The sequence below is a fragment of the uncultured Wocania sp. genome (assembly GCF_964021735.1).
Lineage (GTDB): Bacteria > Bacteroidota > Bacteroidia > Flavobacteriales > Flavobacteriaceae > Wocania_A.
On record NZ_CAXIBN010000005.1, the window covers coordinates 1 to 46607 of the forward strand.

42 protein-coding genes and 1 tRNA gene are annotated in these 46607 nt (G+C 31.5%); 31 read left to right on the plus strand and 12 right to left on the minus strand.

The window, feature by feature from the left end; all coding sequences use genetic code 11:
- Positions 1-1193: peptidylprolyl isomerase (locus AADI82_RS01000; protein ID WP_341214605.1), on the plus strand; the 1193-nt coding region annotated here is incomplete at its 5' end.
- 49 nt (positions 1194-1242) lie between these two features.
- On the opposite strand, the gene AADI82_RS01005 is transcribed toward AADI82_RS01000, so the two are convergent.
- A complete protein-coding gene (locus AADI82_RS01005; RefSeq protein ID WP_341214606.1) occupies positions 1243-2274 on the minus strand; it encodes an AraC family transcriptional regulator in 1032 nt (343 codons plus the stop codon).
- A 6-nt stretch (positions 2275-2280) separates the two neighbouring features.
- A complete protein-coding gene (locus AADI82_RS01010) occupies positions 2281-2892 on the minus strand; it encodes a DUF2652 domain-containing protein (RefSeq protein WP_034041466.1) in 612 nt (203 codons plus the stop codon).
- A gap of 173 nt (positions 2893-3065) precedes the next feature.
- Here AADI82_RS01010 and AADI82_RS01015 point away from each other — a divergent pair, with 173 nt between their 5' ends.
- The 4 genes from AADI82_RS01015 (at position 3066) to AADI82_RS01030 (ending at position 4796) form a co-directional block, all read left to right on the plus strand.
- Positions 3066-3500, plus strand: coding sequence for a hemerythrin domain-containing protein (locus AADI82_RS01015; protein WP_341214607.1), 435 nt, complete (start codon positions 3066-3068; stop codon positions 3498-3500).
- A 164-nt stretch (positions 3501-3664) separates the two neighbouring features.
- On the plus strand, positions 3665-4114 hold the full coding sequence (locus AADI82_RS01020; RefSeq protein WP_034041460.1) for a PA2169 family four-helix-bundle protein: 450 nt from the start codon (positions 3665-3667) through the stop codon (positions 4112-4114).
- Between the two features lie 340 nt (positions 4115-4454).
- Positions 4455-4616 (plus strand): DUF1328 family protein, encoded by a 162-nt coding sequence (locus AADI82_RS01025; protein ID WP_034041457.1) that lies wholly within the window; start codon positions 4455-4457, stop codon positions 4614-4616.
- Between the two features lie 42 nt (positions 4617-4658).
- The gene (locus tag AADI82_RS01030) at positions 4659-4796 is read left to right on the plus strand and encodes a hypothetical protein (protein WP_341214608.1); all 138 of its coding nucleotides are present in this window, start codon (positions 4659-4661) and stop codon (positions 4794-4796) included.
- A 78-nt stretch (positions 4797-4874) separates the two neighbouring features.
- On the opposite strand, the gene AADI82_RS01035 is transcribed toward AADI82_RS01030, so the two are convergent.
- Entirely contained in the window at positions 4875-5837 is a 963-nt protein-coding gene (locus AADI82_RS01035; RefSeq protein WP_341214609.1) for a GYDIA family GHMP kinase, read from the minus strand.
- The gene (locus tag AADI82_RS01040) at positions 5838-7160 is read right to left on the minus strand and encodes a hydroxymethylglutaryl-CoA reductase, degradative (protein ID WP_341214610.1); all 1323 of its coding nucleotides are present in this window, start codon (positions 7158-7160) and stop codon (positions 5838-5840) included. It abuts the gene before it with no gap.
- 150 nt (positions 7161-7310) lie between these two features.
- Here AADI82_RS01040 and AADI82_RS01045 point away from each other — a divergent pair, with 150 nt between their 5' ends.
- The 4 genes from AADI82_RS01045 to AADI82_RS01060 all read left to right on the plus strand — a co-directional run bounded on the left by AADI82_RS01045 (position 7311) and on the right by AADI82_RS01060 (position 13525).
- Positions 7311-9542, plus strand: coding sequence for a S9 family peptidase (locus AADI82_RS01045; RefSeq protein ID WP_341214611.1), 2232 nt, complete (start codon positions 7311-7313; stop codon positions 9540-9542).
- Positions 9543-9572: 30 nt separating this feature from the next.
- Positions 9573-11075 carry an oligopeptide:H+ symporter gene (locus AADI82_RS01050; RefSeq protein WP_341214612.1) on the plus strand — a complete coding sequence of 501 codons (1503 nt, stop codon included), beginning with the start codon at positions 9573-9575 and terminating at the stop codon, positions 11073-11075.
- Between the two features lie 28 nt (positions 11076-11103).
- Positions 11104-12888 carry a peptide MFS transporter gene (locus AADI82_RS01055; protein WP_341214613.1) on the plus strand — a complete coding sequence of 595 codons (1785 nt, stop codon included), beginning with the start codon at positions 11104-11106 and terminating at the stop codon, positions 12886-12888.
- Positions 12889-12976: 88 nt separating this feature from the next.
- Positions 12977-13525, plus strand: a complete 549-nt coding sequence (locus AADI82_RS01060; protein ID WP_341214614.1) for a thioredoxin fold domain-containing protein — start codon at positions 12977-12979, stop codon at positions 13523-13525.
- Positions 13526-13580: 55 nt separating this feature from the next.
- On the opposite strand, the gene AADI82_RS01065 is transcribed toward AADI82_RS01060, so the two are convergent.
- The 5 genes from AADI82_RS01065 to surE form a co-directional block, all read right to left on the minus strand.
- The gene (locus tag AADI82_RS01065) at positions 13581-15620 is read right to left on the minus strand and encodes a ComEC/Rec2 family competence protein (protein ID WP_341214615.1); all 2040 of its coding nucleotides are present in this window, start codon (positions 15618-15620) and stop codon (positions 13581-13583) included.
- Between the two features lie 115 nt (positions 15621-15735).
- Positions 15736-16236, minus strand: coding sequence for a C40 family peptidase (locus tag AADI82_RS01070; protein ID WP_341214616.1), 501 nt, complete (start codon positions 16234-16236; stop codon positions 15736-15738).
- A 7-nt stretch (positions 16237-16243) separates the two neighbouring features.
- Positions 16244-17359: a lipid-A-disaccharide synthase gene (gene lpxB, locus AADI82_RS01075; protein ID WP_341214617.1), complete on the minus strand. Its 1116-nt coding sequence runs from the start codon at positions 17357-17359 to the stop codon at positions 16244-16246.
- A 128-nt stretch (positions 17360-17487) separates the two neighbouring features.
- Complete coding sequence (locus AADI82_RS01080; protein ID WP_341214618.1) at positions 17488-17772, minus strand: hypothetical protein; 285 nt, start codon at positions 17770-17772, stop codon at positions 17488-17490.
- Positions 17765-18541 carry a 5'/3'-nucleotidase SurE gene (gene surE, locus AADI82_RS01085; RefSeq protein WP_341214619.1) on the minus strand — a complete coding sequence of 259 codons (777 nt, stop codon included), beginning with the start codon at positions 18539-18541 and terminating at the stop codon, positions 17765-17767. Before surE ends, AADI82_RS01080 begins: the two co-directional genes overlap by 8 nt.
- 197 nt (positions 18542-18738) lie before the next feature.
- On the opposite strand from surE, the gene AADI82_RS01090 reads away from it, so the two are divergent.
- Entirely contained in the window at positions 18739-20874 is a 2136-nt protein-coding gene (locus tag AADI82_RS01090; protein ID WP_341214642.1) for a carboxy terminal-processing peptidase, read from the plus strand.
- A gap of 98 nt (positions 20875-20972) precedes the next feature.
- On the opposite strand, the gene yihA is transcribed toward AADI82_RS01090, so the two are convergent.
- Both yihA and AADI82_RS01100 read right to left on the minus strand, forming a co-directional pair.
- Positions 20973-21584, minus strand: coding sequence for a ribosome biogenesis GTP-binding protein YihA/YsxC (yihA, locus tag AADI82_RS01095; RefSeq protein ID WP_341214620.1), 612 nt, complete (start codon positions 21582-21584; stop codon positions 20973-20975).
- A 72-nt stretch (positions 21585-21656) separates the two neighbouring features.
- Positions 21657-22421 (minus strand): alpha/beta hydrolase, encoded by a 765-nt coding sequence (locus tag AADI82_RS01100; RefSeq protein ID WP_341214621.1) that lies wholly within the window; start codon positions 22419-22421, stop codon positions 21657-21659.
- A 296-nt stretch (positions 22422-22717) separates the two neighbouring features.
- On the opposite strand from AADI82_RS01100, the gene mraZ reads away from it, so the two are divergent.
- From mraZ to AADI82_RS01175, 15 genes are all read left to right on the plus strand, one after another.
- A complete protein-coding gene (gene mraZ / locus AADI82_RS01105; RefSeq protein ID WP_341214622.1) occupies positions 22718-23188 on the plus strand; it encodes a division/cell wall cluster transcriptional repressor MraZ in 471 nt (156 codons plus the stop codon).
- Positions 23163-24071, plus strand: a complete 909-nt coding sequence (rsmH, locus tag AADI82_RS01110; RefSeq protein WP_341214623.1) for a 16S rRNA (cytosine(1402)-N(4))-methyltransferase RsmH — start codon at positions 23163-23165, stop codon at positions 24069-24071. The genes mraZ and rsmH overlap by 26 nt, the downstream gene beginning before the upstream one ends.
- A 7-nt stretch (positions 24072-24078) precedes the next feature.
- Entirely contained in the window at positions 24079-24396 is a 318-nt protein-coding gene (locus AADI82_RS01115) for an FtsL-like putative cell division protein (RefSeq protein ID WP_341214624.1), read from the plus strand.
- Between the two features lie 64 nt (positions 24397-24460).
- Positions 24461-26422, plus strand: a complete 1962-nt coding sequence (locus AADI82_RS01120; protein WP_341214643.1) for a penicillin-binding protein — start codon at positions 24461-24463, stop codon at positions 26420-26422.
- Complete coding sequence (locus AADI82_RS01125; RefSeq protein WP_341214625.1) at positions 26419-27882, plus strand: UDP-N-acetylmuramoyl-L-alanyl-D-glutamate--2,6-diaminopimelate ligase; 1464 nt, start codon at positions 26419-26421, stop codon at positions 27880-27882. The genes AADI82_RS01120 and AADI82_RS01125 overlap by 4 nt, the downstream gene beginning before the upstream one ends.
- Positions 27883-27965: 83 nt before the next feature.
- A complete protein-coding gene (gene mraY, locus AADI82_RS01130; protein WP_341214626.1) occupies positions 27966-29207 on the plus strand; it encodes a phospho-N-acetylmuramoyl-pentapeptide-transferase in 1242 nt (413 codons plus the stop codon).
- Positions 29208-30539 carry a UDP-N-acetylmuramoyl-L-alanine--D-glutamate ligase gene (murD, locus tag AADI82_RS01135; RefSeq protein WP_341214627.1) on the plus strand — a complete coding sequence of 444 codons (1332 nt, stop codon included), beginning with the start codon at positions 29208-29210 and terminating at the stop codon, positions 30537-30539.
- 6 nt (positions 30540-30545) lie between these two features.
- Positions 30546-31739: an FtsW/RodA/SpoVE family cell cycle protein gene (locus tag AADI82_RS01140; RefSeq protein WP_341214628.1), complete on the plus strand. Its 1194-nt coding sequence runs from the start codon at positions 30546-30548 to the stop codon at positions 31737-31739.
- Positions 31740-31806: 67 nt separating this feature from the next.
- Positions 31807-32913, plus strand: coding sequence for an undecaprenyldiphospho-muramoylpentapeptide beta-N-acetylglucosaminyltransferase (murG, locus tag AADI82_RS01145; protein WP_341214629.1), 1107 nt, complete (start codon positions 31807-31809; stop codon positions 32911-32913).
- Positions 32910-34262, plus strand: coding sequence for a UDP-N-acetylmuramate--L-alanine ligase (murC, locus tag AADI82_RS01150; RefSeq protein WP_341214630.1), 1353 nt, complete (start codon positions 32910-32912; stop codon positions 34260-34262). The genes murG and murC overlap by 4 nt, the downstream gene beginning before the upstream one ends.
- A gap of 16 nt (positions 34263-34278) precedes the next feature.
- Positions 34279-34968 carry a hypothetical protein gene (locus AADI82_RS01155; protein WP_341214631.1) on the plus strand — a complete coding sequence of 230 codons (690 nt, stop codon included), beginning with the start codon at positions 34279-34281 and terminating at the stop codon, positions 34966-34968.
- Positions 34969-35065: 97 nt separating this feature from the next.
- Complete coding sequence (ftsA, locus tag AADI82_RS01160; protein WP_341214632.1) at positions 35066-36376, plus strand: cell division protein FtsA; 1311 nt, start codon at positions 35066-35068, stop codon at positions 36374-36376.
- Positions 36377-36432: 56 nt separating this feature from the next.
- On the plus strand, positions 36433-38421 hold the full coding sequence (ftsZ, locus tag AADI82_RS01165) for a cell division protein FtsZ (RefSeq protein WP_341214633.1): 1989 nt from the start codon (positions 36433-36435) through the stop codon (positions 38419-38421).
- A 138-nt stretch (positions 38422-38559) separates the two neighbouring features.
- A complete protein-coding gene (locus AADI82_RS01170) occupies positions 38560-39009 on the plus strand; it encodes a GatB/YqeY domain-containing protein (RefSeq protein ID WP_341214634.1) in 450 nt (149 codons plus the stop codon).
- A 60-nt stretch (positions 39010-39069) separates the two neighbouring features.
- A tRNA-Arg gene (locus AADI82_RS01175) sits at positions 39070-39143 on the plus strand.
- Positions 39144-39204: 61 nt separating this feature from the next.
- On the opposite strand, the gene AADI82_RS01180 is transcribed toward AADI82_RS01175, so the two are convergent.
- On the minus strand, positions 39205-40854 hold the full coding sequence (locus tag AADI82_RS01180) for a sodium/sugar symporter (protein ID WP_341214635.1): 1650 nt from the start codon (positions 40852-40854) through the stop codon (positions 39205-39207).
- A gap of 135 nt (positions 40855-40989) precedes the next feature.
- Between AADI82_RS01180 and AADI82_RS01185 the strand changes: the two genes are divergently transcribed.
- From AADI82_RS01185 to AADI82_RS01210, 6 genes are all read left to right on the plus strand, one after another.
- Positions 40990-41988, plus strand: coding sequence for a GntR family transcriptional regulator (locus tag AADI82_RS01185; protein WP_341214636.1), 999 nt, complete (start codon positions 40990-40992; stop codon positions 41986-41988).
- Positions 41989-42007: 19 nt separating this feature from the next.
- Entirely contained in the window at positions 42008-42892 is an 885-nt protein-coding gene (locus AADI82_RS01190; protein WP_341214637.1) for an aldose 1-epimerase, read from the plus strand.
- A gap of 20 nt (positions 42893-42912) precedes the next feature.
- Positions 42913-44061: a galactokinase gene (galK, locus tag AADI82_RS01195; RefSeq protein ID WP_341214638.1), complete on the plus strand. Its 1149-nt coding sequence runs from the start codon at positions 42913-42915 to the stop codon at positions 44059-44061.
- Positions 44062-44077: 16 nt separating this feature from the next.
- On the plus strand, positions 44078-45100 hold the full coding sequence (locus AADI82_RS01200; RefSeq protein WP_341214639.1) for a UDP-glucose--hexose-1-phosphate uridylyltransferase: 1023 nt from the start codon (positions 44078-44080) through the stop codon (positions 45098-45100).
- A 96-nt stretch (positions 45101-45196) separates the two neighbouring features.
- Entirely contained in the window at positions 45197-46048 is an 852-nt protein-coding gene (locus AADI82_RS01205; protein WP_341214640.1) for a zinc-dependent peptidase, read from the plus strand.
- A 91-nt stretch (positions 46049-46139) separates the two neighbouring features.
- Positions 46140-46556: a CBS domain-containing protein gene (locus AADI82_RS01210; RefSeq protein ID WP_341214641.1), complete on the plus strand. Its 417-nt coding sequence runs from the start codon at positions 46140-46142 to the stop codon at positions 46554-46556.
- Positions 46557-46607 lie beyond the last annotated feature (51 nt).

Genomic DNA, 46607 nt, shown 5'->3' on the forward strand with positions numbered 1-46607 from the left:
TTGCAGATAGTATTTTTAATCTAAATGAAGGGGAGGTTTATGGCCCATATAAAGATAATGGATACTTTAAGGTAACTAAAGTTGTAGCGGTTAAACAAATACCAGACTCTGCAAAAGTACGTCATATATTAATTCCTTTTAGAGGCGCTCAAGCTGCTGCACCAGATGTTGTGCAGACTGAAGCACAAGCTAAGGCAACTGCTGATAGTCTTTTAACAATTCTTAAATCTAATAAATCTAAATTTGGTGAGTTTGTAAAAGAATTTTCATCAGATAAAGGAAGTGTTGAAAAAGAAGGACGTTACGATTGGCATCCATATAATACGATGGTACCTGAGTTTAATGATTTTGAATTTGAAGGTAAAGTAGGAGATTTAGGTGTGGTTAAAACTGTTTTTGGATTTCATATTATTGAAGTTGAAGGACAGAAAAACAAAAAGAGAGCTGTTCAAGTAGGAACTATTGCTCGTAAAATTGAACCATCTGAAGCTACAATATCTAAAGTATTTAGAGATGCTTCAAACTTCGAAATAAAAGCTGGAGAAAATGATTTTCAAGACATTGCAACCGAGAATAAGTTTACGGTTAGACCAGTAAATGGTATTAAAGCATTAGATGAAAACATCCCAGGCGTTGGTAATCAAAGACCAATTGTACGTTGGGCTTTTGAAGAAGATATAGAAGTAGGAGATATTAAACGTTTTAATGTGCCTAACGGTTATGTTATTGCGCAATTAGTAGCTAAGCATAAAGAAGGACTTCAGAGTGTTGAAGATGCGTCTGCAACAGCAATACCAGTAATACGTAAAGAAAAAAAGGCTAAAATTATTAGAGATAGAGTTACAGCTACAACTTTAGAAGATTTAGCAGCTGCCGAAAATACCACAGTAAGAACTGCTTCGGCGGTTACCATGAAATCGCCAACACTTTCTGGTGCTGGTAGAGAGCCAATTATTGTTGGGTCTGCATTTGGTTTAAATGAAGGTGAAACATCTAAATTAATAGATGGAGCAAATGGTGTTTACATGGTTCAAGTAACTAAAGTAACTCCGGCGGTAGAGCTAGATAATTACCAAACATTTGCAAATCAAGTAGAAACTCAAAAAGTTAGTGTAGTAACTGCAAAGTTATATAATGCTTTAAAAGAAGCTGCCGATATTGAAGATAACAGAGCTAAAACTCAAGTTCAATAAATAATAAAATATATCTATAAAAAAGCCTCGTTTAACGAGGCTTTTTTTATTAAATAGCAATAGGTGTTACTATTAATTGCTTTTTAAATTCGTTAGGAGTAACACCATATTTCTCTTTAAAAATTTTCGAAAAGTAACTTCTACTTGTAAAACCTATGGTATAAACAATTTGAGATATATTCAAATCGGTATTAGTTATTAAGTCTCTTGCAGACTCTAATCTTACATGTCTAATATATTCTGTTACAGTTCTTGTATATAAAAATTTAAAACCATCTTGAAGTTTCGCTTGAGATAGCCCAGATTCTTTAGATAATTGATCTAAAGAATAATTCTTTGCAGGGTTTTTTAAAATGGCTTCTCCAAGCTTTCTAACTGTAATAAGCTCACTTTTTATAAGCGAAGTTGGCAATGGTACACCTTGCTGAGATTTATAATGTTGTTGAATATGCAATGCTAAAATTTCATAAACTTTAGCTTCGATTTTTAGAATTCTTAGCATCCCTAGCTCTTTTACATTGCTTGTTTTTTTTACAAGGTCTGCCATCTTTAAATTAAGAGTTCCATAATGTACATATCTATTTTCATAATCAGTATCTATAAAAACTTCGTGTAGTTTTTTACTTAGTGTAGATACTTTAGTGGTTCGCTTCTTTAAAAAACGTTTTCGTCTTATTTGAATTGAGTTAATTTCTAGTTTTGTATTCTTAGGGAAATAGATGTAATTAATACCTTTAGCTTTATTAGTAAATATTAAAGAATGAAATTGTTCTATTAACTCTTCTCTATTATCTAAGCCAAACTTATGTTTAAAACTGCCATTGAGCGCATAAACAAATCTAATTGGATTAAATTCATTGGCATGTATTTTAAGACTTATGTCATCATTAAATATTATGTTATAATCTAAAAGGTTTACACCCCAATCAAAAGGTATAAAACGAATACTGCCATTTGCTATGTCGTTATCAACAATTAAAGTACACTCACTCCATTGTTCAACAATAGTTCCTCCTATGTGTTTCTGAATTTCTTCAAGAATTTCTTTAGTATTATCTGCTATAATTTCAATTTCTATCATAAAAAATTACTCATTAAAATTTAAAAGTGGCAGTAAGTCTATATACGTATAGTTAATTTCTCCTAGATGCTCATATACGTTTTCTCCATTCTTTAATTCTCCCCAGTATAATTTATTGTCTAAATCTTTCATGTCGTACTGAGATATTAAGTTTTCAGATATTAATAAATATTCATCTTTCGGAACTTTATTTTTAAGTAATTTATGGGCAATAATAACATCTTCTCCCATAAGTTTTATATGTTTTCCAATTTGCACTGTGTCAATCTCATGTCCATAGTGTAGAATAATTTTCAACCCTAGAGTTTTCGGTATTTTATGGCTATCATCATTATCATTATATGTCTCTTTTAAAATATTTAATTGTTTATAAAATTCTTTATAAAAGTGAATACATTGATTTATCAATATTTTTAAAGAAGGTAATTTACCAGATCTATAAAACAAAACAGCATCACCTTCAATTTCTGAAACTTTTAAACCAATTTCATTAGAATAAATAATTTTATTTAATAAAGAAGGTATGACTTTAGAACTTAAATCAGAATCTGTTTCACTCATAAATTGAGTAAAGCCACTTATGTCTGGAATGCATATTAGCATTGGGTTTTGCTTCATTATTTTACATATTTAAAAAAACAATTTAAAGGTAGTGTTATTAACTATATAAAAATAAATTTTTTTTAAATAGGTTAATTAAAAAACCATTACAGTTAATCTTTGTTTTGATTGAACAAATTTTAAATAATTAAGTGTTATAATTTTGAGTGAATAAAAAATAAAATAGAATTATGAACATATTTGAAGCGATAAGAAAAGACCACGATACACAAAGAGATTTACTTAAAAAATTAGTTAATACCTCTGGAGAGACTAAGGAAAGAAAGCAAACTTTCAAAACACTTAAAAACGAGCTGGAAATACATGCAAATGCAGAAGAGCGTCATTTTTACAAACCTTTAATTAGTAACGATATGATGCAAGAGAAAGCTAGACACGGTATTGCAGAGCATCATGAAATTGATGAATTAATTGAAAAGCTAGAAGAAACAGATTATGATTCTTCAGCTTGGTTAAAGTATGCTAAAGATTTAAAAGAAAAAGTTGAGCATCATTTAGAAGATGAAGAGCACATATTTTTTCAACTAGCAGGAAAAGTGTTCTCTGAAACTAAAAAGAAAAGCCTAGCAGAGGATTATACCAATTATATGAACAAAAATTTATAGTTTTTTGATATGAGTTAATAACAAACTTATTTGAACTAATTGAAAGCTTTGTTATTAGTTAATTTTACATCAGTAAAAAAAAGTAAGCGTGTTACTTATTAACACAGATGTAAACCAGTAGGCATCTTTAAACAAGTTACTGTTAACATAAAACCTATATAATTATGAGTACTTACACAGAAGATGTTGGAGAAAAATTAAACGATTTACTAGAAAAAACATACGATGCTGAAAAAGGATTTAAAAAAGCAGCAGATAATGTAGATAACCTTGCTTTAAAATCTTATTTTAAAAGAAAAGCACAAGAGCGTTATGATTTTGGGCATGAATTAAAAAGCGAAATAAGAGCATTTGGTCAAGATGTTGATAAAGGTGGAAGCATTGCAGGATCTGCACACAGAACTTGGATGGATGTTAAAGCTTTGTTTTCTTCAGAGAATGAAGAATCAATGTTAGAAGAAGCCATTAGAGGAGAAAAATCGGCTATTGATGAGTATTGCGAGGTTATTAATGAAACGAGTTTACCATCAAGCACAAAATCAATTTTAGAATCGCAAAAGAATAAAATTGAAAATGGTTTATCTAGAATTAAAACTTTAGAAGACTTAAGTTAATAATTCTTCTACAGATATAAAAAAAGGATGTTTAAACATCCTTTTTTTATATCTGTAGTATTTATGAAAATTAATTTTAATACAGTTAAAAATTTACTTTATTGAGTTAACAGAAATGTTTTAAGCAGACTAATATTGTATATTGGTTGGTTAGTGAATTAAACCTTGGCATACTTAAAAAGATGCTGAGGTTTTTTTATAGAAAATTATCAAGAAACATTTATTTGAGTTAATAAATGCTTTGTATGAGTTAAGCTAACTCTACAGGAAAATACATATTTGTAGTATAGAATTTGATAGTCGAATTCTCATTAAAGTTTAACCATTAAAACCAAATAATATGTTACGTTGGACAATAGCATTTATAATAATTGCAGTAATAGCAGGAATCTTAGGATTTGGCGGAATAGCTGGAGCATCAGCTGGAATCGCAAAAATTTTATTTTACATTTTTTTAGTGCTTTTTGTATTATCACTACTAAAAGGTGTTGTTAAAAAATAGATAAAATATTCAACCAATTATTAATTTTAAAATACAATTAAAATGAAAAAAGTAGCAAAAATATTTTTAATCTTATTTACAATTTCAGCAGTATTTACAAGTTGCAGAGAAACTACAGGCGATAAAGTAGAAGATGCTGTAGAAGATGTGGCAGACGATGTTGAAGATGCTGTAGATTAATTAGTTTTTTAAAAAATAGAATTTAAATAGAACTCACTTAGGTGGGTTCTATTTTTTTTTATATAGTAATTCTAAAACTTATAATATCATATTCCTAAAAGGAATAATAGTATTAAATTCCTTTTTTTTAAAATAAGCTTCTGGATTATCTTTTGAAGCCACCAAAATAAAATCACCTCCCCAAGCACCAAGACTTTTTATACCACCACTAAAATCGCTAAATAATAAATCCTTTACTGGCTTTTCTTTTATGATTTCCGAAATGATATTTTCATGTTTTTCAATAAGTGATATAAATATGTCAATTGTTTCACAAGACATTATACTTTTAGTAATGTTATTTATTTGTGAGATAGATTCTGATAAATCTGAAGTATTGTTCTTAAATTGTGCAATGCCATCACGACTATTTTGCTTTTTATTTAAATATACAAAGTATAAATGGTGTTTGAATGAAGGATTAAAATTAACTTCTTTAATAAGTCTTTTTTCGTCATGCTTAATTATGTCACCTTGAGCACAGTCGAAAGGTTGTTTAAGCACTTCACTATTAATTAATTTATAGGTAATAGGTTTATTATATTGCGCACAAGCAATATCATAACCGCTTCCACCAAAGGTGTTTTCTAAAAGTTGGTAAGCATCAACATTTGCCCATTGTGCAATGTTGTTTATTAATGTCGACGATGTACCCAATCCCCAATCTCTAGGAAAACCTAATGAAGTTGTTACATTAAAACCGTTTAGATTATTTAAAAAATTTGGATTAAGTTGTTTTGCAACATTAAGTATTTGAATTAATCTATCTGAAACGTCATTACGAGGCGCTTGCAACGTGGTAATCTTATCAGCCAAAAACTCACCCTCAAACCAAACATTTCCTTTTTCATCTAAACTCTTCCAAATGAGTTTAGATTCATTTATGGATTTAATTTCTAATGACTGTCCATATTTTGTTGGAATTGCTAAGGATAGCGCACCGTTAAGTACTAAATATTCTCCAGTTAATAATAATTTTCCGTTGCTATAAAAACGTTCCATTTAATTTTTTAATCTTAACTTTTCAATAGCTTCAACAACCGCACTATGCGTAACCGTATTCGTTTTAAAATGATCCGTTAGTAAAATCTTTTCGTTGTCGCTAGCTTCAAACTGATTTAAAATATTCATCAAATGCATTTTCATGTGTCCTTGCTGAATGCCGGTTGTTGTTAAGGAGCGTAATGCAGCAAAGTTTTGAGCTAAACCGGCAACAGCAACAATTTGCATAAGCTCTTTAGCAGATGGTTTGCGTAATAATTCTAAAGCTAATTTTACTAAAGGATGTAAACCTGTAAGTCCACCAACAGTACCAAGTGCTAAAGGGATTTCCATCCAAAAATAAAATATACCATTTTCAATTTTAGCATGCGTTAAACTACTGTATTTTCCGTTTCTAGAAGCATAGGCATGTATACCCGCTTCAACAGCTCTAAAATCGTTGCCTGTTGCTAAAACTACAGCATCAATACCATTCATAATCCCTTTATTATGAGTAACTGCTCGGTAAGGTTCTATCTCGGCAATATTAACAGCTTGAATAAATTTATTTGCAAAATCTTCAGCAGATAAAGAGTCATCTTCATTTAAATCTTCAATCTTACAGCTTACTTCGGCTCTTACCAAACAATCTGGAACATAGTTTGATAAAATACTCATTACGACTTGAATTTGCTTTTCCTCTTCAGAAAACCCATCAAATAATAAAGCTTCATTTTTAAAGGTTTCTGCAAACTGCTCTAAACAAGAATTTATGAAATTTGCACCCATGGCATCTAAGGTTTCAAAAGATGCATGTAATTGGTAATAGCCTTTTAAGTCTTCGGTTTTATCTTGTAATTTAATATCTAAAATACCACCACCACGAGCTTCCATATTTTTAGTAATGGGTTTAGCTTCTTTAATGAGTTTGGACTTTACATGCTCAAAAAAGCTTTGTAATTTATTGAAATCACCATAATACATAAAATGTACTTGACCAATTTTAGTAGTCGAAATCACCTTAGTTTTAAAACCACCCCTATCTAACCAGAATTTTGCTGCTTTACTTGCGGCAGCAACAACAGAGCTTTCCTCAATAGCCATTGGTATGGTGTAAATAGTATTGTTGATTAAAAAGTTTGGTGCAACTCCAAGAGGCAAATAATAATTGGTTATTGTGTTTTCGATAAACTCGTCATGGAGTTGCTGTAATTTTTCGTTGCTGCTCCAATATTGTTTTAAAACTCGTTTAGCATCTTCTGTATTTGAAAAATATGTATCTACAATCCAATCAATTTTTTTAGATTTTGATAGCTTAGAAAACCCAGAAATTGTTTTACTCATTATTAACTGTTTTACAAAGCAAATATACCATTCTTGGTATGAAAATTGAATACTTGGTTATCACATTCATTCATTTAACTGTTAATAGTGTCGGTTTTTTGCATAATTTTTAGTAAACTTGACATCGTTTTATCAAAAAAATAATTTTAAATGCAATTTCTAAGATTACCTCTATTTTTCTGTCTTTTCATCACTATAACTTTATCGGCTCAAACTAAGCAAATTACACTTGAAGAAATTTGGGATGGCACCTTTAGAACAGAAGGAATGGATGCTTTGCATTCTATGAAAAACGGACAACAATACTCGGTGTTGAATTTTGATAGAAACACGAGGTCGACTACCATTGATATTTATGATTACAAGACTTTAAAAAAAACAAAAACATTAGTGAGTTCTTCAGATATAAAAGAACTAAATTATTTTACTGATTACACTTTTAGTCAAGATGAAAGTAAAGTTATATTGGCAACAAACGAAGAGTCTATATATAGGAGATCGACGTTAGGAAACTATTATGTTTATAATACAACCGATAAATCAATAACTTTAATCACCGAAAATAAAATTCAAGAACCTACATTTTCTCCAGACGGAACTAAAGTAGCGTACGGATTTGAAAACAATTTATATATTAAAGATTTAATCACTGGTGATACAACACAAATTACTTTTGACGGTGAAAAAAATAAAATTATTAATGGTATAACAGATTGGGTTTACGAAGAAGAATTTGCTTTTGTTCGTGCATTTGAGTGGAATGCAGCAAGTAATAAAATTGCATTTATTAGGTTTGATGAAACTGATGTTCCGGAGTTTTCAATGGACATTTATGGTACATCACTTTACCAAACACAGCAAGTATTTAAGTATCCAAAAGCAGGAGAGAAAAATGCTATAGTTTCACTTCACATATATCATTTAGACACTAATAAAACTAACAACGTAGAAGTTGATAAAACGTATAACGACTTTTATATACCTAGAATTAAATGGACGAATAGTCCAGATGTTTTAAGTGCTCAATATATGAATCGTCACCAAAACGAATTGGATTTATGGATGATAAATACCAAAACGAATATATTAAATTTAGCACTTGCCGAAAAGGATAGTGCTTATATTGACATTACGGATAACTTAACATTTTTAAAGGATAATAGTTTTATTTGGACAAGTGAAAAGGATGGTTACAATCATATTTATCATTATTCAAAAGAAGGTGAATTAATCAATCAAATAACTAAAGGGAATTGGGAAGTCACAAACTATTATGGATATGATGAAAAAACAAACAGAATTTTTTACCAATCTGTAGAAAATGGCTCAATAAATCGTGATGTATATTCGATTAAATTAAATGGGCGTAATAAAACTAGACTTACAAAAAGCGAAGGCACTAACGGAGCTTCATTTAGTGCAGATTTTTCATATTTTATTAATACCTTTTCTAGTGCAACTACACCGCCAGAATATACTTTAAATAGTGCTGCGTCTGGTAATCTTATAAAAAGCATTAAAGATAACGATGTGTTATCAAAAAATCTTACCGATTATAAAACCTCAAAAAAAGAGTTTAGCACCATTCATGTGAATGGAAATGATTTGAATATGTGGATGATTAAACCTGCAGATTTTGATGCTTCTAAACAATATCCGTTATTGATGTATCAGTATTCAGGTCCAGGTTCTCAACAGGTTGCTAACCGTTGGAATAGTTCAAATGATTACTGGTATCAGCATTTAGCACAACAGGGTTATATTGTGGCTTGTGTTGATGGGCGAGGAACAGGTTTTAAAGGAGCGAAGTTTAAAAAAGTAACGCAAAATCAATTAGGTAAATACGAGGTTGAAGATCAAATTCAAGCTGCAAAGCAATTAGGAGCATTATCATATATTGATGCGAGTAGAATAGGTATTTGGGGTTGGAGCTATGGCGGTTTTATGAGTAGCAATGCCTTGTTTAAAGGAAACGATGTATTTAAAATGGCAATTGCTGTAGCACCGGTTAGTAGCTGGCGTTTTTATGATTCTATTTATACTGAGCGTTATATGAGCACACCGCAGGAAAATGCAAGTGGTTATGATGATAATTCACCTATAAATCACGTAGATAAGCTTAAAGGTGATTATTTGTTAATTCATGGTTCTGCTGATGATAACGTACATTTACAAAATACCATGCGATTAGTTGAAGCTTTAATTCAAGCTGATAAACAATTCGATTGGGGTGTATATCCGGACGATAACCACGGTATTTACGGCGGAAATACAAGGTTACATCTCTATAAAAAAATGACTAATTTTATAAATGCTAAACTTGGAGATAAACGAGAAAAAGCAAAAGAAAGTGAAGTGAAAAAAGTAGAAATTAGAGGATAAGATAATTACTAACTAACTAACAATAAGTTTATGGCAGATACTGTTAATACCAAAGATCAAGAAGAATTATTTGGGCACCCAAAAGGATTATTTTATTTATTCTTTGCAGAATTATGGGAACGATTTAGTTTCTATGGCATGCGAGCGTTGTTGACGCTTTATATGGTGCAAGAGATTTTTAAAGCTATTGTAGAACGTGATGCAGCAACGGCTGTTGTTTATGCTTCTTATGGCTCATTAGTATATGCGTCGACTGTTATAGGCGGTCAAATTTCTGACAAGATTTTAGGTATGCGCAGTTCTATCTTTTTAGGTGGGGTTTTAATGGCACTAGGTCATTTTGTTTTAGCTATTCAAAACGATATAGCTTTCTTTCTTGCGTTAGCTTTTATTGTTGTAGGTAACGGTTTCTTTAAACCAAATATATCCACTTTTGTAGGAGCTCTATATAAAGATGGTGATGTGCGAAAAGATTCTGGTTTTACTATTTTTTATATGGGTATTAATATAGGTGGATTTGTTGCGCCTCTACTATGTGGTTGGTTAGCTTATGAATATGGGTGGCATTATGGTTTTGGCTTAGCGGGAATTGGGATGTTAACAGGTTTGATTTTCTTTTGGAGCGGAATTAAAAAGAATGTTTTTGGAGATAAAGGAATGCCGCCAAGTCAAGAAGTTTATGAAAAGAAAGTTTTGGGTATTCCCCAAAAAACTTTAATCCCTATTGTTGCATTTTTGTGCGCTCCAATTATTGCATACTTACTTTCTTCTTGGGAGCAAAATTATGTAAGCGGTATTTTTAAGTTTATAGGTTTTGCTGTTTTAGCTTATTTGGCTTATATAATATTTAAATTAGATAATGAAGCTCGTAAAAAATTAATTATGGCAGTATTAATTACTTTCTTTATGACATTATTCTGGGGTTTTCATGAATTATCAGGAAGTGTAATTACATTGTTTGCATCAAGAAACGTGTCTTTAGAGGGAATCATGACTGCAAGTCAAACAAATGCTTTAAACTCCATGTTTATAATCATTTTAGCGATTCCTATTTCTTTATTATGGGGATACTTATCTAAAAAGAATTTGAACCCTAGAACACCTTATAAATTTGGACTTGGTTTAGTATTAGCTGGAGCAAGTTTTTATATATTATCAATTAGCGGAGCAAGCGCAGATGAAAATGGTATGGTTCCTTTTGCGTATTTATTAATAATGTATTTTATAATTTCTGTTGGAGAATTATTTATGTCACCTGTAGGTTTGTCCAAAATCACAGATTTATCACCAAAAAATATTGTAGCTTTTATGATGGGTGTTTGGTTTTTGTCATCGGCTTTTGCATTTCAAATTGTAGGCTTTATCTCAAAACAATTAGCTATTGAAAGCACAGATGTAAATGTTGGGGGTTTAGATACTTTAGAGGTTTATACAAACGGATTTGAGTTAATTGCTATGTACTCTTTAGGCGCCGGTCTAGTTATTCTTTTATTCTCTCCATTAATGAGAAAGCTAATGGGTAATGTACACTAAACATTTATTTTATTTAAACTAATCATATATGAATACTGATATTGAAAATCTTTTTAAAGACAAAGTAATAGGGCATCCTGCTGGGCTTTTTGTTATATTTTTTACCGAAATGTGGGAGCGTTTTTCATTCTACGGAATGAAAATATTATTGGTCTTATTTTTAACAGCTCCTTATTTAAGCGATAATCCAGGTTGGGAATGGTCTAGAGAAAATGCTTTAGCGTTAATTGGAACTTATTCTTCATTATTGTATTTAACGCCAATTGTAGGTGGTTGGCTAGCTGATAAAATTACAGGCTATAAATGGGCAGTAATTATTGGTTGTTTTGTCATGATGCTTGGTCATGCTTTTATGGTTTTTGAGACAACTTGGTCTTTATATTTAGGGTTAGCTTTATTAGTAATTGGTACTGGTTTTTTTAAGCCGAATATGACATCAATGATTTCTGAAATGTATAAAGGCAAAGAGTCTAAAAAAGATGGTGCTTATACTATTTATTATATGGGAGTTAATGCTGGAGCTTTCTTCGGGATGATGCTTTGTGGTTATTTAGCCGAAAATATTGGATGGAGTTATGGCTTTGGATTAGCCGGTATATTTATGTTGGGTGGTCTTATTCAGTTTTGGTTAGCAAAAGATTTATTTGGACAAATTGGAGAAAAACCTTCTAAAATTCATGAAGTTGAATTACCCCAAAATATAAATGAAGATAGTCCTAAAGAACATGATACAACATCAAGCTCAGAAAAGCTGAATCCTTTTACAAGTATTGATAAAATATTGATTTTATTATCTTCTATTGGGGGATTGTTATATCTGTTTAACGATCCTATTTCAAAGATTGGTGATATTAACATGTTGAATTTTAAAATTGGTAATTTAGACGGTTCCAATGTCACCATCTTACTCGCATTAGTTTTATTTTTGTATTTAATAATTACAAGAATTTCTAGATATAACACAATAGTTAGAGATAAGATTATTGCAGTTTCTATTTTCGGAATCTTCACGGTATTTTTCTTTGCAGCTTTTGAACAATCATTGGGGTCAATGACATTATTTGCTAGAGATTATACAGCAAGAGCTTTAAGCGGAAATTCAGCAATGGTATTTAAAATTATTGATTTAATATTAACTGTTGTGCCATTAGCAATTATAACTTGGGTGTTATATTTGTTATTTAAAAAGACTTATTCTAAAATTCCGTATTCAAATATTGTTTTAGGTCTTACTTTCGTATTCTTATGGTTTGTTGTTGGTTATAAAGTTAATAATGAATTTAGTAAAGATACAACCGAAGTCGGTGCTTCATGGTTTGGAATATTAAATTCTTTCTTTATTATCACGTTAGCTCCTTTGTTTTCTAAATGGTGGGAAAGCAAATACAACCCAAGTGTAGGTATGAAATATGGTTTTGGACTTATACTTTTAGGACTTGGTTTTGGTGTTTTAGTATTTGGTACAATGGGAATTCCTCAAGGAGCAAAAACAGCTTCTGTGAGTATGATATTTTTAATATTAGCATATTTACTACATACTATGGGAGAGCTTTGTATTTCCCCGGTAGGGCTTTCATACCTAAGCAAATTGGTTCCTGGACGTATGATTGGTTTTATGTTTGGTATTTGGTATTTAGCTATTGCTATTGGACAAAAAGCTGCAGGAACAATGGGTGGTATGATTGATAAAATTACAGAGCAATACTCATTAAGTACTTTCTTTTTAATATTTACATTGATTCCTATGGGTGTTGGATTAATTTCAATTTTATTAAGTAAAGTTTTGAAAAAATTAATGCACGGTGTTCGTTAATCGAAAAAAGTGTTAAAATAAATTCAAAAAGCTCCTGTTTAGGAGCTTTTTTTGTAAGTTCGGAACAAATTTTGCAACTCAAATTACTATGAAAAAGATAGCATTTATATTACTATTAGCCATTTTAACATCTGTTAATGGTATCGCACAAGAAATAAATTGGGTAACTTTTCAAGAGGCATTAGAGCTTCAGAAGAAAACCCCTAAAAAAATTATGATGGACGTTTATACCAATTGGTGTGGGCCATGTAAAATGTTAGACAGAAATACTTTTCAAAAGAAGGAGGTTGCTGATTATGTAAATGAGCATTATTACGCAGTTAAATTTAATGGAGAAGGAAATGAAAGTGTGAATTATAAAGAAAAAACATTTTCTAATCCTAACTATAATCCTGCAAATGCAAATAGGCGTAATTCAGCTCATGATTTAGCAAGGTATTTGCAAATTAGCGCTTACCCTACTATTGTATTTTTTGATGATAAAGGAGAAGTTATTGCGCCTATTAGAGGCTATCAAAAACCGTCTCAACTAGAGTTGTATTTAAAAATGTTTAAAAACGATGATCATAAAAATATTAAAACTCAAGATGAGTTTAATGCCTATTATAAAGCTTTTGTGTCTAATTTTAAAGATTAATAAATGTTAGGTTGAGCCTTTTTCGACTATGCTCAAAACAAACTTAAATTGAAACCTAATAGTTAATAATAAAAGCTCCCTTTTTACTAGTTTGGTGAAAAGGGAGTTTTCGTTTTTTACAAATAGCCTCCCATCTTTCAATATAAGATTTGTAATTACTGCCATCGGCAATCACATATTTTGGTTTTATAGAGTCTATTAATCGATTCAAATTAATTTTTGGAGATTGTCTCAATAATACATAATCAGGCTCAAAAGATTTAATGTTATAAACCCCTAAACTATCAACAACTAAAAGTTTCTTGTTATTTAAAATATAGACAGATTTTAACGTGTTTTCCTTAATAATTTTTATATGATTTCCAATGGTGAAATCTTTAATTATTTTATTTGTAGATTGTGTTATACTATCAAAATCATGTGCTACCAATAGGTTATTGGTGGTGTTATTTCCCACTAAAGTATATCTGCTTTTATGGAATACTATAAATTGATTTGAAGGGGTTTTATAAGATGAATAAATAAAAGAAAATTGTAATATCAATACAGAAATTAGCAGGAGTTTTAAATTGACAAAACTTCTTTTCTTTAAAAACTTTATAAGTGTAATAATAAGTAAATAGGAAACAAATACATATAATAAACTAAAAGCAATATCCTTTAAAAGAAAGGTTTCCTGTTTAGAAACCCAAGCTACAAAACAATTCATGCCACTAATAATGTAACCGTAAATGTCTGCAAAAAAGTTTGGAAGCAAGTTTGTTACAGCCAATAAAATAACGAGAATCCCGAATCCTAAAATGAGACCTAAAAATGGAATAATTACTAAATTCGAGATAAAAAATAATCCAGGAAACTGATGAAAATAAAATAAGCTAATAGGTATAATTCCAAATTGCGCAGAAACTGTTATAGTTAACGTATGCCAATATTTATCTAGTAGCCGGTTTTTTGGTCGCCATAAATTATAAAGCATGGGGTCTATAGCTACAATCGCAAAAACAGCCAAATAACTTAATTGAAAACCAACATCGAATAAAAACAAAGGTTTAAAAAGTAAAATGACAAACATGGAGATTGCCAAAGTGTTGTAGATATTGGTTGGTCGTTTTAAATTCATGGCAATAGCAACTATGCTAAACATGGTTACGGCTCTAGTAACTGATGCCGATAAACCAGCAATTAAAGCAAAACACCATAGACAAGTAACTAACAAAATGGTTTTTATAAGTTTACCATGTTTTAAGCGTTCAATGGGTTTAAAAACAAGCGTTAAAATGATTAAAATAATACCAACATGCAGCCCCGAAACCGCTAAAATATGTATGGCACCAGCATTGGTGTAACTGGTGTAAACTTCTTCGCTTATGTCTTGCCGTTGCCCAAGTAGTAAGGCATTAATTATAGCGAGTTCGTTAGGTTTAAAATTGTAAGGTTTTAGCTTTAAATTGATGTGTTCTCGAATATTATCAGCAAGTCCAAAAAGGGTGTGAGTATCATCATTTACTTTTAAGAGCGATTCATTTTTAGTAAATATTTGATGATAGATGTATTTTTTTTCAAGGTATTTTTTATAATCAAATTGATGCGGATTTAAAGGATGAATAAGATTCTGAAATCCCATGTTTCCAATAACAATCTCATCTACTTTTAAAGCCGATAGCGAGGAATCTTTTTGAATGTTTAATAACGATTTTCCTGAAACCGTTTCGTCATTAATCTTTAAAACATCAATAATATATTTGTCGTAATAATTTCCAGGTTTTAAAACTTCTCTAATTCTAAATGTTATAGTTTCTGCTGTATCTTTTTCAAGTGAAACAAGTTTAGAATAATGATTTGAAAAGTTTTTTTGATTATGAAATGAAGTTGTTAAAACACCAATAAAAATCATTAAAATATAGGCTAAAACCCCAAACCAAATGGTTTTAATAAATTGTTTTCTTGCTATTAAAAGGAAGATGAATAAAATGACTAATAGTGCAACAGTTATATATAAGTTTAAATGAATTGGGATAGGGTGTAAGTACGAAAGTATAATTCCTATAATTAAGAAACATGTTAATTTAATGATTGTGAAATTAAATAGCTTCATTATTGAAAGTTACTAAAAAACTATAAAACCAAATGATTTTTTAGCGTTACTACTGTTTGTTAATTAGTTAAAAACAGTCTAGGTTCTAAAAACGTAGCGGTCTAAAATCTTTTTTCTAAAGAACACGTCTTGCTTGAACAAAAGCAAAATACCAATAACGTTCAGATAACTCTGAGGTTATAACACCATTACTAGTTGTTGCATGTATAAACTCTACTCGACCTACTCGCGAGGATGTTACAATGCCAACATGATTTACTTTCCGACTATTTTTTTTGGTTGCAAAAAAGAGCAAATCACCTTTTTTAACTTCTTTTAAGTCTATCCAATCGCCACTAATAGCTAAGTCTTTTGTAGTTCTAGGAAGTTGAATAGCTTCACTTTTAAAAGACGTGTAAATTAACCCTGAACAATCCATACCTTTTTTTGTAGTGCCACCATATTTATAGCGAACACCTTCAAATTTTTTGGCGTAATCAATAATATTATCAGCTTTAAAAAGTGGTTTTGCTTCTGATTTTTTAACAATTACTGTATGTTTTTTATTTACTGATTTTGAAGATTTACAGCTGCTAAAACTGATAATTAATATAAGTATAAAAAGAAGCTTCTTCATAATTAAACTAAGCTTGTAAAGATTTGTAAATCAGTTTAGCTGTTTTTTCACTAGCGCCTTTGCCACCCAATTTTTTTTCTAAATCGTAATAATCTAAAAATAATTGCTTTCGTTTTTCAGAACTGAGTATTAATTCTAACTCGTCCTTTAATCTTTTTTTATTGAAATCATTTTGAATAAGCTCCGTAACAACTTCTCTATCCATGATTAAATTAACTAAAGAAATGTATTTTAAAGTAATAATCCGTTTAGCTATTTGATACGAAATATTACTGCCTTTATAGCAAACTACTTGTGGTACTTTAAATAGTGCGGTTTCAAGGGTAGCGGTTCCAGAAGTCACTAAGGCCGCAAAGGAAACACTTAATAAATCGTATGTTTTGTTATCGATAAAACTAATAGTCGAGTTTTTAATAAAGGATTTATAAAACTCAAAATCTTGACTTGGCGCACCTGCAATAACAAATTGGTAGTCCGGAAAATCATCAACTAAGCTCAACATAATAGAAAGCATTTTGGTAATTTCTTGTTTTCTGCTACCAGGTAAAAGTGCAATAATAGGTTTGTCGTTTAGTTTGTACGTCGCTCTAAATTCAAACTCATTAATCTGCGTTCTATCAGCAATAGCATCAATTAAAGGATGCCCAACAAAAGTAACATCGTAATCAAATTTATCTTTATAAAAATCTTTTTCAAAAGGAAGGATAACATACATCGCATCAACATCTCTTTTAATGGCATGCACTCTATTAGCTCTGGATGCCCAAACTTGTGGCGAAACGTAGTAATTGGTTTTAAAACCTTTTTGTTTTGCCCATTTTGCAATGCGTAAATTAAAACCGGAATTATCTATAAAAATTATAACGTCTGGATTAAAAGCCTCAATATCTTTTTTACAAAACGAAATGTCTTTAAATATTTTGTTGAGGTTCATAATAACTTCAACAAAACCCATAAAGGCGCGCTCTTTGTAATGCTTTACTAAAGTACCACCAACGTTTTGCATAAGGTCGCCACCCCAAAACCTAAAATTAGCATTGGCATCTTCTTTTTGCAATGCTTTCATTAAGTTAGAGGCGTGTAAATCACCCGATGCTTCACCAGCAATTATGTAATACTTCATTTTCTTGTTGTCAGGTCGAGCGCAGTCGAGACCTATCAATTAATGCACGAAACCTCTCGAAAACTGCGTTCGTATCTTTAATCAAAATATATTTTGATTTCGATAATGCTCGAGGGGATAAAATAATATTAAAACAGTTTAAAAACAAAAGTAAAAACAGCAATAAAAACAGTTATTAATAAAACACCACGTGCTCTATAATCTTGTTTTTTTCTTATAAAGATAAAAAAAGCAGCCAAGTTTAAAATAGCACCTAAACTTATTAATTTACCCAAAAAACCTTCAGAAGCTGCATTCTTTATTACGGTAGTAAAATCGTCTCCACCTCCTAAAAATGTCGCCGCTAAAATAAGGCCGATAGCGTTTGCAATCAATCCTACAAACATGCCTATAAATATATCTTTTCTAATCATTTAAATTCCAATTTTTTAATGTTTTTATATGTTTGTGCGCCGTTAAATCGAATTGTGTTGGAACAACAGAAACATAATTGTTTTCTAGCGCCCATTCGTCGGTGTCTTCTCCACCATCTAAATTTACAAATTTTCCAGAAAGCCAGTAATAATCTCTTCCTTGAGGATTTTGTCGTTTATCAAAAGCTTCAACCCAATTCGCTTTAGCTTGTCGGCAAATCTTTATACCTTTTATGTTTTCTTTTGAAATATTTGGGATGTTAACATTTAAAACCACATCATTTGGTATGCCGTGTTTTAAAGCGTTTTCGGTAATGGTTTTTACAAACGGTTTGCAAGCTTCAAAATTAGCTTTCCAATTGTAATCTAATAGCGAAAACCCAATGGCTGGAATACCTTCAATACCTGCCTCAATTGCAGCACTCATAGTGCCTGAGTAAATCACATTTATTGATGAGTTTGAACCATGATTAATACCAGAAACACATAAGTCGGGTGTTCTGTCTAATATTTCTCTAATACCTAATTTTATACAATCAGCAGGAGTTCCAGAGCAGCTATATTCTAATTGTGGTTCGTTTTTGATGCCAATTTGTCTTACATATAAAGTCGAGTTTATTGTAATGGCGTGTCCCATACCGCTTTGCGGACTATCTGGAGCAACCACCACAACATCTCCAATAGTGTTCATAACCTCTATTAGAGTTCTAATACCTGGCGCATTAATACCATCGTCGTTAGTAACTAAAATTAATGGTTTTTTTGTCATATTATGTTTATAAAAACATCGCTAAAATACATAATTTAGATAGTAAACACTTAATTTCTTCGCTTTAACAAAAAATTAGTAGCATTTGCCTTTATTGGCATGGTTTTTTCTTTATTTTAGTAGAAAATAATTATCAAATTTGTTTGATGATGACTATTTTAAATAGTTAAGAAAAAGATAAATACATGAAAAATATTATGAAGAGGAATTATAAAGTATTGTTATTAACAGTTTTGCTAGCTTTTGCATCGTGTAGTTTTACTGCTAAAACATTTGACGATTCAGATAAAGATAAAATGTTAATTCATATTATTAAAAGTGTTTTAGAACAACTTCATTTTGATCCTATAGCAATGGATGATGCGTTTTCAGCAGAATTATTCTCAGATTATATAGAAACTATCGATCCTTTAAAACGCTATTTCTACGAATCAGATTATAAAGACTTCGAAAAGTATAAATTAACTATTGACGATCAGATACAAATCTCAGACATTACGTTTTTTAATGTGACGCACGAACGCATGATAAAGCGCATTCAAGAAGCTAAATCATTATATAAAGAAGTATTATCAAAACCTTTTGATTACACTAAAGATGAAGTCTTTGATACCAATTCTGATAACATCGCTTACGCTAAAAATAGAAAAGAATTAAAAGAGCGTTGGAGACAACAGCTTAAGTTTTCAACACTTACTAATTATGATGATATTTATACACAGGAAAAACAAGCTAAAGAAAAAGACCCGTCTTATGTAATGAAGACCGAAAAAGAAATTGAAAAAGAAGCTCGTGAAGCCATGTTAAAATCGCTAGACATATACTTTAATGATAACATAGATGATTTAAAACGAGAAGACTATTTTGCTGTTTATGTTAATGCTATTGTAGAAGAGTTTGATCCACACACATATTACTTGGCACCTCGCAGTAAAGAAGTTTTCGACCAACGTATGTCTGGGAAATTAGAAGGCATTGGAGCAGGACTTCAAAAACGTATGGATTATATTAAAATTACTTATTTAGTTTCTGGTGGTCCAGCGTGGCGAGGTAAAGAACTAGAGATAGATGATGTTATTTTAAAGGTAAAACAAGAAAATGAAGAAGTGCCAATTAGTATTGTTGGTATGCGTATAGATGATGCTATTAAATTAATAAAAGGCCCAAAAGGAACTAAAGTAACTTTAACTATTAAAAAAATAGATGGCACGATTAAAGATGTTACCATTACAAGAGATATTGTAGAGTTAGGTGAAACTTATGCAAAAGCATCAATGGTAGAAAAGAATAATAAGAAGTTTGGCGTTATTAATTTGCCTTCATTTTATTTAGATTTTAATGATTATAAGAAACTAAATGCAGCAGCAGATGTTAAGAAAGAGATTGAGCGTTTAAAGGCTGAAGGCATGGAAGGATTAGTGCTTGATTTACGTAATAATGGTGGTGGCTCGTTGCCAGCAGTAGTAGATATGGCTGGTTTATTTATAAAAGATGGACCAATTGTTCAAGTACGCTCAACAGGTAAGCCAAAAGAAGTTTTAAAAGATAAAGATAAGTCGATTGCTTGGGACGGGCCATTAGTTATTCTTGTTAACGAAATATCTGCATCTGCATCAGAAATTATGGCTGCAGCTATGCAAGATTATAAACGTGCTATTATTATTGGAAGTAAGCAGACTTATGGCAAGGGGACAGTTCAGAATGTGATGAATTTAAATAATATAGTTAGAAACAATACGGCTGGAGACCTAGGGGCATTGGCATTAACTACACAAAAATACTATAGAATCAATGGTGGCTCGGTACAATTAGAAGGCGTGAAGAGTGATGTTAAAGTACCTGGGCGATTTAGTTATATAGATGTGGGCGAAAAAGATAAAGACAACCCATTGCCATGGGATGAAATTGATGCTGCTGATTATGCGGTTTGGGATAGTTATTTTGATTACGATAAAACCATTAATAAAAGCAAAGAAAGAATGAGTAATAATGAGCAATTAAAGCTTATTGATGAAAATGCTAAATGGGTAAAAAGTAAAATAGATGAAACCTTAGTGCCACTAAATTATGAAAAGTATAAAGCAGTAAATGATATGAATGAGTTAGAGTCCAAACGTTTTGATGCTATTTCAAACTATAAAACAAACTTAACGTTTACATCTCACACTTATGAAAAAAAACTTTTTGAAAGTGACACGACCGATTTAAAAGAAAAAAGAGAAAGTTGGCACCAAAGCTTAAGTAAAGATGTATATATTGAAGAAGCTTTAAATGTGCTTGAAGATTTAAAAATGTCTTACGCTATTAAAAAAGTAGCAACTATAAAAGATTAAGCTATATAATGTAGTGTTAAAACAGTTAACGCTCTAAAAGTTGTTTTTAAGCTTTTGGAGCGTTTTTTGATTTGTAAGTAGTCTAGGCAAAAAGAAAATTAGCTTGAAGATAAATCCATATTGGCATTTAAACCATCAATATAATCTAATACATTATCTTTCCCAATATCTTTAGATGATGAGGTTATAAAGTAATTTGGTATGTCTTCCCAGGTTTCTAAAAGCACATTTTTATAAGCTTCAACATAATTTTCAATGGCTTTAGGTTTAAGCTTATCAGCTTTAGTAAAAATGATTGAAAATGGTATGCCGTTTTCGCCTAACCACTGCATGAATTCTAAATCAATAGGTTGTGGTTTGTGTCTAATATCTACAAGGACAAAAGCAGTAACTAATTGCTCGCGTAAAGCAAAATATTGCGTTATAAATTTCTGAAAAACCTTTTTCGCACTTTTAGAAACACGTGCATAACCATAGCCAGGTAAATCTACTAAATGCCAGTTTTTATTAATTAAAAAATGATTAATAAGCTGTGTTTTTCCTGGTCTCCCAGAGGTTTTTGCTAAGCTTTTTCGGCTGGTTAGCATATTAATTAGCGACGATTTTCCAACATTGCTCCTGCCAATAAAGGCATATTCTGGTAGCATGCTCTTTGGGCATTTTGTAACATCAGAATTGCTCATTACAAATTCTGCAGATTTGATATGCATAATTATTTTTGTTGTTCCTAAGAAGTTAGGAATCTTATTAATTGAACTTGGTTTTTGTAATAAAATTAAAATTTATAGCCCTCTTTTCTTTAACCAAGCATCAAGAATTTGGTTAAACTCATTAGGGTGCTCCATCATAGCTGCGTGTCCACATTTATCAATCCAAAACAACTCTGAATCTGGTAAAAGTTCATTAAATTCTTCGGCAACTTCAGGAGGTGTAACATTGTCGTTTTTCCCCCAAATAATACACGTTGGTGTTTGCATTTTTGGTAAATCCTTAGCCATATTATGCCTAATCGCACTTTTTGCTATGGCTAGTGTTTTTATAAGCTTATTACGATCGTTTACTGTTTCGTAAACCTCGTCAACGATTTCTTTAGTAGCAACTGCAGGGTCGTAAAACACATCCTGAGCTTTCTTTTTTATCACTTCGTAATCGCTTCGTTTTGTATATCCGCCTCCCATAGCACTTTCGTAAAGCCCAGAGCTACCTGTAATTATTAAAGCCTTTACTTTTTCCGGGAATAATTTTGTGTGGTATAAGCCTATATGCCCACCAAGAGAATTGCCTAATAAAATTACATCATCAAAACCTTTAAACTCAATAAAATCATGCAAATATTTAGCAAAACTTTTTACGTTGGTTTTAAGTAAAGACATGTTATAGATTGGTAATTCTGGAATAATAACTTTATATCCTTTTTCGCTAAAAAACTTTGTTACAGAATCAAAATTGCTTAAACCACCCATTAAACCATGTAAAACAATAATGGGTTTACCTTCTCCTATTTCAATATAGCTATAATTCTTCTCTTTTTTTAAACGATGCGTCATTAACTAATCAGTCTTTTTTCGTTAAAAACAAATATAGTTATTTCATTCATATTTCAATCATTTTAATTAAAGCTCATGAGGAATTGTTTTTAAATTAAGATGTTAATAAAGTGTTTGTGTTAATAGATTTTATGTAATTGACTGATAGTAAGTAATTAAAAAGGTTTTTATTATTTAATATCTATTTAAAAGTGCATTTAATCGAAAAATTATTAACAAAGTGTAGTAAAGTGGTAAAATGTGGAGTATTTTTTGATATATTTGAAACTTAAACCCGATAACGAATAGAAATCGCTTTGAACTCATTAATAGGAACATACGATTGTAAAATAGACGCTAAAGGCAGGCTTATGATGCCTTCTGGTATGAAAAAGCAATTGGCTACTATTTTAAATGATGGGTTTGTATTGAGGCGCTCGGTTTTTCAACCATGCTTAGAGTTGTACCCCATGAGCGAATGGCAAGCAGTAATGCAAAAGGTAAATAAGCTAAATAGGTTTAAGAAAAAGAATAACGATTTTATTCGTCGATTTAATGCAGGAGCAAGAATGGTTGATATTGATGGGAGTGGGCGATTACTAATTCCGAAAGATCTTATTGGTTTTGCTGGTATTTCTAAAAACATAGTCATTTCTCCAGCGGTAAACATTATTGAAATATGGGATAAAGATAAGTACGAACAGGTTATTGATGATGCTGCAATGGATTTTGCTGATTTAGCTGAAGAAGTTATGGGACAAGATGAAGACGAGCATGGAATATCATAATCCAGTTTTGCTTAAAGAAACCGTTGATGGTTTGAATATCAAGGAAGATGGTGTTTATGTAGATGTAACCTTTGGAGGTGGTGGGCATAGTAAAGAAATACTAAAACGTCTTGGTGAAAATGGAAAGTTGTTTGGTTTTGATCAAGATTTAGATGCTCTTGAAAATACAATTGATGATGACAGATTTACGTTGATTCATGAGAATTTTAGATATGTAAAGCGATTTTTGAGATTTCATGGTGTTAAGCAAGTTGATGGTGTTTTAGCAGATTTTGGAGTGTCATCGCATCAATTTGATGTTGCCGAGCGTGGTTTTTCAACACGCTTTGATGCGGATTTAGATATGAGAATGAATCAAAAAAATGACTTATCAGCATTTCATGTGGTTAATGAATATGAAGAAGAACAATTAAAACAAGTGTTTTTGCAGTATGGTGAATTAAGGGCTGCTCCAGCAATGGCAAGATTAATTGTTGAACACAGAGAAACCGAAAAAATTAAAACAAGCGAACAGTTAAAAAAAGTATTAAAAAAGTTTTTGCCACCAAGACATGAAAATAAAGTGTTGGCTCAAATTTATCAAGCCATTAGAATTGAGGTAAATCAAGAAATTGAAGCATTAAAGGAGTTTCTGCAGCAAACACCAGAAATATTAAAAGCAGGAGGTCGTTTAAGTTTTATATCCTATCACTCTTTAGAAGATAGATTAGTAAAGCGTTTTATAAGAAACGGACTTTTTGAAGGTGAGCCAGAACGCGATATGTTTGGGAATTTTGAAGTGCCGTTAAAAAAAGTGAATGGTTTAATTGTTCCGTCAAAAGAAGAGATAAAAATAAATAATAGAGCAAGAAGCGCAAAACTTCGCATTGCTGAAAAAATATAATAACAGATTGAAAAAAAGCATCTACAGTATATTAAAAGGAACATTTTTAGTGAGCGACGATTCATTTAAAAATTGGCGCATGATTCTTTTTATCTCTGGATTAGCTATAGTAATGATTGCGAGTTCGCATAGTGCTGATAAGAAAGTATATGAAATTGCGCGATTAAAAAATGAAGTAAACGAAATGCGGTCTGCATTTATAGACGGTAGATCTAAATTAATGCGTCTTAAAATGGAATCGGCAGTAGTTATTAAAATGAAAGAAAAAGGATTATCGCCATCGATAATTCCGCCAAAAAAAATAAAAATAAAATCTCAAAAATAAAAAGTAAACCTTGGCAGTAAACGAGAAAGGCATATTAAACCGATTGTATTTTATAGCAGGATGTATGTTCATCTTCGGCGTTGCTGTGGTGTTTAAATTGGTGAGTATTCAGTTTTTGCAGGGTGATAAATATAAAGTCATGGCAAGCGAGCGTATTGTTAAAGATGTAATAATTCCAGCAAATCGAGGTAATGTGTATTCGGCTAATGGGAATTTATTAGCAACATCGATTCCTAAATACGATATTAGAATAGATGCTATTACGCCAACTTTAAAAGTATTTGAAAAGCATTTAAAACCTTTAAGTGATTCGCTTTCAAAATACTCAGGAAAATCGTCAAACTATTATCAAAAGGAAATCAGAAAAGCCAGAGCGAATAAGAACAGGTATTATTTGTTGGCTAGAAATATTGGGTATTCAGATTATATAAGAATTCGAAATTTTCCATTATTAAACCTAGGTGCTTTTAAAGGCGGGCTGATTGTAGAGCAAACTACCAAGCGCGAACATCCAATGGGAGGTATAGCACAACGTACTATTGGTTATGAACGTTTTGATGAAAAAGGCAATGTGACACGCCCAGGAATTGATGGTGCCTATGGTATTCAATATTTACGAGGGACTGATGGGAAAAGAAAAAAACAGCAAATTGGAAAAGGGCAATGGAAGCCTTTGAGTGATGCTAATGAAATTGAGCCTAAAGATGGTTACGATGTCTATACAACCATAGATGTGAATATTCAAGATATAGCGCATCATGCGCTTTTGGAGCAGTTAGAAAAATATAAAGCTGATCATGGTTGTGTTGTGGTTATGGAAACGAAAACTGGCGAGGTAAAAGCTATAGCAAATTTAGGTAGAAATTCTAATGGACATTATTATGAAAGGAGAAATTATGCAGTGTGGGAATCTCATGAACCTGGTTCGACATTTAAATTAATGGCAATTACGGCTGCTCTTGAAGATAAAGTAATTGATACGAGTGATGTGGTAGATACTGAGAAAGGCATCTTAACGTTCTATGGAAAAAAAGTAAGAGACTCAAAGTATGGGGGTTACGGTAAAATATCAATCTCTGAAGCTTTTGAAGTGTCATCAAATACAGGAATAGTAAAAGCTATCGATCAGGCTTATGGAAAAAATCCTAGCAAGTTTGTGGATAGACTTTATGCTATGAGTTTAAATGAAAAATTAGGATTACAAATTATTGGTGAGTCAAGTCCAATTATTCCAGATCCAAGAATTAAAAATAAGCGTTGGAGTGGTATTGCATTACAATGGATGGCTTATGGTTACGGTGTGTCGTTTACACCTTTACAAACCCTAACATTTTATAATGCAATTGCTAATGACGGCAAAATGGTAAAGCCACAATTTTTAAAAGAGGTTAAGGAATTTGATAGAGTTGTTGAGCCTTATAAAGTAGAGGTGATAAACAAACAAGTTTGCTCGAAAGAAACCGTTGCTAAAGTGCAGCAATTATTAAAGAATGTTGTTGAGAAAAAGCACGGAACAGGTAATAGGTTGTATTCTGAAAATTTCTCAATGGCAGGTAAAACAGGAACTTGCCAAAAAGATTATCGAGACAAAGAAAAGCTAAATTATATTTCATCTTTTGCTGGGTATTTTCCAGCTGATAATCCCAAGTATTCTTGCATTGTTGTAATACATGAGCCTGATAAAAGTGTTGGCTATTATGGTGCTGATGTATCTGGTCCAGTATTTAAAAAAATAGCTCAAAAAATATTTACAGATACACCGATTATTGATGAGGTTGAATCATTAAAAGTTAAAAGAGCATCAACTGAAAAAGAATACGAAAGTTTTTATCAAACTGCACAAACTTACAAAACTATTATGCCAAACGTAGTAGGCTTACCAGCAATGGATGCCTTAGCATTGTTAGAGAATATGGATGTAAATGTAAAAGTGAAACTCGACGGTAGCGGTATTATAAAAGAGCAATCAATTAGTAAAAATGTAAAACTTAAAAACAATCAAACCATTGTTTTAAAAGCATCATGATGATATTAAAAGACATATTATACAAAGTAGCTCTCAACGCTGTTGTTGGAAGTACTGGTGTGTCTATTAATAATATTCATTTTGATTCTAGAAACATTAAGGAAGCCGATTTGTTTGTTGCAGTTACAGGTAGCGTTGTTGATGGTCATAAATTTATTGATGTCGCTATAAAAAGTGGAGCAACAGGAATTATTTGCGAAACATTACCAAAAAACTTAATCGATGGTGTTACTTATGTAGAGGTTGATAGTTCTACTAAAGCTTTAGCAATAATCGCATCAAATTTTTACGGTTCGCCATCAGAAAATTTAAAACTTGTTGGAGTTACAGGAACTAACGGGAAAACTACTATTGCAAGTTTATTATGTCAATTATTTAAAAATGCAGGCTATAAAGTTGGATTACTTTCAACGGTTAAAATAGTAGTAGATAATAAAGTATATAACGCAACACATACTACACCAGATTCTTTAACTATAAACAGGTATTTAAAGGAAATGAATGATGTTGGTGTTGAGTTCTGTTTTATGGAAGTTAGCTCTCATGGTATTCATCAAAACAGGGTTGAAGGATTGTGTTTTGAAGGTGGTATTTTTACCAATCTGTCTCACGACCATTTAGATTATCATAACACATTTGCAGAATATCGAGATGTGAAAAAAGCATTTTTTGATGGGCTCTCATCTAAAGCTTTTGCGCTTGTAAATACCGATGATAAAAACGGATTGGTAATGCTGCAAAACACAAAAGCTAAAAAATACACTTATGCATTAAAAGGGTACGCCGATTATAAAGCGCAAATTTTAGAAAATCAATTCGGGGGCTTGTTGTTAAAGCTTAACGACAGTGAGGTTTGGACACGTCTTGTTGGCAATTTTAATGCCTATAATGTATTAGCAATTTACGCCACTGCAGAATTGTTAGGATTAGAAAAAGTTGAAATTTTAAGATTGATTAGCGAGTTGGAAAGCGTAAGCGGAAGGTTTCAATACATCATTTCAGATGAAAAAATAACAGCAATAGTTGATTATGCACATACGCCCGACGCATTGAAAAATGTGTTGGAAACCATTAACAGCATCCGAACTAAAAACGAAGAATTAATAACCGTTGTGGGTTGTGGTGGCGATAGAGATAAAACAAAACGCCCTAAAATGGGGCATATCGCATCAGCGTTAAGTACAAAAGTGATTTTTACAAGTGATAATCCGCGAAGCGAAAAACCTGAAGCTATTCTTGAAGATATTGAAAAAGGTGTCGAGCCTCAAAACTTTAAAAAAATAGTAACCATTTCAGATAGAAAACAAGCTATCAAAACGGCTTGTCAGTTGGCACAACCTAACGACATTATTTTAATAGCAGGAAAAGGGCACGAAACCTATCAAGAAATTAAAGGTGAACGCTTTGATTTTGATGATTATAAAATAGTACAAGAATTTTTAAAACAATTACAGAAATAGAATGCTAGAAGTTGGAAGACTCAAGACCGAAGCAAAAATAAGATGATAATGTCTCAAATAAATAATAATAAACAATAGTATAAATGCTGTATTACCTATTTGAATATTTAGAAAAGCAATTCCAATTTCCGGGAGCGACTCTCTTTGGGTTTTTAACCTTTCGTGCAGCTTTTGCTATGATTTTGTCATTGCTTATTTCTACTATTTATGGAAAAAGAATCATTCGTTTTCTTCAGAAAAAACAAATGGGAGAAACCATAAGAGACTTAGGTTTAGCTGGGCAAGCTCAAAAAGCAGGCACGCCAACAATGGGCGGAATTATTATTATTCTTGCGACATTAATCCCAGTATTATTACTCGCTAAATTAGAAAATATTTATGTCATTTTATTGATTGTTACCACTCTGTGGATGGGCGTTATTGGATTTATAGACGATTATTTAAAGAAATTTAAAAATGATAAAGAAGGTTTAAAAGGACGCTTTAAAATTTTAGGGCAAGTTGGTCTCGGGATCATTATAGGTACAACATTATTTTTTCATGATGATGTTACTATGAAGGAAAAACTCCCGCTAGAAGTACAACAAGAACTTTTAGCAGAAAATCCAAAAATTGAAGCTTCTAAACTATTTAAAGATGAAGTAAAATCAACCAAAACAACTATTCCATTTGTAAAAGGAAACGAATTTGATTATTCAGATTTAATCACATGGATTAGTCCAAACTTAGAAAAGTATGCGTGGATTATATTTATAATAATAACAATTTTAATCATAACAGCAGTTTCTAATGGAGCAAATCTTACAGATGGAATTGATGGATTAGCGGCTGGTACATCAGCAATAATAGTGCTTACTCTGGGGATTTTTGCATGGGTTTCTGGTAATATTATTTTCTCAGAATATCTTAATATCATGTATATCCCAAGGGTTGAGGAAATCACTATTTACATTGCAGCATTTGTTGGTGCACTTATAGGATTTTTATGGTATAACACATACCCAGCTCAAGTGTTTATGGGAGATACAGGAAGTTTAACTATTGGTGGCATTATAGCAGTAATTGCTATTGCTGTTAGAAAAGAATGGCTAATTCCTGTTTTGTGTGGTATTTTTTTAGCAGAAAATTTATCAGTAGTCATGCAGGTAGGGTGGTTTAAATATACCAAGAAGAAGTATGGTGAGGGGCGACGCATTTTTAAAATGTCGCCATTACATCATCATTTTCAAAAATTAGGATATCATGAAAGTAAAATAGTTACACGTTTTTGGATTGTTGGGATTTTGCTTGCAATACTATCAATAGTGACATTGAAGATAAGATAGATGAAAAAGCTTGTTGTTTTAGGGGCAGGGGAAAGTGGTGTTGGTGCAGCACTTTTAGGGAAAGCAAAAGGATACCAAGTTTTTGTTTCAGACAACCAAAAAATAAAAGAAAAATATAAACAAGTTCTTATACATAATGAGATTGAATGGGAAGATGAAAAGCATTCTGAGGATAAAATTCTAAATGCAAACATCGTAATGAAAAGCCCGGGAATTCCAAATAAAGTGCCTTTGGTGAAACAAATTCATGAAAAGGGAATTACTGTAGTTTCTGAAATTGAATTTGCGTCAAAATTTACCAAAGCTTGCATTGTTGGAATCACAGGAAGTAACGGTAAAACCACTACAGCAACATTAACGCACCATATTTTAAAACAAGAATTGAATGTTGGGTTAGCTGGAAATATTGGAGATAGTTTTGCGAAACAGATTTTAGAAGATGATTTTGAAAATTACGTGTTAGAGATTAGTAGTTTTCAATTAGATGATATTGTTGATTTTAAACCAAAAATAGCTGTTATTACTAATATAACGCCAGATCATTTAGATAGATATGATTATCAATTTGAAAACTACATTGCCTCAAAATTCAGAATAGCTATGAATCAAACAAAAGATGATTATTTGATTTATGATGCCGATGATGAAGTGATTACTAATCATTTAAAAAACAACCCAGCTCAATCCAAATTATTGCCGTTTTCATTAACAAAAACTATTGAAAATGGTGCGTATTTAGACAAAGAAGAAATTATTATAACAATAGATAACAACCAAATAATTATGCCAACAACAAATCTAGCATTAGAGGGAAAACACAATATTAAAAATGCGATGGCTGCTTCAACAGTCGCTCATTTATTAAAAATTAGAAAACAAACCATTCGCGAAAGTTTAGAAAACTTTCAGGGTGTCGAGCACCGCTTAGAGCACGTATTAAAAATTAATAAAGTACAATACATAAACGACTCAAAAGCTACCAATGTTAACGCGACGTATTATGCTCTTGAAAGTATGGATGCGCCAACAGTTTGGATTGTTGGAGGAGTAGATAAAGGGAATAATTATGAAGAGCTTTTTCAGTTTGTAAACGAAAAAGTAAAAGCAATTATTTGTTTAGGCGTTGATAACGAAAAACTAATAAACACGTTTGGTGGAATGGTAGATATTATAATTGAAACTCAATTTATGAGCGAAGCTGTAAAAATAGCTTATAAGGTTGCCGAAGCTGGAGATAGTGTATTATTATCACCAGCATGTGCAAGTTTTGATTTGTTTGAAAATTACGAGGACAGAGGTCGTCAATTTAAAAATGCAGTAAGGAATTTATAAAAATAAGTGCGGACATTATTTAAAAACATAAAGGGAGATCGTTTAATTTGGGCAATAGTTGCGTTGTTGGCAATACTATCATTCTTGCCTGTTTATAGTGCTGCAAGTAATTTAGCGTATAGGGCTGGAAATAGTAACACTTTTGCATTTTTTGTTAAGCACTTTATGCATTTGTTTTTAGGGTTTGCTATAATGTACGGCGTGCATAAAATTCCATACAGATATTTTAAGGGTTTGTCTTTAATAATGATTCCTATAATATTGGTTTTATTAGGGGTTACTATGTTGCAAGGCACTACAATTGAAGGAGCAAATGCAAGCAGATGGATTCAAATACCAATTGTAGGCATGTCGTTTCAAACATCCACATTAGCATCGGTTGTACTGATGGTTTATGTAGCGCGATATATGTCTAAAATAAAAGATAAATCAGTAACTTTTAAAGAATCCATATTACCACTTTGGATTCCTGTTTTTCTTGTTTTAATTCTTATTCTTCCAGCTAATTTTTCAACGGCAGCTATAATGTTTTTAATGGTTGTCATGTTGGTTTTTTTAGGCGGATATCCAATTCGATATTTAGCAGTTATTATAGGTTCTGGTATTTTAGTCTTGGTATTATTTGTGTTGGTGGCTAAAGCATTTCCTGATGCTATGCCAAATAGAATTGATACTTGGATGAGCAGAATTGAGAGTTTTTCTGATGCTGAAGATACTGTAGCCGATTATCAAATTGAAAAAGCAAAAATAGCCATAGCCTCAGGAGGTATTCAAGGTGTTGGTCCAGGAAAAAGTATTCAAAAGAATTTTTTACCGCAATCGTCATCCGATTTTATTTTTGCCATAATTATTGAAGAATATGGCTTGTTAGGTGGTTTTACAATTATGATTTTATACATGTGGCTATTGTTTAGAATTGTTATAGCAGCGCAAAAATCGGATACCATTTTCGGTAAACTTTTAGTGCTTGGTGTAGGTTTGCCTATTGTGTTTCAAGCCTTAATTAATATGGCAGTTGCAGTAGAATTGTTCCCAGTTACAGGGCAAACATTACCATTAATTAGTAGTGGTGGTACATCTATTTGGATGACGTGCTTAGCTATAGGAATTATACTGAGTGTAAGTGCTAAACGAGAAGAAATAAAAGAACAAGAAAATAATGAAGATAACCCGTTAGAAATTCTAAGCGAAGCATTATAAGTTTAATGACTTCTTTGGAATTTGGATTTTAAATATTGGAATTTTAAGAATAAACATTCGTGAATTAGTGGTAAAAAAAGAAACATACAAAATTATTCTTTCCGGAGGAGGAACAGGAGGTCATATTTATCCTGCTATTGCCATTGCAAACGAAATAAAGTCTCGTTATCCAGATGCCGAATTTTTATTTGTTGGTGCTAAAGATCGTATGGAAATGGAAAAAGTGCCACAAGCAGGCTATGATATTAAAGGCTTGTGGATTTCTGGAATTCAGCGAAAACTGACTTTAAAGAACCTAATGTTTCCTTTTAAATTGAATAGTAGTTTATGGCGAGCTCGTTCAATTATTAGATCTTTTAAACCAGATGTAGTTATAGGTACGGGAGGTTTTGCAAGTGGTCCAATGTTGTATTTGGCTGCATTAAATAAGATTCCAAGCTTAATACAAGAGCAAAATTCGTATCCAGGAATTACTAATAAATTGCTAGGAAAAAAAGCAAATAAAATATGTGTGGCTTATGATGATTTAGAGCGCTTTTTCCCTAAAGATAAACTCATAAAAACAGGAAATCCGGTACGTCAAGATTTGCTAGATATTGAAACTAAAACGGTTGAGGCAAAAAATCATTTCAACTTAAAACACGGAAAACGTACGCTTTTAGTTATTGGTGGTAGCTTGGGTTCAAGACGTATAAACGAATTGATTGAAAAAGAGTTGGATTTTTTTGATACTCAAAATGTGCAAATAATTTGGCAATGCGGTAAGTTGTATTATCAACAATATAAAATTTATGGAAATACAAAGAATGTGCAGGTCTATGAGTTTTTAAACAATATGGATTTTGCTTATGCTGCAGCAGATGTAGTAATTTCAAGAGCTGGAGCTATTTCGGTTTCAGAATTATGTATTGTAGGTAAACCTGTAATATTTATTCCGTCGCCAAATGTCGCAGAAGATCATCAAACAAAAAATGCCATGGCAGTAGTTAACAATAATGCGGCATTATTAATTAAAGAAGAAGATTTAGATGCCGATTTCGAGAATAAGTTTTCACAGTTAATTGCAGCTCCAGAAAAACAAAAAGAACTGGGAGATAATATAAAAAAATTAGCATTAGTTAATGCAACAAAAGAAATAGTAGACGAAGTAGAAAAATTACTTAAAAGTAAATGAATTTAAACAGCATACATAACATCTATTTTATTGGTATTGGTGGCATAGGCATGAGTGCCTTGGCACGCTATTTTAATGCTAATAATAAAAATGTAGCTGGTTACGACAAAACACAAACCATAATAACAGAGGCGTTAGCAGCTTTAAATATTCAAATTCATTTTGAAGATTCGGTAAACAATATAGATGCTAAATTTTTAAATCCAGAAAATACCTTGGTAGTTTATACGCCAGCAATCCCTAAAACCCACATCGAATTAAATTATTTTAAATCTAACGGATTTAAGGTTTTAAAACGTTCGGAAATTTTAGGGTTAATAACCGAAAATACTTTTTGTTTGGCAGTAGCAGGAACACACGGAAAAACAACAACAACAAGTATTTTGGGGCATTTAATGCACGAATGCGATGTTAAGTTAACGGCTTTTTTAGGTGGTATTAGTGAAAATTATAATTCTAATTTAATACTAAAAGGGACAGAGGTTTCAGTTGTTGAAGCTGATGAATTTGATCGTTCATTTTTAACGCTATCTCCAGATTTAGCATGTATAACTTCAATGGATGCGGATCATTTAGATATTTACGGAAAAGCTTCAGAATTAATAAATTCATTTGAAGATTTTTCAAAAAAAATAAAGCCTAATGGAAAATTATTTATAAAAAACGGATTACCATTAAAGGGTATTACTTACGGTATTGAAGATGATTCAGATTACAGCATTCAAAATATAAAAATAGAAAATGGTACTTATGTTTTTGATGTAAAAACACCAAAAATAGTACTTGAAAATTTACAATTTAACCTACCTGGGAGACATAATTTGTCGAATGCATTAATAGCCTTGGCGATGGCTGTAGAATATGGTTGCCCAAACCAACAGCTCGCCAAAGCTTTAGCATCTTATAAAGGGGTTAAACGCCGATTTACATATCATATTAAAACTGAGGATTTAGTTTTTATAGATGATTATGCACATCATCCAGAAGAAATAAATGCGGTACATCAAGCGGTTCGAGAAATGTATCCAAACCAAAAAGTGTTGGCTATTTTTCAGCCCCATTTATATTCGAGAACACGTGATTTTATAGACGATTTTGCAAAAAGCTTATCACAATTTGATGAGGTTGTATTATTAGATATATATCCAGCAAGAGAGTTGCCTATTGAAGGGGTAACATCTAATTGGTTATTAGGTAAAATAAATAATAAAAATAAGCAGTTAGTTAGTAAAACAGAATTATTAAAAACCATACATAAAAGCGATGCTCAAATTATATTAACAATTGGTGCTGGCGATATTGGAGAGGAAGTGAAACACATTAAAAAAGAATTAAGTATTGCGAGTTAATTGGAGTTATATAAAAATGATATTTCTACTAGGTTTAGTGGTTTTTTTGTTTGCTTTTTCATTACATAGAAATGAGCAAAGAATATTAACAAAACCTCATGTAAAATTTATTGGAGATAACAATCTTTTTATTACAAACGAAACTGTTAGTAAATTGTTAATACAAAATTATAAAGGGATTAAAAATGTAACTAAAGAAACTTTAGTTTTGAATGAATTAGAGAATGCCCTAAAATCTAATCCCATGATTAAATCTGCAGAAGTGTATGTTGCTGTTAATGGTACGCTTAACGCAGAGATTGAACAGAAAACACCTATTGCAAGAGTCAGTACAAATGCGTCTTATTATATTGATGATGAAGGTTTTTATATGCCACTATCAAATAATTATTCGGCTAGAGTACCTTTAGTTACTGGTTATGTTGAAAAAAACAACTTAAAAAATGTCTATAAAGTAGCAAGTAAAGTTAGTCAAGATGATTTTTTAAAAAAGAATGTTATCGAAATTCATCAAAGTGCTAATAAAAAAATATACTTAAAACTAAGGCAGTGTAAGTTTTTAGTTCAATTAGGTGATGTTAATTTTTTAAATAAGAAAATTAGTAACCTAAAAGCGTTTTATCAAAAAAATCAAAAAGAAAAGACGCTTAATAATTATAGCAAAGTCAATTTGCAATTTGAAAACCAAGTAGTGTGTAGTAAATAAATTGAATAAGTTATCACTAAGTATTTAATGAAAAGGGCATTAAAAAACTGTGAAAGTATTGAAGGTTAAACCTCAATTATTGAGCAAAACGTAAACCATGGAGCATAATTTAGCAGTAGGATTAGATATAGGAACCACAAAGATTGTGGCTATGATTGGTCGTAAAAACGAGTACGGCAAAGTCGAGATTTTGGGCATTGGTAAGTCTAAAAGTTTAGGTGTGCACCGCGGTGTTGTAAACAATATTACGCAAACGATCCAATCTATTCAGCAGGCTGTTCAAGAAGCCGAAGTTGCAGCCGACATGAAAATTATGGGTGTTACGGTAGGTATTGCAGGACAACATATACGTAGCCTCCAACATAGTGATTACATAACCAGATCAAATTCAGAAACGGTTATTGATGATAATGATATTGATAGACTTATTAACCAAGTGCATAAATTGGTAATGCTTCCGGGTGAAGAAATTATTCATGTATTACCACAAGAATATAAAGTTGATGGACAAGCTGAAATAAAAGAACCAATAGGGATGTATGGTGGACGGTTAGAAGCTAATTTTCACGTTGTTGTAGGGCAAGTGTCATCTATCAGAAATATAGGGCGTTGTGTACAAAGTGCAGGCTTAAATTTAGAAGGCATCACTTTAGAACCTTTAGCATCAGCAAATGCGGTACTAAGTCAAGAAGAAAAAGAAGCAGGAGTAGCGTTGATAGATATAGGTGGCGGAACAACAGATTTAGCCATTTTTAGAGATGGTATTATTCGTCATACCGCAGTAATTCCATTTGGTGGAAATGTAATTACTGAAGATATTAAAGAAGGTTGCTCAATCATTGAAAAGCAAGCGGAATTATTAAAAATAAAATTCGGTTCAGCATGGCCAGGAGAAAATAAGGACAATGAAATAGTATCTATTCCAGGGTTACGAGGTAGAGAACCAAAAGAAATTACTCTAAAAAATCTGTCTAAAATAATTCATGCCCGAGTAGTAGAAATTGTAGAGCAGGTTTATGTTGAGATTAAAAATTACGGTCACGAAGAGCAAAAAAAGAAACTAATTGCAGGTATTGTTTTAACAGGTGGTGGGAGTCAATTAAAACATTTAAAGCAGTTAGTAGAATATATAACAGGAATGGATACCAGAATTGGGTACCCGAATGAGCATTTAGCTGGCGATAGTGATGAAGATATTACCAGTCCGTTATACGCCACAGCAGTTGGTTTGGTTTTAGATGGTTTAAAGCGTCAAGAACGAAAACAAATTGAGCAACAGCACGAAAAAGAAATTGAAGAAGCAGAAATTACTGAAGAAGAAATAAAAGAAAAGCCAGTTAAAGAACGGCGTTCGTTCTTAGACAAATTAACAGAGCGTGTTAAAGATTTTTTAGATAACGCAGAGTAGTGAATCCATTGAATTAAAAAAATATAAAAGTATAAAACCCCAGTAAAACAGAATTTATGAGCAGCAAAACAGAATTCGAAAGCATTGCATTTGATTTACCAAAGAATCAGTCAAATGTCATTAAAGTTATTGGTGTTGGCGGTGGTGGCAGTAATGCCATTAACCACATGTTCCAACAAGGCATAAAAGGAGTCGATTTTTACATTTGTAATACAGATGCACAAGCACTTCAAAATAGTGGCGTTCCAAATAAAATCCAATTAGGTGTTAATTTAACCGAAGGATTAGGTGCAGGAGCTAATCCAGATATAGGTGAGCAGTCTGCTGTTGAGAGTTTCGATGATATTTCAACAATGCTCGATACCAATACAAAAATGGTTTTTATAACTGCTGGAATGGGCGGTGGAACAGGAACTGGTGCTGCTCCAATAATTGCTAAAATGGCTAAAGATTTAGATATTTTAACAGTTGGTATTGTAACAATGCCTTTCGCTTTCGAGGGTAAAATGCGTATAGAACAATCTCAAAAGGGTATCGAAAAATTAAGAGATGTTGTAGATTCTTTAATTGTAATCAATAATAACAAACTTCGAGAGGTTTATGGAAACCTTGGTTTTAAAGCTGGTTTTTCTAAAGCTGATGAGGTGCTATCTACCGCTGCTCGTGGTATAGCCGAAGTTATTACACATCACTACACACAAAATATCGATTTACGTGATGCTAAAACAGTATTAAGTAATAGTGGAACGGCAATTATGGGTTCTGCTTTAGCTTCAGGTCAAAATCGTGCTCAAGACGCCATACGTAAAGCTTTAGATTCACCTTTGTTAAACGACAATAAAATTACTGGTGCTAAAAATGTGTTATTGTTAATTGTTTCTGGCTCGCATGAAATAACCATTGATGAAATAGGAGAAATTAATGATCACATCCAAACTGAAGCAGGTCATGGTGCTAATATTATCATGGGTGTTGGTGAAGACGAAGCGCTAGAAGAATCTATTGCGGTTACTATTATTGCAACAGGATTTAATATAGAACAGCAAGACGAAATTTCTAATACTGAAACCAAGAAAGTGGTGCATTCGTTAAGTGAAGAGGAAGACATAAGCTTAAAAGCTAAAGAACCTGTTATTATTGAGCCTGTAGTAGAATTAGAAGTAAAAAAAGAAACACCAATTGTTAGGCATACTTTAGATCTTGAATCTGAAGAAGAGCCTGTTAAGCAACCTAAAAAAGAAGTTGTAAAAGAAGATACTGTTGATGTATTTTCAAAAGACATCAATTTAATACCAACATCAGAAATCATCAAAAATATTGATGTTATTTATAATGAAGTCAAAATAAATAATGTTGAAGATGAAGATTTTATAATCAAACCAGTTACAAGAATGTCTGATGATATTGAGGATATGACGGATGTTGAGGTAATTTCAGATTACATTGAGGAAGAACAACAAATCACATTAACTTTCGATTTACCTTTATCTTCAGATGTTGAAGAGAACACAAAAGGTGAAGATGTTATCTCTTATCAATTAAATGAAGAGACAAAAGATATTCCTGTTAAGGATTATGTTGAGCTTATAACGGTAAATGAAACAAATGAAAAAGGCGATATTCGTTATGCTTTAGATGATTATATTGAAGTAGAATCTGCAATGAATAAAAAAGTATCAGAATCTAACGAAATTATAGAAGAAATTGATGAAGATATTGTTTTCGAAAAGAAAGTTCTGCATCAAGAAATTAACAAGGAAGCTTCAGTTGAAGAAGTAGATCCTATGAATAGTCCAATTTCTGAATTATTGAAAGAACGTGCAGATGAGCGCAGACGTAAAATGAAAGAGTTTAATTATAAATTCAATAACGCAAAAATTGATGATATTGAAAAGGTACCAGCTTACAAACGACAAGGCGTAAATTTAGAGGAAGCAAAACATTCCTCTGAAACCGATATGTCTAGAACAAGCATTGGTTTAGATGATAATGACGATATTCAATTACGAAATAATAATTCTTTTTTGCACGATAATGTAGATTAGGGTTATATACATTGAACTTACTTATTTATGCGCCCGAAAAGTCCCTCAATTTTTCGGGCTTATTATTTAATTATTTTTTATCATTTCTATAAAGGCGGGAATCTATTTTTTTATCTTCGCATTTCAAATAAAAAACTCATGAGTTTACAACAAAATATAATGTCGGCTTTAAAAAGCGCCATGAAAGCTAAAGATCAAACGGTTTTAACAGCTTTACGTGCGGTTAAATCTGCTATTTTATTAGCTCAAACAGAAAGTGGAGCTAAAGAAGAGCTAACTGAAGAACAAGAACTTAAAATACTTCAAAAACAAGTTAAACAACGTCGAGATAGTGCTGCTATTTATTTAGAACAAGGTCGTGAGGATTTAGCAACGCCAGAATTAGCAGAAGCTGATGTGATAGCTCAGTTTTTACCAGAAGCTTTAAGCGATGAGGAGATAGAGAAAGTCGTAGTAATGACTATCGATAATATTGGAGCAGAAGGAATGAAAGATATGGGAAGAGTAATGGGTATAGTTAGTAAAGAACTGGCTGGACAAGCAGATGGAAAAACCATTTCTAATATAGTAAGGCAAAAATTATCTTAAATTCTTAGTGGTAAGAAGAGTTATAATAAAGAATAGTCAATAGAAAATAATAAATATAATGGCTGCGTAGTTCAACTGGATAGAATATCAGATTTCGGCTCTGACGGTTGGGGGTTCGAATCCCTTCGCAGTCACTAATAAAAACAAAAGCCTTGTAAATTTACAAGGCTTTTGTTTTTATATAAGCTTCATTATTTACCAAAATAAAGCATATAAAACCGTTAGAATTATCATAATTGCAAAAGCCCCAATATTAAACAAAGGCGAGGTTTTAAACAATTGCTTTGTAATAGGTATACCTTTTTCGTCATCAGCCCCTTTATGTTGTAAATAACTAAATATTCCTATTACCAACATAGTTAAAAGTAAAGTGTATCCCATTTGATCCATAAAAGGGACATCTACAAAGAAAGAAGATGTTGACCATCCTTTGGGTGCTACTTTAAAATACATAGCAATTGGAATGGAAGCTAATGCACCAATAATAGCAGCTTTGTTTGTGGTTTTTTTCCAGAATAAACCTAATAAAAATACAGCTAATATACCTGGGCTAACTACACCCGTGTATTCTTGTATAAACTGAAACGCTTGTCCTAAGTTTCCTAAAAGCGGTGCTATTATACATGCAATTACTAAAGCAACAAAAGCAGAGATTCTTCCAGTACTTACTGTAGCTTTATCGCTAGCTGTTTTATTAATATATTGCTTGTAAATATCCATAGTAAAGATGGTAGATGTAGAATTCAACATAGATGCTAAAGAAGATACTATTGCGGCAGCTAATGCAGCAAATGCTAACCCTTTAAGTCCAGTTGGTAAAAATTGTAATAACCAAGGATAAGCCTTATCTGCTTGTTCTAAAGATGGTAGGTTTCTAGAAGCTGCATCGCCTAATCTTGTCATAATTTCTGCATCATTAATCATCACATAAGCAGCGATTCCTGGAATAACTACAATTAAAGGAATTATTAATTTTAATACAGCAGCAAATAAAATTCCTTTTTGTGCTTCTTTTAAAGATTTGGCAGCTAGTGTTCTTTGAATAATATATTGGTTGAAACCCCAATAGTATAAGTTAGCGACCCACATGCCACCAACAAGAACACCAATTCCTGGTAAGTTCTTATATTCAGGATTAGATTTGTCAAGAATCATTTCAAAGCGCTCGGGTACTTCTTCAAAAACAGTAGTTAATCCAGCAATAAACCCATCACCTCCTGAGACTGTATTTAGTGCTAAGTAAGTTGTTACTAATCCCCCTAATACTAGGAAAATAACTTGTATTACATCTGTCCATGCTACGGCAGATAAACCTCCATACAATGAATAAGCTGCCGCAAATAATGCTAATCCTATAACACCATATATTAGTGGTATTCCTAAAATAGTATTTAAGGCTAAAGAACCTAAGTATAAAACTGTAGTTAAATTTACAAACACATAAAGTGCAATCCAAAATACAGCTAGAATGGTTTTTAAGTTGGTAGAATAACGTTTTTCAACAAATTCAGGAATTGTATAAAGTCCTTTTTCAATAAATATAGGCAAGAAATATTTGCCGACTATTATTAGAGTAATTGCAGCCATCCATTCGTAAGAAGCTATGGCTAGACCTGATGCAAAACCAGAGCCAGACATCCCTATAAATTGTTCTGCTGAAATATTTGCTGCAATTAATGATGCGCCAATAGCCCACCAAGGAAGAGACTTACTAGCTAAGAAATAATCTTCGGCGTTTTTTTGGTGGCCCTTTTTGTCTCTAGAAACCCATAATCCTACTCCTAAAATTAAAATAGCATATGCAATAAAGACTACATAATCCCACGTATCAAATCCTGCTGTCATAATGAAATTGTTGGTTTAGTTTGTGATAAGGTATCAAATATAGATATTTAATTTTAAAGAAATATAATTTTCAATAAAAAAAATCAAACTAGTACGGTCTAGTAGTTTTTTGTCAATAAAAATGATACATTTGTAATGTATATGATTACAATTCAAAGTAAAATAGGAATACCAAAGTATAAGCAAATTGTTAATTCGATTGAAGAGGCTATTACATCTGGATTACTTAAAAAAGGAGATAAGCTACCATCTATTAATAATGTGAAAGAAGAACATTCGCTTTCCAGAGATACCGTGTTAACTGCGTTTAATGAGTTGAAAAACAGGGGTATTATAAAATCTGTTGTAGGTAAAGGTTATTATGTTTCAAGTGAAGATATAAATGTGAACCAAAAAATATTTTTACTTTTTGATGAATTAAACTCCTTTAAAGAAGATTTATATAACTCCTTTTTAGAACACTTAGGTGAAAATATTCAAGTAGATATTTTTTTTCACCATTTTAATACCACCATTTTTAGCAAACTAATTCATGATAATATAGGCGACTATAATTATTATGTAATCATGCCTGCTAATTTAAATGATACAAACTCGATTATTCAAAATTTGCCATCAGATAAGGTTTTTATTTTAGATCAAATGCATGATGATTTAAAATCATACTCAGCCATTTATCAAAATTTTGAACAAGATATTTTTAATGGCCTTGAACAAGCATTGCATCTTATAAAAAAATACAAACAACTCAATTTACTTTTTCCAGAAGATAAGCAACCGCAAGGGATGTTAAAAGGGTTTGAACAATTTTGTAAGATACATACTCTTAGTTATTCTATTTTAAATTCGCTTAAAAATTATGAACCTAAAATTGGCAATCTTTACATTATTCCAGACGATAAAAATTTACTTCGGATTATAAAATCATTTAAAAACAATAATTTAACATTGGCTAAAGATGTAGGTGTAATATCGTATAACGATACTTTGCTTAAAGAAATAGTTGCTGGTGGGATTACTACTATATCGACAGATTTTAATGCCATGGGGAAACAATTAGCAAGTATGATACTTAATAAAGAGGTAGGTAAAATTGTAAATCCCAATAATCTGATTATAAGAAATTCATTGTAAAAATTAAAAAGGAAACACATTGTACAGTATTAAACATTATAAAGAAGAAAACGTATTAGAATTGAAAAGCTCTGACACGTCGTTTTATGCTAAAATTTATTTGAATGAAGGTGCAAGTTTGCAAGAGTTAACACTTAGTAATAAGCCCATTATAGTGAGTTTAGAGCCTTTGGTTTATAGCAATACCTATGCATCTGCTATTTTATTTCCGTTTGCAAACAGAATTAAAGATGGTGCTTATGTTTTCAACAAAACCCATTATCAACTGCATACTAATAACGAATCCGAAAATAATGCCTTGCATGGTTTGGTTTACGATAAAGCCTTTAAAATTATCAATCATAAGGAAAATAATGATTCTATTTCAATAAAGCTGGAGTACAAAGAAAATAAACTCGCTAAAGGGTTTCCATTTACTTATAGTATTCAATTAGAATATGTTTTTACTAGAGATTCTTTAGACTTAATAGTTTTAGTTAAAAATACAAGTGCAGAATCATTTCCTTTTACTTTAGGGTGGCATCCTTATTTTTTAAGTGCTAATTTATACGAGAGTAGTTTGGAGTTTTCAAGTCGAGAAAAGTTAATCCTAGGAGAAAGAAACATAACTACTGGTACCGAATCTATAACAGATGTTAAAATCTTTAATATTGAAGATAAAAAACTAGATGACTGTTGGGTGTTAAGTAGAGATGCTGTTAAATTTAACACGCCAGAATATCAGTTTCTTTTAAAATCTTCTGAAGAGAATAACTTTTTGCAAGTTTACACGCCCCCCAAAGAAAATATAATAGCCATTGAGCCAACAACTGGCGTATCTAATAGTTTTAATAATCAAATCGGATTGAAAGTATTAGAGCCTAATGCGTCGTATAAGATAGAATGGCGTTTAAAAATGATATAAAAACTTTTAATAATTAAAAAATGAGTACTAAACTAATTAATGAAGTAAAAATAAAGTTTATTGAAACATTTAATGAAGCTCCTTTGTTGGTTTTTTCTCCAGGAAGAATTAACTTAATTGGAGAACATACCGATTATAATGAAGGCTTTGTTTTTCCTGCGGCTGTAGATAAAGGAATAGCCGCAGCTATTCAAAAAAGTAATTCTGGGCATTGTACGGCAATAGCTTTAGATTTAGATAGTACTATTGAATTTGAGTTAGATAAATTAAAACCCTCTAAAGAGGGTAGCTGGGAAAATTATGTATTGGGGGTTGTTGCCGAAATTCAGAATAGAAATATAATTGTAGGCGATTTTAATATCATATTTAAAGGAAATATACCAAGTGGTGCAGGTATGTCATCTTCTGCAGCATTAGAAAATAGTGTTGTTTTTGGGTTGAACGAATTATTTGATTTGGGATTATCAAAACACGAAATGATTTTAATTTCGCAAAAAGCAGAGCATAATTATGTGGGTGTTAAATGTGGTATTATGGATCAATATGCTAGTATGTTTGGTCTAGAAAATAATGCTTTGCATTTAGATTGTAGAACCATTAAATCTAAACCATTTGAAATAGATTTTAAGAATCATCAGCTCATGTTAATAAACACAAATGTTAAACATAGTTTGTCTGATAGTGCATATAATGATAGACGTTCTGTTTGCGAAAATATTTCTGAGTTACTTGGAATAAAAGCCCTTAGAGATGCTACTGAAGCAGATTTAGAAAAAGTAATAGATAAAGTAACACCAGCAAATTATCAAAAAGCATTATATGTTATTCAAGAAAATAAAAGAACTGTAAAAGCCGCTAAAGCTATTGAAGATGGAGATATTGAAACTTTAGGGGCACTAATCTATCAATCGCATGAAGGCTTATCTAATAAATATAAAGTGAGTTGCGATGAATTGGATTTTCTTGTTGAGCAAGCAAAGAAAAACAAGCATGTTTTAGGAGCTAGAATGATGGGAGGTGGTTTTGGAGGATGCACCATTAATTTAGTTGCAAAAACTGAAGCAAAAGCATTTTCAGATGTAGTTTCTCAAGCTTATAAAAAGAAATTTAATAGGGACTGCTCAGTATATTTTGTAAAACTAGCAAATGGAACCCATTTAGTAAAGTAAAATTATTTAAAAAAAAATGAATACAGATTTACAAGATTACTCACATAAAAGATTTAATATATTAACAGGAGAATGGGTTTTAGTATCTCCACATCGTGCTAAACGCCCTTGGCAAGGGCAAAATGAAGCAGTCTCAAGAGAGAAAAGACCAGCTCACGACCCAAATTGCTATTTATGTGCAAGAAATACAAGAATTAATGGCGAAGTAAATCCAGATTATAAAAATGTTTTTGTATTTAGAAACGATTTTGCGGCATTACAATCTAATTCAAAATCTTTTTCTTTAGACAACGGATTGTTAAAAGCTGAAAGCGAAACAGGTATATGTAAAGTTATCTGTTTTAGCCCAGACCACTCAAAGAGTTTAGCAGATATGGAAATTGAAGCTATAAATGAAGTTGTAAAAGTTTGGCAAAAGGAGTATAAACTACTTGGCGAAAATCCAGCGATAAATAACGTTCAAATATTTGAAAATAAAGGAGCGGTAATGGGATGTAGTAACCCACACCCGCATGGTCAAATTTGGAGTCAATCTACACTTCCAAATGAGGTAGAAAAGAAAGATAATCAACAAAAAGCATATTACTTTAAAAATAAAAGTAGCCTTTTAGGGGATTATTTAAAACAAGAATTAGAAGCTAAAGAAAGAATCATTTTTGAAAACGAATATTTTGTAGTGCTAACACCTTTTTGGGCTATATGGCCTTTTGAAGCTATGATTGCACCTAAAAAACAATATGAGGATATTACTCAGATTTCAGAAAAAGAAAGTTACGCCTATGCCGAAGCTATTTCGGTTTTAACCAAAACTTACGATGCTTTATTTGAATGTTCATTCCCGTATTCTAGTGGTATTCATCAAGCACCAACAAATGGTAGAGAGAATAATCATTGGCATTGGCATATGAGTTTTTATCCGCCATTACTACGTAGTGCTACTGTAAAAAAATTTATGGTAGGATACGAAATGTTTGGTACGCCACAACGCGATATAACAGCAGAACAAGCAGCAAAACGGCTGAGAGATTTAATTAAATAGTACTTGAGTTTTTAATTGTAAATTGCAAATAATTATTTGGTTGTAATAGAAATATACAATGCAGCAATTTTTACTTTTTAAAACCGTTTTCTAGATATGCTTTACTTTTTAATTAGAGAGTCTTATACATTTGGGAGTAAAGTAATACTAGGTATTCTGTTTGCTGTATTGGTATACTTATTTTTATATTATGCTTTTAAAATGACTGAAATGGCTTATGTTTTAAAGCATAAAAAGCCATTGTACAATCATTTTTATGTTTATTTAAGACGATTAAACACAACACAAAAATCATTTTTAAAAAATCATTTTACTTTTTATAAAAATCTAACAGATAAAGAGAAAAAGTATTTCGAGCATCGCGTATCATTATTTATTAAAGACAAAGATTTTATTGGTAGAGAAGGTAATAGAATTACTGATGAGATGAAAGTTTTAATATCAGCAACTGCGGTTATGTTAACTTTTGGGTTTAGAGACTTTTATGTTGGCGTAATTTCAAAAATTGTAGTCTACCCAACTAAATTTTATTCAAATACAAATAAAGCTTATCACAGAGGCGAGTTTAACCCTAAACTAAAAGCATTAGTGTTGTCTTGGGAAGATTTTAAAGCTGGTTTTAATGATGAAAATGATAATTTGAATTTGGGAATTCACGAATTTACTCATGCTATTCACATAAATAGTATGAAAGAACGTGATGTTAGCTCCACAATTTTCAGCGATTCTTTTAAAGAGTTAACAAAGCTCTTGTCAATAAACGAAGCTTTAAGAAACAGGCTGATGGTTTCAGACTATTTTAGAGAATATGCATTTACTAATCAGTTTGAATTTGTTGCTGTTATCATTGAGAATTTTATTGAAACACCGCAAGAATTCAAATCGCAATTTCCTAGTGTTTATGGTAAAGTTAAACAAATGCTTAATTTTAATGTAGCAGGGTATTAAGACTATTAAAATATCTTAAATTCATGATTTTTATCATACTTTTTTAAGTTTTTCATTTATACTTTTAGTGTGGAATTTAAAACTTAATATCATGAAAAGAAGAACTCCAGTTTCAGAAATAATGTCTAAAGAAGTAATTGCTTTAACTCGGTCTGATGATTTAGATAGAGCAGAAATGTTATTTAAAAGGCATAATATTAGACATATTCCAGTAGTTAGTGGAGAGTCTATAATAGGTATGTTAAGTTATTCAGACTTGCTACGTATTAGTTTTGCAGATGCAACAAATGATGAACGTGATGTAGATTCGGTAGTTTATAATATGTTTACTATTGAACAAGTAATGACAAAAAACCTCATAAGTGTAACAAGTGAGACTACTATAAAAGAAGTTGCCGAAATTTTAGCTGAAAACGAATTTCATGCGCTTCCAGTAGTAGACGACTCAATTTTAATGGGTATAGTTACAACAACAGATTTAATAAACTATTTATTAAAACAGTTTTAAGAATTTGCATGAAAAGTTTTTGTATGTAGTATCACAATCTGTTTTTACTTT

Coding starts and splice junctions, on each gene's coding strand:
- murC (WP_341214630.1), top strand. CDS start 32,910: ATGAATTTAAACAGCATACATAACATCTATTTTATTGGTATTGGTGGC.
- AADI82_RS01065 (WP_341214615.1), bottom strand. CDS start 15,620: ATGAAGCTATTTAATTTCACAATCATTAAATTAACATGTTTCTTAATT.
- AADI82_RS01045 (WP_341214611.1), top strand. CDS start 7,311: ATGCAATTTCTAAGATTACCTCTATTTTTCTGTCTTTTCATCACTATA.
- surE (WP_341214619.1), bottom strand. CDS start 18,541: ATGACAAAAAAACCATTAATTTTAGTTACTAACGACGATGGTATTAAT.
- AADI82_RS01030 (WP_341214608.1), top strand. CDS start 4,659: ATGAAAAAAGTAGCAAAAATATTTTTAATCTTATTTACAATTTCAGCA.
- AADI82_RS01055 (WP_341214613.1), top strand. CDS start 11,104: ATGAATACTGATATTGAAAATCTTTTTAAAGACAAAGTAATAGGGCAT.
- galK (WP_341214638.1), top strand. CDS start 42,913: ATGAGTACTAAACTAATTAATGAAGTAAAAATAAAGTTTATTGAAACA.
- lpxB (WP_341214617.1), bottom strand. CDS start 17,359: ATGAAGTATTACATAATTGCTGGTGAAGCATCGGGTGATTTACACGCC.
- AADI82_RS01070 (WP_341214616.1), bottom strand. CDS start 16,236: ATGAAGAAGCTTCTTTTTATACTTATATTAATTATCAGTTTTAGCAGC.
- AADI82_RS01185 (WP_341214636.1), top strand. CDS start 40,990: ATGTATATGATTACAATTCAAAGTAAAATAGGAATACCAAAGTATAAG.
- rsmH (WP_341214623.1), top strand. CDS start 23,163: ATGAAGACGAGCATGGAATATCATAATCCAGTTTTGCTTAAAGAAACC.
- AADI82_RS01010 (WP_034041466.1), bottom strand. CDS start 2,892: ATGAAGCAAAACCCAATGCTAATATGCATTCCAGACATAAGTGGCTTT.
- murD (WP_341214627.1), top strand. CDS start 29,208: ATGAAAAAGCTTGTTGTTTTAGGGGCAGGGGAAAGTGGTGTTGGTGCA.
- ftsA (WP_341214632.1), top strand. CDS start 35,066: ATGGAGCATAATTTAGCAGTAGGATTAGATATAGGAACCACAAAGATT.
- AADI82_RS01090 (WP_341214642.1), top strand. CDS start 18,739: ATGAAGAGGAATTATAAAGTATTGTTATTAACAGTTTTGCTAGCTTTT.
- AADI82_RS01050 (WP_341214612.1), top strand. CDS start 9,573: ATGGCAGATACTGTTAATACCAAAGATCAAGAAGAATTATTTGGGCAC.
- AADI82_RS01120 (WP_341214643.1), top strand. CDS start 24,461: ATGTTCATCTTCGGCGTTGCTGTGGTGTTTAAATTGGTGAGTATTCAG.
- AADI82_RS01170 (WP_341214634.1), top strand. CDS start 38,560: ATGAGTTTACAACAAAATATAATGTCGGCTTTAAAAAGCGCCATGAAA.
- AADI82_RS01080 (WP_341214618.1), bottom strand. CDS start 17,772: ATGATTAGAAAAGATATATTTATAGGCATGTTTGTAGGATTGATTGCA.
- AADI82_RS01200 (WP_341214639.1), top strand. CDS start 44,078: ATGAATACAGATTTACAAGATTACTCACATAAAAGATTTAATATATTA.
- AADI82_RS01040 (WP_341214610.1), bottom strand. CDS start 7,160: ATGAGTAAAACAATTTCTGGGTTTTCTAAGCTATCAAAATCTAAAAAA.
- AADI82_RS01005 (WP_341214606.1), bottom strand. CDS start 2,274: ATGATAGAAATTGAAATTATAGCAGATAATACTAAAGAAATTCTTGAA.
- mraY (WP_341214626.1), top strand. CDS start 27,966: ATGCTGTATTACCTATTTGAATATTTAGAAAAGCAATTCCAATTTCCG.
- yihA (WP_341214620.1), bottom strand. CDS start 21,584: ATGCATATCAAATCTGCAGAATTTGTAATGAGCAATTCTGATGTTACA.
- AADI82_RS01060 (WP_341214614.1), top strand. CDS start 12,977: ATGAAAAAGATAGCATTTATATTACTATTAGCCATTTTAACATCTGTT.
- AADI82_RS01180 (WP_341214635.1), bottom strand. CDS start 40,854: ATGACAGCAGGATTTGATACGTGGGATTATGTAGTCTTTATTGCATAT.
- AADI82_RS01205 (WP_341214640.1), top strand. CDS start 45,197: ATGCTTTACTTTTTAATTAGAGAGTCTTATACATTTGGGAGTAAAGTA.
- AADI82_RS01020 (WP_034041460.1), top strand. CDS start 3,665: ATGAGTACTTACACAGAAGATGTTGGAGAAAAATTAAACGATTTACTA.
- AADI82_RS01100 (WP_341214621.1), bottom strand. CDS start 22,421: ATGACGCATCGTTTAAAAAAAGAGAAGAATTATAGCTATATTGAAATA.
- AADI82_RS01210 (WP_341214641.1), top strand. CDS start 46,140: ATGAAAAGAAGAACTCCAGTTTCAGAAATAATGTCTAAAGAAGTAATT.
- AADI82_RS01015 (WP_341214607.1), top strand. CDS start 3,066: ATGAACATATTTGAAGCGATAAGAAAAGACCACGATACACAAAGAGAT.
- AADI82_RS01025 (WP_034041457.1), top strand. CDS start 4,455: ATGTTACGTTGGACAATAGCATTTATAATAATTGCAGTAATAGCAGGA.
- AADI82_RS01125 (WP_341214625.1), top strand. CDS start 26,419: ATGATGATATTAAAAGACATATTATACAAAGTAGCTCTCAACGCTGTT.
- AADI82_RS01035 (WP_341214609.1), bottom strand. CDS start 5,837: ATGGAACGTTTTTATAGCAACGGAAAATTATTATTAACTGGAGAATAT.
- AADI82_RS01155 (WP_341214631.1), top strand. CDS start 34,279: ATGATATTTCTACTAGGTTTAGTGGTTTTTTTGTTTGCTTTTTCATTA.
- ftsZ (WP_341214633.1), top strand. CDS start 36,433: ATGAGCAGCAAAACAGAATTCGAAAGCATTGCATTTGATTTACCAAAG.